The 52030-nt window shown below is 63.9% G+C and carries 55 protein-coding genes (1 of these 55 cut by a window edge); 18 read left to right on the top strand and 37 right to left on the bottom strand.

Annotated features, from left to right (window positions below; translation table 11 throughout):
* On the top strand, window positions 1–449 hold a 449-nt coding region (locus ACLV8F_RS05110; RefSeq protein ID WP_411883163.1), incomplete at its 5' end, for an OmpA family protein.
* Window positions 450–509: 60 nt separating this feature from the next.
* Here the strand turns inward: ACLV8F_RS05110 and ACLV8F_RS05105 are convergent.
* Entirely contained in the window at window positions 510–1673 is a 1164-nt protein-coding gene (locus tag ACLV8F_RS05105) for an acyl-CoA dehydrogenase family protein (protein WP_411883162.1), read from the bottom strand.
* A 154-nt stretch (window positions 1674–1827) separates the two neighbouring features.
* Here ACLV8F_RS05105 and ACLV8F_RS05100 point away from each other — a divergent pair, with 154 nt between their 5' ends.
* From ACLV8F_RS05100 to ACLV8F_RS05090, 3 genes are all read left to right on the top strand, one after another.
* Window positions 1828–3036, top strand: a complete 1209-nt coding sequence (locus ACLV8F_RS05100; RefSeq protein WP_411883161.1) for an acetyl-CoA C-acetyltransferase — start codon at window positions 1828–1830, stop codon at window positions 3034–3036.
* Window positions 3037–3041: 5 nt separating this feature from the next.
* Window positions 3042–5189 carry a 3-hydroxyacyl-CoA dehydrogenase NAD-binding domain-containing protein gene (locus ACLV8F_RS05095; protein WP_411883160.1) on the top strand — a complete coding sequence of 716 codons (2148 nt, stop codon included), beginning with the start codon at window positions 3042–3044 and terminating at the stop codon, window positions 5187–5189.
* A gap of 186 nt (window positions 5190–5375) precedes the next feature.
* Window positions 5376–6116, top strand: coding sequence for a dienelactone hydrolase family protein (locus tag ACLV8F_RS05090; RefSeq protein WP_411883159.1), 741 nt, complete (start codon window positions 5376–5378; stop codon window positions 6114–6116).
* A gap of 347 nt (window positions 6117–6463) precedes the next feature.
* Here the strand turns inward: ACLV8F_RS05090 and ACLV8F_RS05085 are convergent, their stop codons facing one another.
* Both ACLV8F_RS05085 and ACLV8F_RS05080 read right to left on the bottom strand, forming a co-directional pair.
* Window positions 6464–7033 (bottom strand): hypothetical protein, encoded by a 570-nt coding sequence (locus tag ACLV8F_RS05085; protein ID WP_411883158.1) that lies wholly within the window; start codon window positions 7031–7033, stop codon window positions 6464–6466.
* A 143-nt stretch (window positions 7034–7176) separates the two neighbouring features.
* Window positions 7177–7767: a hypothetical protein gene (locus tag ACLV8F_RS05080; protein ID WP_411883157.1), complete on the bottom strand. Its 591-nt coding sequence runs from the start codon at window positions 7765–7767 to the stop codon at window positions 7177–7179.
* Window positions 7768–8141: 374 nt separating this feature from the next.
* Between ACLV8F_RS05080 and ACLV8F_RS05075 the strand changes: the two genes are divergently transcribed.
* The 3 genes from ACLV8F_RS05075 to ACLV8F_RS05065 all read left to right on the top strand — a co-directional run bounded on the left by ACLV8F_RS05075 (window position 8142) and on the right by ACLV8F_RS05065 (window position 9910).
* Window positions 8142–9104, top strand: coding sequence for a hypothetical protein (locus tag ACLV8F_RS05075; protein WP_411883156.1), 963 nt, complete (start codon window positions 8142–8144; stop codon window positions 9102–9104).
* Between the two features lie 10 nt (window positions 9105–9114).
* The gene (locus tag ACLV8F_RS05070) at window positions 9115–9444 is read left to right on the top strand and encodes a hypothetical protein (RefSeq protein WP_411883155.1); all 330 of its coding nucleotides are present in this window, start codon (window positions 9115–9117) and stop codon (window positions 9442–9444) included.
* 226 nt (window positions 9445–9670) lie between these two features.
* Complete coding sequence (locus ACLV8F_RS05065; RefSeq protein WP_411883154.1) at window positions 9671–9910, top strand: hypothetical protein; 240 nt, start codon at window positions 9671–9673, stop codon at window positions 9908–9910.
* 97 nt (window positions 9911–10007) lie between these two features.
* Here ACLV8F_RS05065 and ACLV8F_RS05060 read toward each other — a convergent pair whose 3' ends face one another.
* Window positions 10008–10586 (bottom strand): hypothetical protein, encoded by a 579-nt coding sequence (locus ACLV8F_RS05060; RefSeq protein ID WP_411883153.1) that lies wholly within the window; start codon window positions 10584–10586, stop codon window positions 10008–10010.
* A 567-nt stretch (window positions 10587–11153) separates the two neighbouring features.
* Between ACLV8F_RS05060 and ACLV8F_RS05055 the strand changes: the two genes are divergently transcribed.
* Window positions 11154–11366: a hypothetical protein gene (locus tag ACLV8F_RS05055; RefSeq protein ID WP_411883152.1), complete on the top strand. Its 213-nt coding sequence runs from the start codon at window positions 11154–11156 to the stop codon at window positions 11364–11366.
* Between the two features lie 18 nt (window positions 11367–11384).
* Here the strand turns inward: ACLV8F_RS05055 and ACLV8F_RS05050 are convergent, their stop codons facing one another.
* From ACLV8F_RS05050 to ACLV8F_RS05035, 4 genes are all read right to left on the bottom strand, one after another.
* On the bottom strand, window positions 11385–11579 hold the full coding sequence (locus ACLV8F_RS05050) for a hypothetical protein (protein ID WP_411883151.1): 195 nt from the start codon (window positions 11577–11579) through the stop codon (window positions 11385–11387).
* 80 nt (window positions 11580–11659) lie between these two features.
* Window positions 11660–12301 carry an HAD family hydrolase gene (locus ACLV8F_RS05045; RefSeq protein WP_411883150.1) on the bottom strand — a complete coding sequence of 214 codons (642 nt, stop codon included), beginning with the start codon at window positions 12299–12301 and terminating at the stop codon, window positions 11660–11662.
* Window positions 12302–12372: 71 nt separating this feature from the next.
* The gene (locus ACLV8F_RS05040) at window positions 12373–12753 is read right to left on the bottom strand and encodes a RidA family protein (RefSeq protein ID WP_411883149.1); all 381 of its coding nucleotides are present in this window, start codon (window positions 12751–12753) and stop codon (window positions 12373–12375) included.
* A 120-nt stretch (window positions 12754–12873) separates the two neighbouring features.
* Complete coding sequence (locus ACLV8F_RS05035; protein ID WP_411883148.1) at window positions 12874–13725, bottom strand: AraC family ligand binding domain-containing protein; 852 nt, start codon at window positions 13723–13725, stop codon at window positions 12874–12876.
* 72 nt (window positions 13726–13797) lie between these two features.
* Here ACLV8F_RS05035 and ACLV8F_RS05030 point away from each other — a divergent pair, with 72 nt between their 5' ends.
* The 4 genes from ACLV8F_RS05030 to ACLV8F_RS05015 all read left to right on the top strand — a co-directional run bounded on the left by ACLV8F_RS05030 (window position 13798) and on the right by ACLV8F_RS05015 (window position 16515).
* Window positions 13798–14157 (top strand): cupin domain-containing protein, encoded by a 360-nt coding sequence (locus ACLV8F_RS05030; RefSeq protein ID WP_411883147.1) that lies wholly within the window; start codon window positions 13798–13800, stop codon window positions 14155–14157.
* Between the two features lie 75 nt (window positions 14158–14232).
* Window positions 14233–15204, top strand: coding sequence for a GNAT family N-acetyltransferase (locus ACLV8F_RS05025; protein WP_411883146.1), 972 nt, complete (start codon window positions 14233–14235; stop codon window positions 15202–15204).
* Between the two features lie 145 nt (window positions 15205–15349).
* Window positions 15350–15925 (top strand): chromate transporter, encoded by a 576-nt coding sequence (locus ACLV8F_RS05020; RefSeq protein ID WP_411883145.1) that lies wholly within the window; start codon window positions 15350–15352, stop codon window positions 15923–15925.
* Window positions 15922–16515, top strand: coding sequence for a chromate transporter (locus tag ACLV8F_RS05015; protein WP_411883144.1), 594 nt, complete (start codon window positions 15922–15924; stop codon window positions 16513–16515). Before ACLV8F_RS05020 ends, ACLV8F_RS05015 begins: the two co-directional genes overlap by 4 nt.
* On the opposite strand, the gene rlmB is transcribed toward ACLV8F_RS05015, so the two are convergent.
* Entirely contained in the window at window positions 16512–17270 is a 759-nt protein-coding gene (gene rlmB / locus ACLV8F_RS05010) for a 23S rRNA (guanosine(2251)-2'-O)-methyltransferase RlmB (RefSeq protein WP_411883143.1), read from the bottom strand. The genes ACLV8F_RS05015 and rlmB overlap by 4 nt on opposite strands.
* 168 nt (window positions 17271–17438) lie before the next feature.
* Here rlmB and ACLV8F_RS05005 point away from each other — a divergent pair, with 168 nt between their 5' ends.
* Together ACLV8F_RS05005 and ACLV8F_RS05000 are read left to right on the top strand one after the other, a co-directional pair.
* Window positions 17439–18317, top strand: a complete 879-nt coding sequence (locus tag ACLV8F_RS05005; protein ID WP_411883142.1) for a DUF3365 domain-containing protein — start codon at window positions 17439–17441, stop codon at window positions 18315–18317.
* Window positions 18318–18357: 40 nt separating this feature from the next.
* Entirely contained in the window at window positions 18358–20628 is a 2271-nt protein-coding gene (locus ACLV8F_RS05000; RefSeq protein WP_411883141.1) for a protein kinase domain-containing protein, read from the top strand.
* Window positions 20629–20653: 25 nt separating this feature from the next.
* On the opposite strand, the gene ACLV8F_RS04995 is transcribed toward ACLV8F_RS05000, so the two are convergent.
* Window positions 20654–21412: an ABC transporter ATP-binding protein gene (locus ACLV8F_RS04995; protein ID WP_411883140.1), complete on the bottom strand. Its 759-nt coding sequence runs from the start codon at window positions 21410–21412 to the stop codon at window positions 20654–20656.
* A gap of 91 nt (window positions 21413–21503) precedes the next feature.
* On the opposite strand from ACLV8F_RS04995, the gene ACLV8F_RS04990 reads away from it, so the two are divergent.
* Both ACLV8F_RS04990 and mnmH read left to right on the top strand, forming a co-directional pair.
* The gene (locus tag ACLV8F_RS04990) at window positions 21504–22124 is read left to right on the top strand and encodes an arylesterase (protein ID WP_411883166.1); all 621 of its coding nucleotides are present in this window, start codon (window positions 21504–21506) and stop codon (window positions 22122–22124) included.
* Entirely contained in the window at window positions 22121–23188 is a 1068-nt protein-coding gene (gene mnmH, locus ACLV8F_RS04985) for a tRNA 2-selenouridine(34) synthase MnmH (RefSeq protein WP_411883139.1), read from the top strand. Before ACLV8F_RS04990 ends, mnmH begins: the two co-directional genes overlap by 4 nt.
* 64 nt (window positions 23189–23252) lie before the next feature.
* Here mnmH and ACLV8F_RS04980 read toward each other — a convergent pair whose 3' ends face one another.
* The 22 genes from ACLV8F_RS04980 to ACLV8F_RS04875 all read right to left on the bottom strand — a co-directional run bounded on the left by ACLV8F_RS04980 (window position 23253) and on the right by ACLV8F_RS04875 (window position 45555).
* Window positions 23253–23438, bottom strand: coding sequence for a hypothetical protein (locus tag ACLV8F_RS04980; RefSeq protein ID WP_411883138.1), 186 nt, complete (start codon window positions 23436–23438; stop codon window positions 23253–23255).
* Between the two features lie 91 nt (window positions 23439–23529).
* Entirely contained in the window at window positions 23530–24708 is a 1179-nt protein-coding gene (locus ACLV8F_RS04975; protein WP_411883137.1) for a PLP-dependent transferase, read from the bottom strand.
* Between the two features lie 253 nt (window positions 24709–24961).
* The gene (locus tag ACLV8F_RS04970; RefSeq protein ID WP_411877599.1) at window positions 24962–25486 is read right to left on the bottom strand and encodes a phosphoribosyltransferase; all 525 of its coding nucleotides are present in this window, start codon (window positions 25484–25486) and stop codon (window positions 24962–24964) included.
* A 60-nt stretch (window positions 25487–25546) separates the two neighbouring features.
* On the bottom strand, window positions 25547–26890 hold the full coding sequence (locus ACLV8F_RS04965) for an adenylosuccinate synthase (protein WP_411883136.1): 1344 nt from the start codon (window positions 26888–26890) through the stop codon (window positions 25547–25549).
* 56 nt (window positions 26891–26946) lie between these two features.
* Window positions 26947–28137 carry an ATP phosphoribosyltransferase regulatory subunit gene (locus ACLV8F_RS04960; RefSeq protein ID WP_411883135.1) on the bottom strand — a complete coding sequence of 397 codons (1191 nt, stop codon included), beginning with the start codon at window positions 28135–28137 and terminating at the stop codon, window positions 26947–26949.
* 141 nt (window positions 28138–28278) lie between these two features.
* Window positions 28279–28467 (bottom strand): DUF2065 domain-containing protein, encoded by a 189-nt coding sequence (locus ACLV8F_RS04955; RefSeq protein ID WP_411883134.1) that lies wholly within the window; start codon window positions 28465–28467, stop codon window positions 28279–28281.
* A gap of 6 nt (window positions 28468–28473) precedes the next feature.
* Window positions 28474–29379 (bottom strand): protease modulator HflC, encoded by a 906-nt coding sequence (gene hflC / locus ACLV8F_RS04950; protein WP_411883133.1) that lies wholly within the window; start codon window positions 29377–29379, stop codon window positions 28474–28476.
* An 11-nt stretch (window positions 29380–29390) separates the two neighbouring features.
* Entirely contained in the window at window positions 29391–30818 is a 1428-nt protein-coding gene (gene hflK, locus ACLV8F_RS04945; RefSeq protein WP_411883132.1) for an FtsH protease activity modulator HflK, read from the bottom strand.
* 57 nt (window positions 30819–30875) lie between these two features.
* Window positions 30876–32057 carry a GTPase HflX gene (hflX, locus tag ACLV8F_RS04940; protein WP_411883165.1) on the bottom strand — a complete coding sequence of 394 codons (1182 nt, stop codon included), beginning with the start codon at window positions 32055–32057 and terminating at the stop codon, window positions 30876–30878.
* On the bottom strand, window positions 32054–32323 hold the full coding sequence (gene hfq, locus ACLV8F_RS04935) for an RNA chaperone Hfq (RefSeq protein WP_411883131.1): 270 nt from the start codon (window positions 32321–32323) through the stop codon (window positions 32054–32056). Before hfq ends, hflX begins: the two co-directional genes overlap by 4 nt.
* 51 nt (window positions 32324–32374) lie before the next feature.
* Window positions 32375–33718, bottom strand: coding sequence for a ribosome biogenesis GTPase Der (gene der / locus ACLV8F_RS04930; RefSeq protein WP_411883130.1), 1344 nt, complete (start codon window positions 33716–33718; stop codon window positions 32375–32377).
* Window positions 33719–33748: 30 nt separating this feature from the next.
* Window positions 33749–34903 (bottom strand): outer membrane protein assembly factor BamB, encoded by a 1155-nt coding sequence (gene bamB / locus ACLV8F_RS04925; protein ID WP_411883129.1) that lies wholly within the window; start codon window positions 34901–34903, stop codon window positions 33749–33751.
* A complete protein-coding gene (locus ACLV8F_RS04920; protein WP_411883128.1) occupies window positions 34900–35595 on the bottom strand; it encodes a YfgM family protein in 696 nt (231 codons plus the stop codon). Before ACLV8F_RS04920 ends, bamB begins: the two co-directional genes overlap by 4 nt.
* A gap of 97 nt (window positions 35596–35692) precedes the next feature.
* Window positions 35693–37042 (bottom strand): histidine--tRNA ligase, encoded by a 1350-nt coding sequence (hisS, locus tag ACLV8F_RS04915; protein WP_411883127.1) that lies wholly within the window; start codon window positions 37040–37042, stop codon window positions 35693–35695.
* Between the two features lie 5 nt (window positions 37043–37047).
* Complete coding sequence (gene ispG, locus ACLV8F_RS04910) at window positions 37048–38325, bottom strand: flavodoxin-dependent (E)-4-hydroxy-3-methylbut-2-enyl-diphosphate synthase (RefSeq protein ID WP_411883126.1); 1278 nt, start codon at window positions 38323–38325, stop codon at window positions 37048–37050.
* Entirely contained in the window at window positions 38325–39380 is a 1056-nt protein-coding gene (locus tag ACLV8F_RS04905) for a helix-turn-helix domain-containing protein (RefSeq protein ID WP_411883125.1), read from the bottom strand. Before ACLV8F_RS04905 ends, ispG begins: the two co-directional genes overlap by 1 nt.
* Complete coding sequence (gene pilW / locus ACLV8F_RS04900; RefSeq protein ID WP_411883124.1) at window positions 39373–40188, bottom strand: type IV pilus biogenesis/stability protein PilW; 816 nt, start codon at window positions 40186–40188, stop codon at window positions 39373–39375. Before pilW ends, ACLV8F_RS04905 begins: the two co-directional genes overlap by 8 nt.
* Entirely contained in the window at window positions 40185–41333 is a 1149-nt protein-coding gene (gene rlmN, locus ACLV8F_RS04895) for a 23S rRNA (adenine(2503)-C(2))-methyltransferase RlmN (protein WP_411883123.1), read from the bottom strand. Before rlmN ends, pilW begins: the two co-directional genes overlap by 4 nt.
* 80 nt (window positions 41334–41413) lie before the next feature.
* On the bottom strand, window positions 41414–41839 hold the full coding sequence (ndk, locus tag ACLV8F_RS04890; RefSeq protein WP_122956648.1) for a nucleoside-diphosphate kinase: 426 nt from the start codon (window positions 41837–41839) through the stop codon (window positions 41414–41416).
* A 124-nt stretch (window positions 41840–41963) separates the two neighbouring features.
* Window positions 41964–43589: a pseudouridine synthase gene (locus tag ACLV8F_RS04885; RefSeq protein ID WP_411883122.1), complete on the bottom strand. Its 1626-nt coding sequence runs from the start codon at window positions 43587–43589 to the stop codon at window positions 41964–41966.
* Window positions 43590–43592: 3 nt separating this feature from the next.
* Complete coding sequence (gene scpB / locus ACLV8F_RS04880; RefSeq protein ID WP_411883121.1) at window positions 43593–44399, bottom strand: SMC-Scp complex subunit ScpB; 807 nt, start codon at window positions 44397–44399, stop codon at window positions 43593–43595.
* A gap of 121 nt (window positions 44400–44520) precedes the next feature.
* The gene (locus tag ACLV8F_RS04875; protein ID WP_411883120.1) at window positions 44521–45555 is read right to left on the bottom strand and encodes an RluA family pseudouridine synthase; all 1035 of its coding nucleotides are present in this window, start codon (window positions 45553–45555) and stop codon (window positions 44521–44523) included.
* 17 nt (window positions 45556–45572) lie between these two features.
* On the opposite strand from ACLV8F_RS04875, the gene ACLV8F_RS04870 reads away from it, so the two are divergent.
* Window positions 45573–46397, top strand: coding sequence for an outer membrane protein assembly factor BamD (locus ACLV8F_RS04870; RefSeq protein ID WP_411883119.1), 825 nt, complete (start codon window positions 45573–45575; stop codon window positions 46395–46397).
* On the opposite strand, the gene ACLV8F_RS04865 is transcribed toward ACLV8F_RS04870, so the two are convergent.
* Both ACLV8F_RS04865 and ACLV8F_RS04860 read right to left on the bottom strand, forming a co-directional pair.
* A complete protein-coding gene (locus ACLV8F_RS04865; protein ID WP_411883118.1) occupies window positions 46360–48366 on the bottom strand; it encodes an ATP-dependent DNA helicase in 2007 nt (668 codons plus the stop codon). The genes ACLV8F_RS04870 and ACLV8F_RS04865 overlap by 38 nt on opposite strands.
* Window positions 48366–48569, bottom strand: coding sequence for a DUF465 domain-containing protein (locus ACLV8F_RS04860; RefSeq protein ID WP_092125858.1), 204 nt, complete (start codon window positions 48567–48569; stop codon window positions 48366–48368). Before ACLV8F_RS04860 ends, ACLV8F_RS04865 begins: the two co-directional genes overlap by 1 nt.
* 84 nt (window positions 48570–48653) lie before the next feature.
* Between ACLV8F_RS04860 and ACLV8F_RS04855 the strand changes: the two genes are divergently transcribed.
* Window positions 48654–49439 (top strand): PP2C family protein-serine/threonine phosphatase, encoded by a 786-nt coding sequence (locus tag ACLV8F_RS04855; RefSeq protein ID WP_411883117.1) that lies wholly within the window; start codon window positions 48654–48656, stop codon window positions 49437–49439.
* On the opposite strand, the gene ACLV8F_RS04850 is transcribed toward ACLV8F_RS04855, so the two are convergent.
* The 3 genes in view from ACLV8F_RS04850 to lpdA are tightly spaced (at most 25 nt apart) and all read right to left on the bottom strand, a layout consistent with a single transcriptional unit that may run on beyond the window.
* Window positions 49428–50081, bottom strand: a complete 654-nt coding sequence (locus ACLV8F_RS04850; protein ID WP_411883116.1) for a hypothetical protein — start codon at window positions 50079–50081, stop codon at window positions 49428–49430. The genes ACLV8F_RS04855 and ACLV8F_RS04850 overlap by 12 nt on opposite strands.
* Entirely contained in the window at window positions 50078–51181 is a 1104-nt protein-coding gene (gene zapE / locus ACLV8F_RS04845; RefSeq protein ID WP_411883115.1) for a cell division protein ZapE, read from the bottom strand. Before zapE ends, ACLV8F_RS04850 begins: the two co-directional genes overlap by 4 nt.
* 25 nt (window positions 51182–51206) lie before the next feature.
* On the bottom strand, window positions 51207–52030 hold the 3' portion of the coding sequence (gene lpdA / locus ACLV8F_RS04840) for a dihydrolipoyl dehydrogenase (RefSeq protein WP_411883114.1). Its footprint extends 604 nt past the window's final position; only the last 824 of its 1428 coding nucleotides appear in the window; its start codon lies beyond the right edge, outside the window; its stop codon occupies window positions 51207–51209.

Below are 52030 nucleotides of genomic sequence, written 5' to 3'. Positions count from 1 at the left end.
CCCCGCCGCCCGCACCGCAGCCGACGGTCACCGCACCGCCACCCCCTCCTCCTCCACCGCCCGCACGCTTCGAGCGCGTGACGCTGGCGGCCACCGAGCTGTTCGCCTTTGACAGCGCCGAACTGGCAAGCCCGCAACCCAAGCTGGACCAGATTGCGCAAACCCTGATGAGCGGCAACTTCAACGGCAACATCACCGTGTCCGGCTACACCGACCGCATCGGCTCGGACGCCTACAACCTCAAGCTGTCGCAGCGCCGCGCCGACGCGGTGAAGAACTACCTGAGCAGCAAGGGTGTCAACGCCGGCCGCCTGACCGCCGTCGGCAAGGGCGAAAGCAACCCGGTCGTGACCTGCAACGACCGCAGGCTCTCGGACCTGATCGCCTGCCTGGCGCCCAACCGCCGCGTGGAAGTCGAGGAAATCGTCATCGAGCGCCGCGTCAACTAAGGCTCGCGCCTTCCTTCGCAAAAGCCGGCGCCTGCCGGCTTTTGTTTTTTCTGCGAACGCTTATTTCGCGCCCAGGCCCATGGCCCGTGAAATCACCTCCTTCATGATTTCGTTCGTGCCGCCGTAAATGCGCTGCACGCGCGCGTCGGCATAGGCTCGGGTGATGGGGTATTCCCACATATAGCCGTAGCCGCCAAAGAGCTGCACGCATTCGTCCATCACCTTGCACTGCAGGTCGCTGCACCAGTACTTGGCCATGCTGGCGGTCGCGGTGTCCAGCTTGTCCTGCGCCACCAGTTCCACGCACTTGTCGACGAAGACGCGCGCCACCTGCACCTCGGTCTGCAGCTCGGCCAGGGTGTAGCGCGTGTTCTGGTAGTTCGCCACGGGCTGGCCGAAGACCTTGCGCTCCTTCACATAGGCCAGCGTCCAGTCGATGGCCGCCTGGGCGGACGACACCGCCGTGATGGCGATCTGCAGCCGCTCCCAGGGCAGTTGTTCCATCAGGCAGATAAAACCGCGGTTCTCATGCGCCTCGCCGCCCAGCAGGTTTTCCGCCGGCACTTTCACGTCGGTGAAAAACAGCTCAGAGGTGTCCTGCGCCTTCATGCCCAGCTTCTTGAGGCGCTTGCCGGTTTCAAAGCCCGGCATGCCGCGCTCGACCAGCATCAGGCTGGTGCCCTTGGCGCCCGCCGCCGGGTTGGTCTTGGCCACCACGACCACCAGGTCGGCATGCCAGCCGTTGGTGATGAAGGTCTTGCTACCGTTGAGCAGGTAGCTGCCGTCGGCCTGCTTGATCGCCGTGGTCTTCACGCCCTGAAGGTCCGAGCCGGCGGCCGGCTCGCTCATGGCGATGGCGCCCACCATCTCGCCGCTGGCCAATTTGGGCAGGTACTTCTGCTTTTGTGCCTCGGTGCCGTAGTGCAGGATATAGGGAGCGACGATCTCGCTGTGCAGCCCGTAGCCGATGCCGGTGAAACCGCCGCGCCCGAGTTCCTCCATCTGGATCACCGAGTACAGCTTGTCGGCGCCCGCGCCGCCGTATTCCTCGGGCATGGTCATGCACAGGAAGCCGTTCTCGCCGGCCTTGTTCCAGACCTTGCGGTCCACATAGCCCTGCTCCTCCCACTGCTCGTGGAAGGGCGCGATTTCTTTTTCCATGAAGCGGCGGAAGGCGTCGCGGAAGGCTTCGTGGTCGGAAGTGAAGAGGCTGCGTTCGATCATGGTGTCACCTGTGGAAAGGCTGGAGGAATGCCGGGGAAAGGCCGGAGGAAGCCGCGGGAAGTATTTATACAAAGCGGCTGCTTTGTGAAATGAATATACTTCAACAGCCTCCCTTCCCGTCTCCCGATCTTCCCTGCCCTCCCGAGGAAAAGCCATGAGCACTGAAGCCTTTATCTACGACGCCATCCGCACACCGCGCGGCAAGGGCAAAAAAGACGGCAGCCTGCACGAGGTCAAGCCCGTCAACCTGCTGGCCGGTGTGCTGGCCGACCTGCAAAAGCGCAACGGCTTCGACACCGCCGCCGTCGACGACGTGGTGATGGGCGTGGTCTCGCCGGTGGGCGACCAGGGCGCCGTCATCGCCAAGGTGGCCGCACTGAAAGCCGGCTGGGACTTCCGCGCCTCGGGCGTGCAAATCAACCGCTTTTGCGCCTCGGGCCTGGAGGCCGTCAACATGGCGGCGCAGAAAGTACGCTCCGGCTGGGAAGACCTGGTGGTGGCCGGCGGCGTCGAAAGCATGAGCCGCGTGCCGATTGGCGCCGACGGCGGCGCCTGGGCGCAGGACCCCGAAACCAACAGCGCCACGCTGTTCGTGCCCCAGGGCATAGGTGCCGACCTGATCGCCACGCTCGAAGGCTTCAGCCGCGCCGACGTCGATGCCTTCGCGCTCGAAAGCCAGCAGCGCGCCGCCAAAGCCCGCGCCGCCGGCTACTTCGCCGATTCCATCGTGCCGGTGAAAGACTTCCTGGGCCAGACCATCCTGGGTGAAGACGAATTCATCAAGCCGAACACCACACTCGAAGGCCTGGGCGCACTCAAGCCCGCCTTCGAGCAACTGGGCGCCATGGGCTTTGACGCCGTGGCACTGCAGCGCTACCCGCAGGTCGAACGCATCCTGCACGTGCACCATGCCGGCAATTCCTCCGGCATCGTCGACGGCGCGGCCGCCGTGCTGGTGGGCTCGGAAGCCGCCGGCAAAACCCACGGCCTCAAGCCGCGCGCCCGCATCGTCGCCGCGGCGCTCAGCGGCGCCGATCCCACCATCATGCTGACCGGCCCCATGCCCGCCACGCGCAAAGCCCTGGCCAAGGCCGGCATGACGGTGGACCAGATTGACCTGTTCGAAGTCAACGAAGCCTTTGCCGCCGTGGTGATGCGCTTCATGAAAGAGATGAAAGTGCCGCACGACAAGGTCAACGTGAACGGCGGCGCCATCGCCATGGGCCACCCGCTGGGCGCCACGGGCGCAATGATCCTCGGCACGCTGGTCGACGAGTTGCACAGGCGCAAGTTGCGCTACGGCCTGGCCACGCTGTGCGTGGGCGGCGGCATGGGCATTGCAACGATAGTCGAAAGAATCTGAACGCCATGAAGACCATCAAATACCACGTCGACAACGGCATCGCCACCATCACGTTTGACGAGCCGGACTCGCCCGTCAACACCATGTGCCTGCAGTGGCAGGACGACCTCAGCGAAGTCACCGCGCAAGTACTCAAGGACAAGGAGAGCCTCAAGGGCATAGTCCTGGCCTCCGCCAAATCCACCTTCTTTGCCGGCGCCGACCTGAAGGCCGTGATGCGCCTCACGCCCGCCGATGCACCCAAGGCCTATGCCGAGGTCGAACGCGTCAAGAAAAACTTCCGCACGCTCGAAACCCTGGGCATCCCGGTTGCCAGTTGCCTCAACGGCACGGCGCTGGGCGGCGGCTGGGAGGTCGCGCTGGTCGGCCACTACCGGGTGGCGGTGGACGACAGCAAGACCCAGTTCGGCCTGCCCGAGGTCACCCTGGGCCTGCTCCCCGGCGCCAGCGGCGTGACCAAGATGACGCGCCACCTGGGCCTGATGGGCGCGCAGCCCTACCTGGTCGAAGGCAAGACCTTCAACCCGCGCCAGGCGCTGGCGCTGGGCCTGGTGCATGAACTGGTCGCCGACGCGGGCGCGCTGCGCGCCAAGGCCCTGGCCTGGCTGGCCGCCAACCCCAAGGCCCAACACTCCCGGGAAGCCAAAGACTACAAAATCCCCGGCGGCACACCGGCCAACCCCAAGATCGCCGCGGCCCTCAGCGTCGCGCCCGCCATGCTCAAGAAGCAGACACGCGGCCTTTACCCCGCGCCAGAGGCCATCCTGGCCTGCATGGTCGAAGGCACGCAGGTGGACCTGGAAACCGCCTTGCGCATCGAGAGCCGCTACCTCGCGAAGCTCATGACCGGCACCAATGCCAAAGCCATGGTCAACACCTTCTTCTTCAACATGAACGCCATCAAGAGCGGCCAGTCGCGCCCGCCGCGTGTGCCGAAGTTCAGGCCCAACAAGGTTGGCATCCTGGGCGCCGGCATGATGGGCGCGGGCATCGCCTACGCGCAGGCCGCCAAAGGCATCAGCACCGTACTCAAGGATGTGAGCCAGGAGAAGGCGGAAGCCGGCAAGGCTTACAGCGCCAAGATCACCGGACCGCGCGTCGAGAAAGGCCGCATGACGGCCGCCGAACAAAGCGCCCTGCTCGCGCGCATCACCGCCACCGGCCAGGCGGCCGACCTCGCGGGCTGCGAGCTCATCATCGAAGCCGTGTTTGAACGCCGCGACCTCAAGGCCAAGGTCACGCAGGAGGCCGAGCCGCTGCTGGCGCCCGGCGGCTTCTTTGCCTCCAACACCTCCACCCTGCCCATCTCCAGCCTGGCCACGGCCAGCGACAGGCCGGCAAAATTCATAGGCATTCACTTCTTCAGCCCGGTCGACAAGATGAAGCTGGTCGAGATCATCCGCGGCAAGGAGACCGACGACGAAACCGTGGCCCGCGCCTTCGACTACGTGCAGGCCCTGGGCAAGATCCCCATCGTGGTCAACGATTCGCGCGGCTTTTACACCAGCCGCACCTTCGGCACCTTTGTGATGGAAGGCGCGGCCATGCTGGGCGAAGGCATCTCCGCCGCCGCCATCGAGAACGCCGGCATCCAGGCCGGCATGCCCGTGGGCCCGCTGGCCGTGCTCGATGAAACCGCGCTCTCGCTCAGCGTGCATGTGCTGGACCAGACCCGCACCGACTTCACGGCCGAAGGCAAGACCTACACCGCCACACCGGGCGAGCTGCTGGTCGAGCGCATGGTGAAAGAATTGAATCGCCCCGGCCGCGCGGCCGGCGGTGGTTTTTACGATTACCCCGCCGAGCCGGGCGCGAAGAAACAGTTGTGGCCCGAACTCAAGCCCTTGTTCGAGAAACCCGGCGCCGCCTGGGACATCGAGGAGCTCAAGGACCGCCTGCTCTACCGCCAGGCCGTGGAAACGGCGCGTTGCCTCAGTGAAGGCGTGCTGACCACGGTGCACGACGCCAACATAGGCTCCATCTTCGGCATAGGATTTCCGGCCTGGACCGGTGGCGCGATGCAGTTCATCTATGGCATGGGAGTGGACGCTTTTGCCGCGCGCTGCGAAGAACTGGCCGCCAGGTTCGGTGCCGGCTTTGCACTGACAGCCGAGGTCAAGGACACGATCCGCAAGCACCAGCCGGTTTATTGAAGCGCCACTTCACTTTGGCCCATCTACGGCCAAGAGGCGATTGTTTGCAGGCATGCCGCGCGTCCGTCCTGCCTGGCAAGGATGGACACGTCTTTCGACTATCCTGTCACAGCGCCCGCTGAAACAAGACGGGCGCTCACACAAGCACCAGACCGCTGTGGGATTCCAGCGGTGAACAGGAACTTTATGCCCACTGAACAAATAAGCATCCGGACCCTTGACGGCAATTGCCCCGCCTGCGTCATGACGCCGGGCGGCACCGGGCCATGGCCCGCGGTCATCTTCTACGGAGACGCCGGCGGAATCCGGCCGGCGATGCTGGAGATGGCAGCGAGACTTGCGGACGCCGGTTATGTCGTGTTGTTGCCCGACCTCTTCTACCGCTATGGGCCGTACGGACCGCTCGTACCCAGGGAAGTGTTCAAGGGTGACGTGGGCGCCATTCTGGGCCCCCTCATGGCGACCACGGGAACCGCCAAGGCATCCGAGGACACCGCCGCCTTCCTGGCCTATCTCGACACGCGCAAAGACATCGCGGGCAGCAAGACAGGCGCGACAGGTTTTTGCATGGGTGGGGGCCTGGCTATCGCCGCGGCGGCAAACTACCCCAGGCGTTTCGCGGCTGTCGCCAGCTTCCACGGCGGCAACCTCGCAACCGACGCGCCAGACAGCCCGCACCTGCTCGTGCCCGGCGTGGCCGCGGAGCTTTATATCGCGAGCGCCGACAAGGACGACAGCTACCCCGCGCCCATGGCCGCGCGCCTGGAAGATGCGTTGACAAAATCAGGCGTGCGCTACCGCGCCGAGCTTTACGCCGGCGCCCTCCATGGCTGGATGGTGCCGGACTTCCCCGTCTATGACCCCGATGCAGCCGATCGCGGCTGGGCAGCGATGCAGGCCTTGTTTGATCGGACTCTGCGCGCGTAAGCAGCCGCCTCGTCGAAGACCGAACAGTCTGCGCCAATTCCGAGGCAATAGACGGTGTTCCGCGCTCCGGGTTCGATGCCGGAATTCGAACTCTCAAGAACCTTGACTTCAAGAGCTTGCACCCTGGCAGAAATCGCTTCTCGCCCCGATGACGCAACGAGTTCACGCGCCCCCAAAAACCACGGCAACATAGCCGAAGCGGTATGGAGGAATGATGGCTTTTCCCATTCTGTCCACTTTAAGCTCGGGCGGGGGAACATGCAATGGCGGTTGGCGCAGCGAATATAAAGCCGACGGCAGCAATGATATGTACGGGTTTCATGATGCTCCTCAATAGTTTTCGCTCTTCATCGAGATGCCGAAGCGGAACGCTCGTAACTAGCATCCAAACTTTCTCCGCCAGCGCCCACCGTGCCAGCGGCCTTAGCGTCAGCACCTTTCTCCTCCCTAGTTCTTAACTCCAACGCCGAGATGCTTTCTTCTTTCAATGCGTAGGATCGGCTAACGAAGACGACTATGGCCGCGAGAAGAAATGCACTTACGAACAAGCCAACGTTGTTCCACTGAATAGTTTCAGGCGTCTCAACAATACGATCTGTTGCGGCGGATATAAGAGGCTCCGCCTTACTGAGCACATACCCTGATGCAAATGCGGCAATTGTTTTTCCAAGATACTCAAGGCGCGTCGAGTCTGCCTTGTCAAATGGGGAGAAGAACATGCCGATTGCCCACCCAAGCAAGCTACCGATCAGGCACATCAATACGTTCTGTGCAATTGCTATGGAATTTTCACCCCCGAAGACCCAACACAACCGCAACAGCGTGCCACCAAAGAGCACAGCAAATATGCTGCAGAACACTTGGGATCCCCAGTGCGTACCAAAGTTAGTTCTCAGAAAATTTATCTGGCTAGACATCGTTCTCTCCTTGTGCGGTCCAACGTTTGAGCTACGCCGCCACCGATGGTGTTGCGCGCTGGACAGCAAGCGAAAAATGGCCCGAAATCCCTGCGCTTGATGGCCGGTTCGACACGCCGTTGGACCTCGGCTTGAGCGAGTGGTTAGGCATCGCTCTTTTTCCCTGTTGAGGTAGAGAAGCGATTCAGGATGTCAGGTACAAAGCGCTCAGAGAACCCGGCTATGAAACCCCAAACAATTGCCTTTGCATAGTCAGATGGTTTGTCTGGCTTCCAGTGATCCAGGAAGTCCATGAAGTTAGCGCACCTCTCAATCTCGCAAACGAATAGAGGGGTTAGTTCGCTTTGAAACATCCGCGATGAGAAAACGAGGTACATAACTATGGCTGCGATAGCGCCTACTAGCGGCGGAATACTTGAGTACGCAATTACATAGATGTTTGCGCCCTTAAGGAAGCTCTGATACTCCTTGCTCGGGAAAATATTCTCAAATGAATATATGCGACGCAGTGCGCTTACAAACGCGCCAAGAGTACCAGCTATTACTACCACCGGTGCAATTTTCACTTCTCCCACACCCGGCCCGGAGCTCCCAGCTGTTATCAGAATGAATGCGGTAGCAGCAACGAGAATGAAGGTGGCAGCGAAGAGCCAGAATACGAGTTGTTTGTGCACGGAGAAATCGGCAGGGTCTGCAGCCGATTTAGGTTCGCCTTGTGTGAGTTCTTCAGGCATATGGTTCCTTCGTGCACGCGGAGGTTATCGCAAGGCCGGCGATATAACATCGCGTCTGCGGCGTAATCTAGAAACAATTCTAGGCAGACAGCCTGCCAGCCGCCTCCTCCATATGGAGGATCACAGACCAGGCAGCCGATTCCATCGTGTTTGACCTACGTGCGGGCGAGCATCCTCCAATTGGGGGAGAACGTACAGTGGACGGGCCACTCTCTATGAAGCCGGCGGCGAGACGCAACGCGCAAAGGGCTCCGACACTCACACTCCACGCCGTTGACGCAACAAAAAGTTTCGCATAGAGTGCAAAAAAAATGAATGCGGCAGGAATGCACTGCGGCAACTGCGCGAAGCCGGATAACAAAAGGGAGGACAAAATGCATTACGCATCAAGTTTGCGCTGCGAACCGGGCAAACGATTCAAAACAAACTGCTTCCAGAGACTGGCCTGGACTTGCCTGGTTGCATTTCATTTATCGCTTCTTGCGGGATGCTCCCCTGAAGATGCGCAAGCCGCAAAGGCAGCTGCCGCAGCGCTCAAAGCACGGGTTGACAACGCCATCAACATGTACGCCGAGCTGATGGCTCAAGCAAGAGTCGAGAAGCCCATGCCGGAGGAAGAAATCATCAGCGGCGTTGTCGCGCAAGCCATGAAGGATGCGAAGGATCCCGGCTGGAAGCCGGACCTGAAAAACCTCCGCAGCTCTCTGGCGGACACCGATCCTCGCGCGGACATCAAGAAAAACCTGAAGGCGCAAACAGCGGATGTCGCGCGTGAGCTGGGACGTCTTGAATCCACCGCCGCGGACTATGAAGCTGCCTGGCCGCTGGGGTCCGAACAATTCGTTTGCCTTAAAGAGAATATCTTCAACCTGACGAAGAATCTCCGGAGTGTTGCGACCTCTTTTAATGCCGATGGTGGCGCCCGATACACCGAATTTTCCATCGGCTCGCGAGAAGCAAGAGATCGCTACGTGACAGCCTTACGGGCCGCCGACGGAGCCGCCGCGGCCGCTTCATTGCAATCCATCCGGCAAGTTTTCCGGTCGGAAGCGAAAGCCAATGAAGACGTACAAGCCGCCTTCATACAAGCGGCCCAATCGTCCGCGGATCTCTACAACGCCATTGAGTCCATAGAAACCGTCAGCTTCTCGGATGTACTCAAGATCGTGCAACGCTACGCGCCCGGGCTTTCCCGCATTGATGATTCTCTGGATGGGGCGGAGATTGCGAAGAAAGCGGGCGTTGTTCTCGGAAAAATTAAAAACGATGAATGGCTCACCAGGTTTTCCGAGCAATCTCTTCCTCGCGCCGGAATCAAGTGCAAGACCCCCGCATAAGGAGCGACCCATGGCCACTGAAGTGCAGGACAACGATGACAAATTGCGAATATCCGTTCAGGCAACGCTGGAAGCCTTGCTGGATCTTTATTGGGACGCAAAAACTGCGCAACCAAGCCGGCGATTTGACGAAATTTTTGATTTGAGACGGGCCTATGAAAAAGCGGTGGTCGAGTACGCCGCGCTGGAAGGACGCCTGTTGAAGGACGCCATCCTCACAAGCGACATTGATCTGGGCAGGTTTCAGCAAGTGGAGGCCGATATGAAGGCCGCCATAAAAACCAAGGAAATCCTGGCCATCGCGGCTGATTTCGTCAAAGCCATGATCCGCCTGGTTTAAGGGAAGCCCGCCGGTCGTCGAACTCAGGCACTTTTCACCATCCGCGTAGAAATACCGCGCCCCTTGGCCCTATGCCCGGCAGTCCGGGGCCACGGCACAGACGTGACTTAGTGTGCATTCCGCCGAACTTCCTTGGCCCTCCAGGCAATCGCATTGCGAAGGTGTGAAAAATGCCACGGCGCGCCGGCGCCTGACCTGTCAGGATTGCCCAACTGCAAGGAGATCCATGCCCGCGATTCCGAATTCAACTTCGCCCCTGGCAGGCGACCCCACCCCGCCGCAAACCGGGCATGCCGACAGCGCGGCGCGTGAGCAGCGCTACAAAACCCTGGTGGACAAAATAGCCGCGCACCGGCAAGGCACCGGCCCTGCGCCAACGGCTGCGGAACTCGAGCAATGCGAGGAAGACGCGGCATTCACCCAGGCCATGGGCCGGCTGCTGGCGGGCACCTCATTGCCCGGCTGATGCCGCAATAAGGGAATAAGGCCAGGGGCCGGGGCCGCGCGGTCAGCCGCCCGGCGAGCCAACCGAGAAACAAAAACGGCCCCAAGGGGCCGTTTTTTTATGCCACTTCCGTCCAGACCACTTTTCCGTTTTTCTTCTCCAGGCGCATATGGGCGATGCCATTTCCCACGGTGCCGAAAACCCGGTCGGTCTTGAGGGACTCCTGCCCGGCGGAGGGTGCTGCCTGCAGCGTCCTGTCCTGTGGCGAGGCAATGGGCGTCCATTCAGCCAGCACGGTGAGAAGCGAGTGGCTTGAATACTCACCGTCCGCGCCCCCAGTCCAGTCGCGGGTGCCGCCCTTCTCGACGTCTCCGTAGTCCGTTTTGAGTTGTCCGAAGCCTTCGTAGATCGTGATCCATACGGGCACGTCCAGCAAATTTTCCGTCCGGACAAGGGGTTTGGACCAGTACACACCAGAAGTGCCGCCGAGCAAGACCCGTTCGGTGGGGTCCGACGAGCCCAGCCGCGTCGTGGTATCGGTATCAAATGTTGATTCCGTCGTGGGCCACTGCCCCCGGATTTGGTAGAAAGAACCATAGGCGTAAGTTCCGCTGTTCCAGTCGCGGAATGTTCCCGCATCGACATTGCCCCAGTCTTCCTTGAATACGCGGCCCACCGTGTAGATGGTGACCCACATGGGCTGGTTGGTGTGGTTGTACGTCCTGAATCCCGCCATTGAATTTCCTTGGAGGTTAAATGGTGAAAGCTTCATGGAGGCGCCATGAAGCGCATTGCAACAGCCCTCTTTCAACGCGCACCTGTTTGTTGTTGCGCGCGTTGGCATGAACTGTGCGGGGATGGTAGTGACGCGCGGCCGGCCTGTCTGTCGCACAAAAGGGGTACGTGGATGGCAGTAATGCGGGGGCGTTCTCCTCCAAATAGAGGACTCCTCCAGGCAAAAAACTCCTGACAATTTCAATGCTGGCCTGGGCGGTGCCCGGCATCGTCCTACGCGCGGAATGCATGAAAAGAGATAGCGAGACCGTAGCGGCTCTGCAAACATTCACAGCATCAAGGAGTCACATGCTCGCCGTCCTGAAAGTAACATTGACCCATACCGGCAATTTCATCCTGAAGGAAGCCGGGCAGGGCCTGCGGTTTCACGACACCATAGGCCCCCGTCGCCAGGGCCTATGAGTTTGCAAGCTTGTGGCGTTTCGTGTTGCCAAACTGAGCCATGACGGCTACCGGGTGAAATACATTGATGAATGCCAAGAATCCACTTTGCACCGGTGCGGCCCAGCACGCGGACAACGATGCGCGCGAGCAGCGCCGCCAGGCACTGATGGCCAGGATGGACGCCTGCCAGCGCGGCGCGGGGCCGGCGCCGACGACCGCCGAGTTTGAACAATGGAAAGAAGACGTCGCGTTCAGCCTTGCGATGGGGCGCTTGCTGTCGGGCGCTTCCGGCAACTAGCATTCCTTGCGCCGGAACTCAGCCGATTTCCAGTATCCACCTGGAAACAAAGTTCGCGACGAAGTAGCCGGCGACAGCGGCCGCAACACATAGCGCAACCAGCAAGCCGTTCTCCATCAGGCGCTTGTCAGCTTTGGATTTTTCTTCTGGCACCCTGGGCAAATGGCGCGTGTGTTTTTCTGAAGGAGGCATGCGCTTGACGATAGCCTTCACGGGGCGGAATCCGAGCCCACAATGTCACCTTTCGATGTAGGAACCGGCTGACAGGGTGCAGCCTCGCCCAGCCCCATGCTTTAGAGTTCGTAGCCGAGCGACCTCAGGGCGTTCCGAACATCGACCGGAGAGCGCACATGCACGGCCTGCAGGCCCGCCTCGGATGCGCCCTGGACATTTTCGGGAAGATCATCAAAAAAGACGATCGCTTCCGCGGCAAGGCCGAGTTCTTGCCCGATGTGGTCGAACGCCGCGCGTTCAGGTTTTCGCAGACCCATTTCATGGGACGCGAAGATACGGCCAAACGACTGCACGACAGCGGGAAACATGCGGGACCATGCCGTGGCGTGCGCGGCGTTTGTATTGGTGAACGCATAACACGGGATCGTGGATCGCACGGCGCGAACCATGGCGGTCGTTTCGGAAATTTCGCGCACGAATATCGAATTCCACCCGCGCTCGATGTGGGCGTGGTCATTCTTCATCCGGAGCATCAAGGCCAGATGCTCGTAGTACTCCGATGCGGCTATCTCACCTCGCTCATGACGTTGATACTGCAGATCGAACTTGAATGCTTCCGCGATTTCTTCGAGCGACAACGCGGAGCCTGACTGCCAGACACTGAAGGCGCGGCGAAAATCGATGTCAATCACGACCCCACCCAGGTCAAAGAGCAAGGCTCGAGGCTTCGGCGGCTTGCCATTCACAGGCTTATCGTGCATTTTTTGTGTTCCAGAAACCGTCAGCGGTGATCATGACTGGCAAGGTGCGTACGGGACACTGCATTCGCGCCTCATTGCTCGGCAATGACCGCGATGGACACTTTCAGGCCTGGCATCCGAACGGGCAACTTCGCGCCCTGCCGCGCGGGCGGGTCCACCGGAAACCATTTGAGCCACTCTTCATTCATGCCGGCGAAGTCGGCTTCTTCGAGGATGATGACGGTGGCACTTACGACTTTGTCCAGGGAAGAGCCCGCGGCCTTGAGGATGGCCGACACGTTGTGCAGGCACTGCCGGGTCTGCTCCTGGATGGTCTCGCCCACGATCTTTCCGGTCATCGGGTCATGCGGCCCGGTGCCCGACACGAACACCAGGCCGGCGGCGCGTACCGCCTGGCTGTAAGTGGGCGGCGAAGCCGGGGCGTCGGGAGTTCGGATGATGTCTCTTGCCATGGGTTTTCCGTTGCTGCGAGATGATGGGGAGATCAAAGCGGGCACAAGCCCGCAGGTAATTCTGGGCAGACGATCTGACGGTTGCCTCCTCAGTATGGATGAGCCAATGCCAACAGCCGCTCATTTACCGGCAACCCGCATCTGCCGCAGCCAGGCCCCAGGCGCCAAACCCACACTCCCCTTGAAGCGCCGGCTGAAATGGCTCTGGTCGGCAAAACCGCAGGCGGCCGCCACCTCGGCCAGGCCCTGCCCGGCCAGCATGGCCGCCTGGGCGCGTTCCAGGCGCACGGCGTTGAGGTAGATGTGGGGCGGCACGCCGAACTGTTGCGCGAAGGCGCGGGTCAGGTGCACGCGTGAAAGGCCGGCTTCATGTGCCAGGGCGGCTACGGTGATGTCCTGACCGTAGTGGCTGCGCAGATAGTCGCGGATGCGGGCCATGCGGGCGGCGCCGGCCGCCCGGGTTTCATCGCCCGTGCCGCGCCGCTCGCCATAGCGCTGCAGCAGCCGCACCAGCACGGCGCGTGTGAGTTCCTCGGCGCGCAGCGACTCCTGCGCCTGGCCGGTTGCCGCTATGGCTTGTGCCAGCGCACGGCCCATGGCGGCGTCGCGCACCACGGGCTGGCGAAAGTAGGCGGCCATGTCGAGGCCGGCCTCCTTGTCGCGGCATTCGTCGACCACCTGCGGCGCCACATACAGCATGCTGTAGCCAAAGCCTTCCTGCGTGCCGCGCTGCCCGTCGTGCGGTTCGTCGGGGTTGAAGAGGATGACGTCGCCGCGCAGGCTGGCGTGCAGCGTGCCGCCGCAGTGAAAGGTCTGCACGCCGGAGGCGGTGACACCAATGGAGTAAGTCTCGTGGCTGTGGCGCTCAAACGCGTGTTCGGTGAAGTGGGCGTTCATCGAGGTCACGCCGGGCAAAGCGCCTGGGCGAAAGCGCGCCCAGTCCTGGGAGGTAGGGGCTTGGGCGTCGTGCATGAAACAATCGTACAAGACGCGCCGGCCGCGGACAAGCAGACTCTCTTGCATCGCAACACAAGAGGAATTTGCATGAAGACACAAGCCATAGACCTGCAGGCCAAGCTCTCCGGTTTTGAGGGCCACTGGCAACCGCGCACCGTGAGCGAGTTCAACGGCCATGACGTGATGGTGGTCAAGGTGCAGGGCGAGTACAGCTGGCATTCGCACCCGGAGAGCGACGACTTCTTCCTGGTGCTCAAGGGGGAACTGCACATCGACATCGAGGGCCAGCCCACCGTGGCGCTCAAGCCCGGCCAGCTGTATGTGGTGCCGCGCGGCGTTCGCCACCGGCCGCGCGCGGCGGAGGAAGCGCACCTTCTGCTGATTGAGCCGACGGGCGCGCCCAACAGCGGCGATGCCGCGACGGCGGCGCCGCGAAGGGTGATCTGAGCCCGAAACCCGACGGGAGCGGCGGGCAATTTTAATTACTTGACTTTGTCAATCAATTACCTGACGATAGCCGCCATGGCCAAGTCAAGCACCTCCACCCTCCCCGCCCCGTCGCCTTCCACCCCAGCCGCCACGGCGCATATCAAGGCGATCCGCGGTTTCAACCGTTTCTACACCCAGCGCATCGGCATCCTGGACCCTTACCTGGGCAGCGAATTTTCGCTGACGGAGGTGCGGGTGCTGTACGAGCTGGCGCACCGCGACCAGCCGACGGCCACCGAGCTGGGGCGCGACCTGTCGCTGGACGCGGGCTACCTGAGCCGCATCCTGCGGCGCTTTGAAAGCAAGGGCTGGCTGGCGCGTGTGCCTTCGCCGGCGGATGCGCGGCAGAGTTTATTGAAGCTGACGCAGGCGGGGCACGCGGTGTTCGCGCCGCTGCAGCAGCAGTCGCGCGACGAGGCGGCCGCCCTGCTGGCGGCGCTGGCGCCGGACGACCAGCACAAGGTGGTCAGCGCCATGACGACGGTGCAGCGCCTGCTGGCCGGGCCGGACCAGGCCGCGGCGACGCGCACGGTGGTGCTGCGCGACCCGCAACCGGGCGATATGGGCTGGGTGGTGCAGCAGCACGGCGAAATCTATGCGCGTGAATACGGCTGGAACGGCGAGTTCGAGGCGCTGGTGGCCGACATCGCAGGCAAGTACTTGAAGAACTACCGGCCGGACTGCGAGAAATGCTGGATCGCCGAACTTGACGGCGAGCGTGTGGGCGCTGTGTTTGTGGTGCGCAAGTCCGCCACGGTGGCGCAGCTACGCATGCTGATCCTCACGCAAGGCGCGCGCGGCCTGGGGCTGGGCGGGCGGCTGTCGGACGAATGCATCGCGTTCGCGCGGGGCAAGGGCTATCAAAAAATGGTGCTGTGGACCAACAGCTGCCTGACGGCGGCGCGCGCGATTTACGCCAAACGCGGCTTCACGCTGGTCAAGAGCGAGCCGTATCAGGGTTTTGGGCGGGAATTGGTTGGCGAGACCTGGGAGCTCAAACTGTAGGCTTGCGCGCCGGAAAGTTCCTGGGTTTTCCGCCTCAAGCCCTCGTGAATGGCGAATAGCGGGCTATCGTTTCAGTAGCAGATGAAGTGCCTCGGCTTCCCGCTCGCGGGCCAGGGCGTCCGGCGCGGGCGGCGATAATGGGCGCATGAGCCCCCTGCCCGCGGAAGAGCGTCCGCAACCCAAATCCCTCACTGACCTGTTCATTTCATTCACCCTGCTGGCCCTGCAGGGCTTCGGCGGCGTCCTTGCCATCGTGCAGCGCGAGCTGGTGGAGAAAAAACAATGGATGACGCGCGAGGAGTTCATCGAGGACTGGGCGGTGGCACAAATCATGCCGGGCCCCAACGTGGTGAACCTCTCGCTGATGGTGGGTGGGCGCTACTTCGGCCTCAAGGGCGCGATGGCGGCGCTGGCCGGCATGCTGACGGTACCGCTGGTGCTGGTGCTGGTGCTGGCGGTGCTGTATGCGCAGTTCGCCGGCCACCCCGGCGTGGCGGGCGCGCTGCGCGGCATGGGCGCGGTGGCGGCCGGGCTGATCGCGGCGACCGGCCTCAAGCTCTTCGGGGCGCTCCAGAAGAACGTGCTGGGCATCCGGCTGTGCATAGGCCTGGGCGTGCTGTGTTTTGCGGCGATCGCGCTGCTGCGCATTCCGCTGGCGTATGTGCTGCTGACCCTGGGCCTCACGGCGTGTGTGCTGGCCTACCGGAGGCTCAAGCCATGAACGAACAGCTGCAAACGCTGCACCTGGTGTTCGGCGCGCGGGACTGGTTCGACCTGTTCCTGCACTACCTCTCGCTGTCGCTGCTGTCGGTGGGCGGGGCCATCAGCACCGCGCCCGACATGCACCGCTTCCTGGTCGACAAGCAGCACTGGCTGACCGACGCGCAGTTCAACGCCTCCATCGCCATTGCGCAGTCGGCGCCGGGGCCCAACGTGCTGTTCATCGCGCTGCTGGGCTGGAACGTGGGCCTGAATGCCGGCGGCATGATGACCGGCTTGCTGGGCGTGTTCCTGGCGCTGCTCGGCATTTTGATCCCGAGCACCACGCTGACCTACACGGCCGCGCAATGGGGCCACCGCAACCGCGAGCTGCGCGCCGTGCGCGCCTTCAAGCAGGGCATGGGCCCCATCGTGGTGGCCTTGCTGATCGCCACCAGCTGGATCCTGGCCAGCGCCAACGGCAGTTCGCTGAAAGACTGGCCGGTGTGGCTGGTGACGGCCGCCTCGGCCATCATCGTCTGGCGCAGCAAGATCCATTTACTGTGGCTGCTGGGCGCGGGCGCGCTGCTGGGCTGGTACGGGCTGATCTAAGCGCCCGGGCGCCGCTGGCGCAAGGCTTCGTACAAACACACGCCGCTGGCCACGGACACGTTGAGGCTTTCCACCGCGCCGTGCATGGGGATGCTGACGAGTTCGTCGCAGGTCTTGCGCGTGAGTTGGCGCATGCCCTCGCCTTCGGCGCCCAGCACGAGAGCGACGGGACCCGTCAGGTCCACGTCGTAAATGGTTTTTTCGGCGTCGTCGCTGGTGCCTATGCACCAGATGTTGCGCTCCTTGAGCTCGCCCAGGGTGCGGGCCAGGTTGGTGACCATGAAGTAAGGCATGGTTTCGGCCGCGCCGCTGGCGACCTTGGCGACGGTGGCATTGATGCCGGCCGCGTGGTCCTTGGGCGCGATGACGGCATGCGCGCCGGCGCCGTCGGCCACGCGCAGGCAGGCGCCCAGGTTGTGCGGGTCGGTGACGCCGTCGAGCACCAGCAGCAGGGGCTGGGCGGTGCCGGCTTCTTCGAGCTGCTCGAGCAATTCGTCGAGCGACTTGACCTGGGCCAAAGGATCAACCCGGGCGACCACGCCCTGGTGGCCGTGGCTGCCGCACATCTTGGCCAGGCGCAGGCCGTCGGATTCGATCAGCCGTATGCCGGCTTCGCGGGCCCGGTCGGTGAACTGGCGCATGCGCGCGTCGCGGCGCGAAACGTCGAAAAACACCTCCAGAACGGACTTGGGCGCGGTTTTGATGCGGACGCCGACGGCATGAAAGCCAAAAAGGACTTTGGGGGTAGAGGACATGGTGGGGATTATCACTGCCAGGAGTCTGGGCGGCGGAAGGCATCGGCATTACTACCGGTGCGCGGGGTCCGACCGGCGGTCACAATGCCTGCAGGGTAAGACTAAAATAGTAACAATCTGTGGCCGGCCTGGGGCCCGGCAAATTCACAACAACGCGGCGGGGGCATTATGGGATTGAGGCTTAAATTTAACCTGGTGTTGATCGTGGTGTTCCTGGCCGGGTTCGGCGCCGCCGGGTTCATGTCGCGCCAGCTGCTGCAGGAAAACGCGCGCGAGGAAGTGCTGCGCAATGCCCGCCTCATGATGGACACCGCCCTTTCGGTGCGGGCCTACACGGTGGAGCAGATCAAGCCGCACCTGGACAAGCAACTGGAGGAAGTCTTCCTGCCGCAAACCGTGCCGGCTTACGCCGCCACCGAAACCCTGGGCAACATCCAGAAAAAGTACCGCGATTACGGCTACAAGGAAGCGACGCTGAACCCGACCAACCCGCGCGACCGCGCCACCGACTGGGAAGCCGACATCGTCCAGCAGTTCCGCCAGAACGCCGATTCGAAAGAGCTCATTTCGGAGCGCGCCGCCGCCACCGGCCGGCTGCTGTACATCGCCAAGCCCATCCAGATCACCAACGCGGCCTGCCTGCAGTGCCACAGCGTGCCGGCCAACGCCCCGGCCAGCATGATCAAGATTTACGGCGAAGCCAACGGCTTCGGCTGGAAACACAATGAAATCATAGGCGCGCAGGTGGTGACGGTGCCCATGGAAATTCCCATCCGCAACGCCGAGCGCACTTTCAAGACCTTCATGGCCTCGCTGGCCGCGGTGTTCGCGGTGGTCTTCGTCGTGCTCAACCTGATGCTGAGCTGGCTCATCGTGCGGCCCATACGCCGCATGTCGCAGGCGGCGGACAAGGTCAGCACCGGCGACTTCGAGGTGCCGGAGTTCGCCGACGGCGGCAAGGACGAGGTGGCCGTGCTGGGCAGCTCGTTCAACCGCATGCGCCGCAGCCTGGAAAAAGCCATGCAGATGATCGACCGCGGCGACTGAGACGCACCGGATTTCACGCCCCCTCGAAGACCGCGCACGCATGACCGACCCCGAAGACAAGACCCGGACCCAGCCCGTGCGCCCCGACGGCGCCGCGCCGGCTGTCGTCGGCGACGGCGACGCGGCGGCGTTGATGCCCGGGCAGACGGTCTTTGAGTACCGCATCGACAAAATGCTGGGCGGCGGCGGCTTCGGCATCACCTACCTGGCCCAGGACATCAACCTGCAGCTGCCGGTGGCCATCAAGGAATACTTCCCGGGCGACCTGGCGGTGCGCGCGACGGACCTGTCGGTGCACGTGCGCTCGGGCGCCAACGCGGCGCAGTTCCGGTGGGGCCTGGAGCGTTTTCTCGAAGAAGCCCGGGCGCTGGCCTCGTTTCGCCACCCCAACATCGTGCGGGTGCTGCGCTACTTCAAGGAAAACGGCACGGCCTACATCGTGATGGAGTACGAGTCGGGCGACCCGCTCAAGCGCTGGCTGGCCAGGCAACCCGCGCTGGACCAGCAGGGCCTGCTGAAGATCATCTACCCGCTGATGGACGGCCTCGAGGCCGTGCACAAGGTCAACTTCCTGCACCGCGACATCAAGCCGGACAACATCTACATCCGCGCCGACGGCACGCCGGTGCTGCTGGACTTCGGCGCGGCGCGCCGCGTCACCGGCAACCAGGACATGACCAACATCGTGAGCCCGGGTTTCGCGCCGTTCGAGCAGTACCACAGCAAGGGCCACCAGGGGCCGTGGACGGACGTCTATTCGCTGGGCGCGGTGATGTACTGGATGACGACGGGGCACAAGCCCATGGAGTCGGCCTCGCGCGTGCGCGAGGACAGCATGCCCAAGGCCGCCGACACCGCCAGCGCGGTGGTCTTCGGCGCGCCGCTGCTGCGCGCCATCGACTGGGCGATGACACCCAATGAAACCCAACGGCCGCAGGACGTGGCAGCGCTGCGCCAGGCGCTGCTGAGTTCGGACTTCGTGAAGACGCAGACCATACGCGCGGCCAGCGTGCTGGCGCCCTCGGCACTCGCCACCACGCTTGCGCCGCCGCCACCGCCTGCCCCGGCGGCCGAGCCCAAAACCATCACCGCGCCGCCTGACGACGCCCTGCTCGCCTACGCCGCCAATTCGCAGTCAATCCCGCTGAACAATGCCGAGAACCTGCGCAAGAACGTGCTGGGTACCATCATGTTCCTGGACCTGGTGTCCTATTCCACCTACTCCGTGGACCAGCAGGTGGTGGTCAAGTCGCTGTTCAACGAGCTGATCACCAAGGCCATAGGCGGTGTGAAGGAATCGTCGCGCATCATGATTGACACCGGCGACGGCGCGGCGATCTGCTTCCTGGGCGACCCGGAAGAAGCGCTGCAATCGGCCCTGCTGCTGCGCGACCTGCTGGTGCAGAAATACGGCCGCCGGATGTCGCTGCGCGTGGGCCTGCACCTGGGCCCCATCCGCATGGTGTTCGACATCAACAACCGGGTCAACGTGGTGGGCGACGGCATCAACGTGGCGCAGCGCATCATGGACTTCGCCCGGCCCAACCAGGTGGTGGTCTCGCGCGCCTACTACGACGTGATCTCACGCATCACCGACAGCGCCGCCGGCCTGTTCGACTACCTCGGCCCGCACATGGACAAGCACCTGCGCTCGCACGAGATCTATGCGGTGCTGGACCCGAACGCCGCGCCGGCGCCCGCGGCATCACGCCACCCGGAGTTCGAGCACACGGCCTCGTTCGCCGCGCTGGCCTCGCTGACGCCCGAGACGGTGCAGGAGATTGAAGCCGAGCTGGCCAAGCTGATCGGGCCGCTGGCACGGGTGCTGGTGAAGAAAGCAGTGCCGCGCACGGTGAGCGCCCAGGGCCTGCGCGACCTGCTGGCCGTCTCCATCCCGGACGCCACGGCACGTGAAACCTTTGTGAAGCCGCGCAACACCGGCGCCAGCGCGCCCGTGCATTCCGGGCCGCACAGCGCATCCAGCCCGCGCACCGGTGTCAACACCACGCCCAGCCGGCTGATTTCCATGCCGGTATCGCGCCCGCGCCAGGACATGAGCCGTCCCTCCAGCCTCTCGGGGCCGTCATCGACCTCGGCCTCCATGAACGTGCAGCATTTCAGCGCCGAATTGCAGGCGCAGCTGGAACGCCTGCTGAGCCTTTACATCGGCCCGCTCGCCAAAACCCTGGTGCGCAGGGAGTCAGCGCGCCAGGCTACCCTGAGCGCCCTGGCCCAGGCGCTGGCGCAACTGATCGACAAGCCCGGTGACCGGGCGAAATTCCTGTCAGCCGCGCAAAAGCTGGGACGCTAGCCTTCAGCCCGGGTATTCAGGCAGGTCAGGCCGACACGACACGGCCGGCATCGATGGTGATGCGCCGCTCGCAGCGCGCCGCGATGGCCTGGTCGTGCGTCACCAGCACCAGCGTGGTCCCGAGTTCGCGGTTGAGTTCGAACATCAGGGACATGACGGTCTCGCCGGTGGCGAAGTCCAGGCTGCCGGTGGGCTCGTCGGCCAGCAGCACCGCCGGCTGCACCACAAAGGCCCGCGCCAGCGCCACACGCTGCTGCTCGCCGCCCGACAACACCTTGGGGTAATGGCCCAGCCGCTCACCCAGGCCGACGCGCTTGAGCATCTCGGTGGCCATCGAACGGGCGTTTTTGGCGCCCGACAGTTCCAGCGGCAGCATGACGTTTTCCAGCGCGCTCAGGTTGCCCATGAGCTGGAAGCTCTGGAACACAAACCCGACCTTCTGCGCGCGCAGGGCCGCGCGGTCGTCTTCGCTGAGGGCAAAGAGGTCCTGCCCGGCCAGCTTGACCGTGCCCTGGGTGGGTGTATCGAGCCCGGCGATGATGGACAGCAAGGTGCTTTTGCCCGAGCCGGAGGCGCCCACGATGGCGGCGGTTTCGCGCGCGGCGAGCGAGAAGTCAATATCGCGCAAAATGGCCAATGTGCCGGTGGAGTCGGTGACCGACTTGAAAACATGCTCCACGGAAATAATTGAAGCTGTCTGGGACTTTGCAGCCGCATCGGGAACGCCGGTTGCTGCGAAGGCCCTGGAAGCCTCATTCACGCCACTCACTGCGGGTTCAAACATGTCAGCCTTGTCGAAAAATATGAAATCAGACTTTACCAAGCTTGCCGTCCAAACGGCAAAGCAACTGGTAAAACCTTTGGCCGCGCTGCTCATGGCCGCTTTGCTGGGCACCGTCCCGGCCGCGTGGGCGCAAACACCCGCTTCCGCGGCCCAAGGCGAGACGGTGCTGGTCGTCGGTGACTCCCTGAGCGCCGAATACGGCCTCAAGCGCGGCACGGGCTGGGTGCCGCTGCTCGAAAAACAGCTCGCCGGCGAAAAGAAGGCCGCCAAAGTCGTCAACGCCAGCATCAGCGGCGACACCACCTCGGGCGGGCGTTCCCGCCTGCCGGCCCTGCTGGCGCAGCACAAGCCAGCCGTGGTGGTGATCGAGCTGGGTGGCAACGATGCCCTGCGCGGCCTGCCGCTGGACATGACGGAGCAAAACCTCAGCGCCATGACCCAGGCCGCCAAGAAAGCCGGCGCGCGGGTGCTGCTGGTCGGCATGCAGGTGCCACCCAACTACGGCGGCGCCTATGCCGCGACTTTTTCGGGCCTCTTCGCCAAGATCGCCAAGGCGGAAAAAGTCGCGCTGGTGCCCTTCTTCCTCAAAGGCATCGCCGACGTCGCCGACCCGGTGGCCAACTTCCAGGCCGATCGCATCCACCCCAATGAACAGTCGCAGGCCCGCATGCTGGCCAATGTGTGGCCGGAACTGAAGAAACTGATCAAGTGAGCCTGGACCGCATTTCCGCCGAAGAGGCGCTGGCCACCCTGGGCCGTTACTCCGACATCATCGACGCCCGCAGCGAGGGGGAATATGCCGAGGACCACCTGCCCGGCGCGTTGAACTGGCCCAGCCTGCACGACGAGGAACGAAAAATCGTCGGCACCCAGTACAAGCAGATCAGCCAGTTCGAGGCCAAAAAACTCGGCGCGGCGCTGGTGGCGAAAAACATTGCCGAACATATCCAGCGCGACGTGCTGGACAAGCCCCGGGAGTGGCAGCCGCTGCTTTACTGCTGGCGCGGCGGCAAACGCAGCGGCGCGCTGGCCCTGGTGCTGAACCAGATCGGCTTCAGGATCACGCTGGTGGACGGCGGCTACAAGGCCTTCCGGGCGGCGCTGGTGGCCGACCTGCCCCAGCTGGCCGCGCGCTTTCATTACCAGGTGGTGTGCGGCCCCACGGGCTCGGGCAAGACCCGGCTGCTGCAGGCGCTGGCGGCTGAAGGCGCGCAGGTGCTGGACCTGGAAGCGCTGGCCAGGCACCGCAGCTCAGTGCTGGGGGCGATTCCCGGCGTGGAGCAACCCAGCCAGAAGGCTTTTGACAGCGGCATCTGGTCGGCACTGCGCGGTTTCGACCCGGCCAGGCCCGTCTACATTGAAAGTGAAAGTAAAAAAGTCGGCAATGTGGCGGTGCCAGAAGGGCTGATCACCGCCATGCGCGCCACCCCCTGCCTGCAGATCGAACTGCCCCAGGACGAACGGGTGGCGCTGCTGCTGGAGGACTATGCCTTCTTCGCGAAGGACGCCGAATTTTTCTGCGAACGCCTGGGCGCCCTGACCGAGGCGCGCGGCAAGGCCGTGGTGCAGGACTGGCAGGCGCGCGCCCGCGCCGGCGACGTGGCCTCGGTGGTCCGCGAGCTGCTGGTCAAGCACTACGACCCGGGCTACCTGCAGTCGATGCAGCGCAATTTTGTGCAGTTCGCGGCAGCCCGTGTGCTCTCTCCGCGCGACCGCAGCGCCGGCGCCATGGCCGCGCTGGCCCGGGCCCTGCTGGCCGAAAACGCCCTGCCCTGAAACAACAAACCCGGCGCCACCTTGACGGTGGGCCGGGTTTGCCGGTGTTGGAGCTGGGGCTTGTTCAGGGAGCCGGGTCAGCGGGCGGCACGCCGCCGGGGGTATCGCCCGGCTCGTCCGGCGCATCGGTGCCGTCGTCGGCGGCATCATCCGGCTTGCCCTCGGCCTTGCGCTTGAGCTTTTCTTCTTTTTTGCGTTTTTTCGCAAGCTCTTTCTGGCGCTTTTCGTAAGAGTAATTGGGAGTTGCCACTGCGTGCTTTCGTGAATAGGTAACCCTTACTGTACTGCATTGCCGTCACGGCCTATCAGGCTTTTGCCCGGGGTTTTAATCAGGGTTTTAATCAGGCTTTTCCCAGGGCTTGCGTGATGTCCGCCTGCAGGTCGGCGACCGCCTCCAGGCCCACTGAAAAGCGCACCAGGCCCCCTTTGTAAGGCCAGGGTGTGGTGCGCAGCGACGGGATGTCATAGGGCGCGCACAAACTCATCGGGCCGGCCCAGCTGTACCCGATCTTGAAGAGCTGCAGGCTGTCGCAAAAGCGGTCCACACGCTCAGGGGTGAATTCGGGTTTGAAGATGGCGCTCAGCAGGCAGGCGGCACCCGCGCAGTCGCGCTTCCAGGCTTCATGGCCGGGCGAGCCGGGCAAGGCCGGGTGCAGCACGGTGACGATTTCGGGCCGGCCGGCCAGCCAGGCGGCCAGCTCGCGCGTGGCCGCATCCTGGGCGGCATATCGCAAAGCCATGCTGTTGAGGCCGCGCAGCACCAGTTCAGCATCGTTGCCGGCGATGCCGAAACCAATGCGCATGTGGCAGAAGTGGACCAGGTGGTGCAAAGCCTCGTCGCGCGTGACGACGGAGCCCATGAGCACGTCGGCGCCGCCGCTGGGGTATTTGGTCAGGGCCTGCACCGAGATGTCGAGGCCCAGGTCAAAGGCGTTGAAGGCCAGGCCCGCGCCCCAGGTGTTGTCGAGCGCGGTCACGATGCCGTTGGGGTGCGCATCCTTGTGCGCCTTGACGGCCGCGACCAGCGCCGGCATGTCGGGGAACTCCAGCGTGATGGAGCCAGGCGCTTCCACCCACACCAGCCGGGTTTTGGGGCTCAGCTTGGCGGCCAGGTCGGCCGGGTTCATCGCGTCGTAAAAGCGGTGGGTGATGCCCCAGGCGGCCAGCTCGCCCTGCGCGAAGCTCTTGTTGGGCCCGTAGGCGTTGTCGGGGATCAGCAGCTCATCGCCGGCCTTGAGCAGCGCCATGCCGACGAGCACCACCGCCGCCAGGCCGCTGGGCACCAGCGTGCAGTATGTGCCGCCTTCGAGGGTGGCGATGCGCTCTTCCAGCGTGAAGGTAGTCGGCGTGCCGTGCAGGCCGTAGGTGTAGCCGGTCTTGTGCTTCCAGTCGCGGCTGCGCAGTGCGGCGACGGTGGGAAAGGCAATGGTGGAAGCCTTGTAGACCCCGGGCGGAATCGAGTCAAACCCGGCGGGTGGCTTGTAGGGATGGTGGATCAGGGTGGTGGATGTTTCACTCATCCATAGATATTAACGGCAAGCCTCGCGCACCGTAGCACGCGGCGTAAAACAAAGGCCATTGCCCAGCCCCTCCCATTCCAGCAGGGGCCGCGGGACTGGCTTTGCCAGACCGCAGGCGCAGCGCCCCCGAGGGGCTGGAGCCCGCGGCTCCAAGCCTGCCTGCGCAGGCTTGGACGGGCGACAGAGGCGAAGCGTCTCGCGAGCCGCGGCCTGCAAGGCCTCGCGCATTACACGCAGTGAAAAGCGTGGGGGCCTATATCTTCCATTTGGCCATGAGCTGCGCTGGTGACAGCGAGTCATAGCCCTCAAACGGCTGGTGAATCCACGGGTTGGTGGGCAACAGTTCAACCGAGTAATCCGGCTGGAAGGTGGAAACGCCCTTGGTCCAGATCACCGCGCTGCGCAGCTCGGTGATGGGCTTGTAGTTGTTTTTGAGCTGGTGGATCACGGCGTTGAGCGTGTGGCCGGAATCGGCCAGGTCGTCGACCAGCAGCACTTTGCCGGCGATCTCGCCCTTGGGCGTGGTGATGAAGCGCGCAATGTCGAGGTTGCCCTGCGTCATGCCGGCATCGGCGCGGTAGGAACTGGTGGACATGATGGCCAGCGGCTTGTCGAAGATGCGCGACAGGATGTCGCCGGGGCGCATGCCGCCGCGGGCCAGGCACAGGATGGTGTCGAACTGCCAGCCGGACTGGTGGATCTTGATGGCCAGTTTTTCAATCAGGTTGTGGTACTCGTCATAGCTCACGTAGAGATGCTTGCCGTCTTCTGTCAACATGGGTGGCGCTCCTGATGTATTCGCTGGAATTCGCGGGCAAAAAAATGTGACCGGTACCGCTCAGGCGGCGGCGTAGGGATTGCGCAGCAGGATGGTGTGGTCGCGGTCCGGGCTGGTCGAAATCATGGCGATGGGCACACCTGTCACTTCCTCGATGCGGTGCAGGTATTTCTGCGCGGCCGCGGGCAGCTTGTCGTATTCGGTGACGCCGACCGTGCTCTGGCTCCAGCCCGGCATGGTTTCGTAAATCGGCTTGCAGCGTTCGATTTCCTCGGCGCCCATGGGCAGGATGTCAGTGATGTGGCCGTCGAGTTCGTAACCGGTGCACAGCTTGAGTTCATCGATGCCGTCGAGCACGTCGAGCTTGGTGATGCACAGGCCCGACAGCCCGTTGACCTGGGCCGAGCGCTTGAGCAGCGCGGCGTCAAACCAGCCGCAGCGGCGGCTGCGCCCGGTGGTCACGCCTTTTTCGGCGCCCACGGTGGAGAGGTGGTAGCCCACGGTGCCGGGCTTTTCCCAGTCGAGTTCGGTCGGGAAAGGCCCGCCGCCGACACGCGTGCAATAGGCCTTGGTGATGCCCAGGATGTAGTGCAGCATGCCCGGGCCCACGCCGGCGCCGGCGGCGGCATTGCCGGCCACGCAGTTGCTGGAGGTGACATAAGGGTAGGTGCCGTGGTCGACGTCGAGCAAGGTGCCCTGCGCGCCTTCAAACAGCAGGTTGGCGCCGCCCTGGTGCGCGTCGTTGAGTTCGCGCGAGACGTCGGCCATCATGGGCTTGAGCAGCTCGGCGTGGCGCATGGCTTCGGCATACACGGTGTCGAAGTCAACGGCCGGGGCGTGCAGGTAGCCGGTCAGCACGAAGTTGTGAAGTTCCAGCAGGTCGCGCAGCTTGGCGGCGAAGCGGTCGGGGTATTTGAGGTCCTGCACGCGCAGCGCGCGGCGGGCAATCTTGTCTTCATAGGCGGGGCCGATGCCGCGGCCTGTGGTGCCGATCTTGGTGGTACCGCCCTTTTCGCGGTAGGCTTCGCGCGCGATGTCGAGCGCGGCGTGGAAAGGCAAAATCAATGGGCAGGCTTCGCTGATGCGCAGGCGCGAACGCACCTCGACGCCGGCTTTCTCCAGGCCTTCGATTTCCTCGAACAGCTTGGCGGCCGACAGCACCACGCCGTTGCCGATGTAGCACTTCACGCCCGGGCGCATGATGCCGCTGGGGATCAGGTGCAGCGCCGTCTTCACGCCGTTGATGACCAGCGTATGGCCGGCGTTGTGGCCGCCCTGGAAGCGCACCACACCCTGCGACATTTCGGTGAGCCAGTCGACCAGCTTGCCCTTGCCTTCGTCGCCCCACTGGGTGCCCACGACCACGACATTGCGGCCCGCGTCTGCGGTTTGTTTGTTTGTCATCTTCAATTCTCTTTAAGGTTTGTTGGGATCAAGCCGGACGGGGGGGCGCGGGGCCCTCACGCGGCTTTCTTCAGGGGCTGGACCACCCATTGACCGGCAGCGTGGGCCAGTTCGCGGTCGCAATCGAATTCGTTGACTTCATGTTCATGGCCGGGCAGCACACAAGCCACGGTCTCACCGCCGGCGCGCAGGCGGGCGATGGCCGCGCGCAGGCCGGCGTCTTCGCCCCAGGGCGCGCGGATGGCGGCCTTCAGGGGCCGGGGCGGCAGCACGCTGACGAGCTCTTTCAGGTCCAGGCTGAAACCTGCCGCCGGGCGGTTGCGGCCGAACACGGCGCCGACTTCGTCATAACGGCCGCCGCGCGCCAGCTCGGCGCCCTGCCCGTAGATGGCAAAACGGGTGCCGCTGTAATAGGCGTAGCCGCGCAGGTCGGCCAGGTCGAAGCTGACCTTGACTTCGCCTTTTTCACCCCGGGTGTGGGCGGCCAGCCATTTGAGGTTTTGCAGTGCGGCTTTCAGGCCGGTCGAGGAAGGCAGGGCTTTTTCGGCTTCGGCCAGGACCTTCTCGTCGCCGTAGAGCTGCAGCAGCGCCTTGAGGCCTTCACGTGCCTCGGCGGAGATGCCGCTGTTGGGGCTGGCGGTGAGGCTGTCGAGTTCGCTGGCGTCCTTGGCCGCGAGCGCGGTGTGGATCAGCGCCAGGGTTTTGGCGTTGACGGTGGCGCCGGCCAGCAGGCTGTTGACGATGCGCACGTCGGCCATGTCGACGCTCAATGCCGTGACGCCGGCCGCCTTGAGGCCTTCCAGCGCCAGTTGCTGGGCTTCGAGGTCGGCTTCCAGCCCGGCATGGCCGTAGATCTCGGCGCCGAACTGCAGCGGCTCGCGGGTTGCGTGGGGGCGGTCGGTGCGGGTGTGCAGCACCGGGCCGCAGTAGCACAGGCGGGCCACGCCGCTGCGGTTGAGCAAATGGGCGTCAATGCGGGCGACCTGGGGGGTGGTGTCGGCGCGCAAGCCGAGGGTGCGGCCGGAAAGCTGGTCGACCAGCTTGAAAGTCTGTAAATCCAGCGCTTCGCCGGTGCCGGTCAGCAGCGACTCGAGATGCTCGAGCAGCGGCGGCATGACGAGTTCATAGCCATAGCTGCGGGCGGTGTCCAGAAACAGGCGGCGCAGCTCTTCGATGTGGCGCGCCTCGGAGGGCAGGACATCGGCAATTTGATCGGGCAATTGCCATGATGACGACCAGGCGGGCATTGTAATTTTCGTGGGCTGTTAAAAACAGCATTTTACCGGGCTTGAAGCCTGTTTTCGGCCTGCGTAAGGCCGGATTAGCCACTCAGGCGGAAATACTGCCGCCTGCTGCGGCTTGCCGGTGTGATGAATGAGAAGCGAAATTCAGCTCAGCCACAGCAGCAGGACCACGCCCGCCGCGATGCTGCACAAACCGAAGAAGCGGATCTGGCCGTTGCCCAGGGTGAGAATTTGCTCGAACATGCGGCGCCAGCCGCCGGGGGAGATGAAGGGCAACAAGCCCTCGATGACCAGCATCAGGGCCAGTGCCAGCCAGAAGGTGTTGCCGTCCACGACGGCTTATTTTTTGGCGGGTGCGGCGCCGCTGCCGGAGCCCGGGCTGCGCATGGCCTTGAAGAAATCGGACGATGGGTCGAGCACCATCACGTCGCTTTTCTTGCTGAAGGCGGCTTTGTAGGCGTCCAGGCTGCGGTAAAACTGGGCGAACTGCGGATCCCGGCCGAAGGATTCGGCATAGGCGCGCGCAGCCTCGGCATCGCCCTCGCCTTTGACCTTCTGCGCGTCGCGGTAGGCGTTGGCGATGGTCACTTCGCGCTGGCGGTCGGCGTCGGCGCGGATTTTTTCGCCTTCGGCTGCGCCGGTGGAGCGCAGTTCATTGGCCACACGCTGGCGCTCGGCCACCATGCGCTTGTAGACGGAATCGGTGATGGCTTCCACATAGTCCACGCGCGTGATGCGCACGTCGACCACGTCCACCCCCCAGGGCTGGGCGCCCTGCACGGCCTGCAGCACCTCGCGCTTGACGTCGGCCATCAGCGCTTCGCGCTTGAGCGACAGCAAATCCTTGACGGTGCGCTTGTTGATCTCTTCCTGGAAGGCATTGCGGACCACGCGGCTGAGCTGGTTGGCGCCGGCTTTTTCGTCCAGGCCGACATTGCGGATGTATTCGGTGGGCTGGGTGATGCGCCAGCGCACGTACCAGTCGATGACGACGCGCTGCTTTTCAGCCGTCAGCATGGGCTCGGCGTCGACGCTGTCGAGCACCAGCAGGCGCTTGTCGATGTACGAGACGTTCTGGAAAGGCGGCGGCATCTTGAAATGCAGGCCGGGCTCGGTGACCACGTCCTTGATCTGCCCCAGGGCATAGACCACGCCGAACTGGCGTTGGTCGACCACGAACAGCGTGGAACTGAGCAGCGCCAGCAGGACGAGCAGCGAGGAAACAATAAATCCAACTCTATTCACGATCGTCTTCCTTAGCGTGTTTCACGTTCGCGCGAACGGGCGGAGTCGCGCGAACGGGCATCGAGGGGTGGCAGGCTGGAAATGGGGGCGGCAGGCACGGAGGACGAAGAGGCCGAACCGGGGACCAACGGGGTTTCCCCGTTCACCGCGGCATCGCCCTGCGCGCTCATCTGCATGATCTTGTCGAGCGGCAGGTACAGCAGGTTGTTGCCCTGGCGGGAATCGACCAGCACCTTGGTGACGTTGGTGTAGACCTGCTGCATGGTGTCGGTGTACATGCGGTCGCGCGTGACCTGGGGCGCCTTCTGGTATTCGGCCAGCACCGAGCGGAAGCGCTGCGCATCACCCTGGGCCTGCGCCACGATCTTGGCCTTGTAGGCTTCGGACTCTTCCTTTAGCCGCGAGGCGGAACCGACGGCGCGCGGAATCACGTTGTTGGCGTAAGCCTGGGCTTCGTTCTTGGCGCGCTCGCGCTCCTGGCCGGCCTTGAGCACGTCGTCAAACGCCGCCTGGACCTGTTCGGGCGGGCGCACGCCGCTTTGCTGCAGGTTGATGCCGACGACTTCCACGCCGACCTTGTAGCGGTCCAGGATGGTCTGCATCAGGGCGCGCACACGGGGGCCGATCTGGTCGCGCTCGTCGGCGAGGGCCAAATCCATCTTCATCTTGCCGACGACTTCGCGCACGGCGGTTTCGGCGGCCTGGACGACCGCGGCGGACGGGTCCTTGCTTTCAAACAGGTAGGCGCGCGCATCGTTGAGGCGGTACTGCACGGCGAATTTGATTTCGACGATGTTCTCGTCCTCGGTCAGCATGGCGGAGTCGCGCAGGCCGGTGGCCTTGATGATGACGTCGCGGCCGACGTCCACCGAGCGGATTTGCGTGACCACGACGATCTCATGGCGCTGGACGGGATAAGGCAGGCGCCAGTTGAAGCCGGCACCCACGGTGGAGTGGTATTTGCCGAACTGGGTGATGACGGCCTGCTGGCCTTCCTGGACGATGAAAAAGCCGGTTCCGAGCCAGATCAGCACGGCGACGCTGGCAATCAGGCCGACGCCGATACCGGCGCTTTTCATGTCGGGCTGGAAACCGCCGCCGCTGCCGCCGTTGTTGCCGCCGCCATTGCCGCGGCCGAAGCCGCCGCGATTCGGGTTGTTTTTGTTGCCGCCGAAAAGGCCGCCCAGCTTGCGGTTGAAGTCGCGCCAGAGTTCGTCGAGGTCGGGCGGTCCCTGATTGGGGCCCTGCCCTTGCGGACGATTGACGGGCCGTTGCGGCTGCTTGTCCTCACGGGGGGCCTCGGGCTTGGAGTCGTCGGAGGACGGTTTGTCGTCGTCCCGGCCCCAGCGCGGATCATTGAGGTTGAACATGCCTTGGGCGCGTTGCTTGAGCCGGCCCGGCAAGGTCGTCAAGGTCTGCAGCACGGGGTTCAGATTCATGGGATCAAACTCACTTTTTTTCATTACACCGACATTGTGCCTAACGAAACCGCCATATCAGGCAAGGTCCTCGGCAGTTTGGGGGAATTCCTCGGTCGGCGTACTGGCCGCATAGCTGGCCAGCAAGGCCCGCAGAAGCGGCAGGCCCTCGCCTGTCTGGGCGCTCACGAACACCCGTTCAACGCTGCGGCTGGAGCCCTCAAACGCGTCCCTGAGTTCGAACATGTCCTGCAGGTGCAGGGGCAAGCTGTCCTTTTCAATAGCGTCCAGCTTGTTGAACACGAGTATTTGCGGCACGTCGGCCGCGCCTATCTCGGACAGCACGCGCTGGACCTGCTCGATCTGTTCAAGGTAGTCGGGGTTGGCGCCGTCCACCACGTGCAGCAGCAGGTCGGCATCGGCCGCCTCTTGCAGGGTCGCGGCGAAAGCGTCGATCAGGCCGTGCGGCAGGTCGCGGATGAAGCCCACGGTGTCCGACAGCGAGACCGAGCGCGCGGAGTCGCCCAGGTAGAGCTGGCGCGTGGTGGTGTCCAGCGTGGCGAACAGCTGGTCGGCCGCATAGGCGCGCGCCTTGACCAGAGAATTGAACAGCGTGGATTTCCCGGCGTTGGTGTAACCCACGAGTGAAATCGTGAAGGAGTTGCGGCGCTCGCGCTGTTTGCGCTGGGTTTGCCGCTGCTTCTTGACCTTGGCCAGTCGCTCCTTGGTGCGTTTGATGGCGTCGCCGATCATGCGCTTGTCGAGTTCGATCTGCTTTTCACCCGGGCCGCCGCGCACGCCGGCCCCGCCGGTCTGCCGCTCCAGGTGGGACCAGCGGCGCACGAGGCGCGTGGACGTGTATTGCAGCCTGGCCAGCTCGACCTGCAGCTTGCCCTCATGGCTGCGCGCGCGCTGGGCGAAGATTTCGAGGATCAGCAAGGTCCGGTCGTTGACCGGCATGTCGAGGTGGCGCTCGAGGTTGCGCTGCTGCGCCGGGCTCAGGGACTGGTCGAAGAGAATTTCGGTGGCACCTGTGTCCAGCGCCATCAGCTTGATTTCGTCAGCCTTGCCGCTGCCGATGAACAGCGCCGCGTCGGGCGCCTTGCGCCTGCAGGTGACGCGCGCAACCGGCTGCAGGCCCGCTGTTTGCGCGAGCAAACCCAGTTCCTGCAGATCGGCATCAAAGTTCGGGAGCCCGAGATCCACCCCGACAAGAAGTACGAGGGGTTTCGGGTTCACCGGAGCATCGAACGAACTCAGCTGGCGGGGCTTTCTTCAGACTCGTTGGTCGCGAAATTTACCGCGCGGCCAGGAACGATGGTGGAAATCGCATGCTTGTAGACCATCTGGGTCACAGTGTTGCGAAGCAGAACCACATATTGATCGAAAGATTCGATCTGGCCCTGCAATTTGATCCCGTTGACGAGATAGATGGAAACAGGAACATGCTCGCGACGCAAGGTGTTGAGAAATGGATCCTGCAAGAGCTGGCCTTTGTTATTGCTCACGATATTTTCCGTGTTCAAAAGTTAATAGAACTTGACCTTACCACAGCGCGTCGGCCGGGTCATGTAGTCCTAGGCCGATTCCTTGTCTTTAAAGGGGTTGTGCGAGCTTTTCATCTGGATGCGCAAAGGCGTGCCGACCAGGTCGAACTCCTTGCGGAAGCGCCCTTCGAGGTAGCGCTTGTAGGCATCGGTGACGTGCTCGAGCGAATTGCCGTGGATGATGATGATGGGCGGGTTCATGCCCCCTTGGTGCGCATAGCGCAGCTTGGGGCGGAACACGCCCGAGCGCTGGGGCTGCTGGAATTGCACCGCCTCGAGCAGCAGCCGGGTCAGGACCGGCGTGGACATCTTGCGGTTGGCAGAGGCATGGGCCTGCACGATGGACTTCCAGACCGGACCCAGGCCCTGGCGTTTGATGGCCGAAATCGAATGGATGGCGGCGAACTTCAGGAAGCCAAGGCGGGTCTCGATGGAGCGCTCCAGCAGCTCGCGCTGGTAGGAGTCGATCGCGTCCGACTTGTTGATGGCCACGACCACCGAGCGGCCGCTTTCGAGGATGTAGCCGGCGATGTGGGCATCCTGGTCGGTCACGCCCTGGGTCGCGTCGAGCAGCAGGAGCACCACGTTGGCGTTCTCGATGGCCTGCAGCGTCTTGACGACGGAAAACTTCTCGATGGCCTCAAAAACCTTGCCTTTGCGGCGCAGGCCGGCCGTGTCTATGAGTTCAAACTTCTGCCCCGCCCGCTCGAAAGGCACCGAAATGGTGTCCCGGGTCGTACCCGGCAGGTCGAAGGCCACCAGGCGCTCTTCGCCCAGCCAGGTGTTGATCAGCGTGGATTTCCCCACATTGGGGCGCCCGGCCACAGCCAGGCGTATGACGGAGGGATCCTGCGGCTCGGGCTCCTCTTCCGGATCCGGCAGGTTGAGCGGCGCCAGCGCCATGTCGACCAGCGTGCGCATGCCCTGGCCGTGCGAGGCGGACACCGCCAGCATCTCGCCCAGGCCCAGTTCGAAGAACTCGGACAGCTGTATACCCTCTGTCATGCCTTCGGCCTTGTTGGCCGTCAGCACCGTGGGCTTGCCCAGCTTGCGCAGGTATTTGGCGATGTCGTGGTCCTGGGCGTTGATGCCGGCGCGGGCGTCGACCACAAAAACCACCACGTCGGCTTCGGCGACCGCCTGCCGGGTCTGCTTGGCCATTTCCTTGTAGATGCCGGAGGCCGCATCGGGTTCAAAGCCGCCAGTGTCGATCACGATGTACTCGTGGGGACCCAGTTTCCCGTTACCGTAATGACGATCGCGCGTCAGGCCGGCAAAATCGGCCACGATCGCATCCCGCGTCTTGGTCAGCCGGTTGAAGAGCGTCGACTTGCCCACGTTGGGGCGGCCGACTAGCGCAATGACAGGTTTCATCAATCAGTTTCTGGCGGGGCTTGTAGCCCTTTATTGGGGCTGGAAGCCGTAGACGCCGCCGTTGTGGGTCACGGCGACCAGCGTATTGCCGACCAGCACCGGCGTGGCGGCAATGGCCGAGCCGTCGGTGGGCAGGCGGTTGAGCAGGGAGCCGTCTTCCCGCGACAGCAGGTGGATGTAGCCCGCAAAGTCGCCGACAGCAATGGAGCGCCCCACCACCACCGGTGCGGTCAGGCTGCGGTAGCGCAAGCGCTCGGTGGTCCAGGCGCGCTCGCCGTCGGCGCGGCGCCAGGCGATGACGTTGCCGTCGGCTTCAGTGCCGAACACAAAGCGGTCGTCGCCGTCCACGCCCTGCATGCCGTTGGCGGCCTTGGTCCAGAGCAGGTTGCCGCGCGCGGCGTTGACGCAGCCGACGCTGGCCTGGAAGGCCCGCGCGCACACCACATCACCCTGGCGGCTGACGCGGCCGACCAGGTCGACCAGGCGCTCCACATCGTTGATGCCGCGCGGCGTGGCAATCGGGGACTCCCAACGGATGCTGCCGTTCGCAGGGTTCAGGCCCGCCAGGCGGCCGGCCAGGCCCACCACCAGCGTATCGCCCACGGCCAGCATCACGCCGGACTGGCGAAGGATGAGGGGCTCGTTGGGGCGCTGCTGCGCCCACAGTTTGCGGCCCGTCTGGCCGTCAAAGGCATTGACCGAACGGTCCGCCGCGAGCACGAACACCCGCGAGCCGGCCACGAAAGGCGCGGTGAAGGCCTGGGCGCCCAGCTTCTGGCGCCACAGTTCGCGGCCGTCCTGCAAGGCGACGACTTCATTGGCCTTGGTCACCACGGCCACGACTTTTCCGTCATTGCCGGCGCCCGCCGCCAGGGGCGTATTGAGCGCAAGGCGCCAGACGTCGCGCCCGGTCTGGGCGTCCAGCAGGGCCACGGCGCCGTCGCCGCTGGCGACCGCAACAGTGCTGCCCGAGACTCCGGTTTCGAGCGGAAAGTTCACCTGGCCGACGCGCGTGGTCCATACCTGGCGGGCGGACACCAGGGCCGTCACGGGCTGGAGTTCAGCCGGCTGGGGCTTGGTGGGACCACCGCCGAAAAAGGAACATCCGCCCAAAACTGCGAACAAAGCAATGGCGGCCGGAATGCGCACTGCCTGGGCCAGCGGCCGGAAAGACGATGGGATCATTTCTTCACCTCGGGAGTCGATGCTGCGGTTGCGGATGGCTTGGCTTTCGCGGCCGGGTCGACGCCCAGTGCGTTGAGCTTGACCTCGACGAGGCGGCGGTACTCGGCGCGCTCGTCAAGTTCCTTGTAGGCTTTTTCATATTCCACTTTAGCCTCGGCCTTTTTGCCTTGCGCGACAAAAATGTCGCCGCGGCGGTCGGCGGCGAGTGCTGTGAACGCCTTGGGGAAAGTGCCTGAAGCCTGCTGGAGCGCTTCGTCATAGGCCTTCTTTTCGAGCAGCAGCCCGGCAAGGCGCAGGCGGGCGATGGCCTGGTAGCTTTCGTCGGAGGATTTTTCGGCGACCCAGGTCAAGGCGGCGCGAGACGCGTCGACGTTGCCCTTGTCGTAGTAGGCACGCGCGGCCAGCAAGCCGGCTTGCTGGGCATAGGTGGTGCCGCCAAAACGCTCTTTCATGTCCGCCAGCGAACGGTCGATTTTGGCAACGTCGCCCGACTGCACGGAGCGTTCGACTTCGTCGTACATGACCGAGGCCTGTGCCGCCTGGCTGCGCTGCCAGTAGTGGTAGCCGTTCCAGGCCGCGAAGGCGCCCAGGACGATGATCAACGTCCAGGTGATGAGGTCACCGTACTGTTTCCAGAAGTGCTTGAGTTCGTCAAGCTGTTCCTGCTGTTCCAAATCGAGGTGTTTTGCCATAAAAGTCTTCTTGTTCTGCCCGGTGACGGCGCGGATTGAGTTGGGGTGATTGTAGAGGCCAGCGACAGGTGCCCCGCCGGGTGCCCGGCCCGGCGGCTCAGCCGCGCAGGGTGTGCGCCCAGGCCGCGGCATCGGCCAGTGGCTGGAGCGCCTGGGCCTGCAAGGCCTGGTCTTTTTCGCCGCGCAGGTGTTTGACCGCGACACAGCCCTGGGCGAGTTCATCCGCGCCAAAAATCAGCGCATAGCGCGCGCCGCTGCCGTCGGCCTTCTTGAACTGGGACTTCATGCTGCCCATGCCCTCCCCCGTGCCGGCGTGCATCTGCACCTTGATGCCGGCGGCGCGCAAGGCCTCGCAGGCGGCCATCGCGGCGGGTACCGCGTCCGCCGACGGCAGGATGGCGTAGGCGTCGGGGGCGTTCTCGGGCGGCAGCGCGCCGACCGCCTCAAGCAGCAGCAGCATGCGTTCCACGCCCATGCCCCAGCCGACCGCCGGTGTGGGCTTGCCGCCCAGTTGCTCGAACAGGCCGTCGTAGCGTCCGCCGCCGCAGACCGTGCCCTGGGAGCCGAGCTTGTCGGTGATCCACTCGAAGACGGTGAGGTTGTAGTAGTCCATGCCGCGCACCAGGCGCGGGTTGATGCGGTAGGCCACGCCTGCCGCGTCGAGCACCGCGCGCACCGCGTTCAGATGGGAAAGCGAGGCTTCGCCGAGGAAATCCATCAGCTGCGGCGCCGCTTCGACCATGGCCTGCATGGCGGGGTTTTTCGTGTCGAGGATGCGCAGCGGGTTGCTGTGCAGCCGGCGCCTGGCGTCTTCGTCCAGCATGTCGGCATGCGCCTCGAAGTGCGCGACCAGCGCGGCGCGGTGCGCCAGGCGCTCAGCCGGCTGGCCCAGGCTGTTCAGTTCGAGCCGCACGTGCTCCATCGGAATGCCCAGATCGCGCAGCAGCGCCCGGCACATCAGGATCTGCTCGGCATCCACGTCGGGCCCGGCAAAGCCCAGCGCCTCGACGTCGATCTGGTGGAACTGGCGGTAACGGCCCTTTTGCGGCCGCTCATGGCGAAACAGCGTCACCGCTGACCAGACCCGCATCGGCCCGTTGTACAGCGCGTTGTGCTCGACCATCGCGCGCACGATGCCGGCGGTGGCCTCGGGGCGCAGTGTGAGCTTGTCGCCGTTCATCGAATCGACAAAGGAGTACATCTCCTTCTCGACGATGTCGGTGACCTCGCCGAGGCCGCGCACGAAGAGCGCCGTCGGCTCGACGATGGGCGTGCGCACGTTGGCGTAGGCGTAACGCGCCATCAGCGCGCGCACCTTGGCCTCGAACCACTCCCAGCGCGCCGATTCGGGCGGCAGGATGTCGTTCATGCCTTTGACGGCGACGAGTTTTTCCGTCTTCGCCAAAGCAGGCTTCTCCGCCGCGGCGGCAGTCGTTTTTTCAACCATGGGTATTACGCGGCTTCAGCGACGGCGTGCGTGCCAAAGCGTTTTTCTATGTAGTTTTCAACGATGGCCTGGAACTCGTGCGCGATGTTGTCGCCGCGCAGGGTCAGCCGTTTTTCGCCGTCAATGAACACCGGCGCGGCCGGCGCTTCGCCGGAACCGGGCAGGCTGATGCCGATGTCGGCATGCTTGCTCTCGCCCGGGCCGTTGACGATGCAACCCATCACGGCGACCTTGAGGCCTTCGACGCCGGGATACTGCTCGCGCCAGACAGGCATCTGGGCACGCAAAAAATCGTCGATCTGCTTGGCCAGTTCCTGGAAGGTGGTGCTGGTGGTGCGGCCGCATCCCGGGCAGGCCGTGACGCTGGGCACAAAAGTCCGCAGGCCCAGGGCCTGGAGGATTTCGGAGGCGATCACCACTTCCTGGGTGCGGGCCTCGCCCGGCTGGGGAGTCAGGGAGACGCGAATGGTGTCGCCCACGCCTTCCTGCAACAAAATCGACAGCGCGGTGGCGGAAGCCACCGTGCCCTTGGTGGCCATGCCGGCTTCGGTCAGGCCCAGGTGCAGCGCGTGGTCAGTGCGCTTGGCCAGTTCGCGGTACACGGAGATCAAATCCTGGACGCCGCTGACCTTGCAGGACAGGATGATCTGGTTGCGGGCCATGCCCATTTCTTCGGCGCGCTGGGCAGAGTCCACCGCGGAGGTGATCAGCGCCTCGTACATCACCTGCCGGGCGTCCCAAGGGGTTTCGCGGCGGCTGTTTTCGTCCATCAGGCTGGCCAGCAATTCCTGGTCGAGGCTGCCCCAGTTCACGCCTATGCGCACGGGCTTGTTCCAGCGCATGGCCACTTCGATCATCTGGCCGAACTGGCGGTCGCGCTTGTCGCCCTTGCCGACATTGCCGGGATTGATGCGGTATTTGGACAAGGCCTCGGCACAAGCCGGATAGTCGGTGAGCAGGCGGTGGCCGTTGTAGTGGAAGTCGCCGATCAGGGGCACGTCGATGCCCATGCGGTCGAGCTGCTCGCGCACATAGGGGACGGCCTGGGCCGCTTCAGGCGTGTTGACGGTGATCCGGACCATCTCCGAGCCCGCCAGTGCAAGTTCTTTCACCTGGATGGCGGTGCCTATGGCGTCCACCGTGTCCGTGTTGGTCATGGACTGGACGCGCACCGGCGCATCGCCCCCCACGGTCACGATGCGCGAACCCCAAGCCACCTGCGACTGCAGGGAACGCCGCGCCTTGGGAAAGGCGGATTCAATGGGAAGGCAGGCCTGAAGCACTATTTCACCTCGAACCGGGCAACGTTGTCCCTGGCGACCGCGTTCAGGTCAAAAGCCTGCCCGCGCACCTGCACCTGCGTGACGTCCGCCTTGCCCACGACGGCAGCCATCGGCAATACACCCGACGCGCCGGCGACTTCGCCGGCGGTCAGCAGGCGGCGCAGCACGACCGTGCCTTTCGCGTCTATCACTTCGACCCAGGAGTCACCCTTGGCGCGGAAGGTCACGATGCCTGCGGGCGCCGCTTGCGCCGGTTGCGAGGCTGCAAGGACTGGAACGGGCGCGGCAGCGGCGGGCGTTGTAGCAACGTTGGCTGGCGCTGGCGCCGGAGTGGCTGTTGCGGGGGCAAGCGCAGACATGGACAAAGGAACAGCCGCCATCGCGGCGGCGGACGTGGAAGGCAGGCCGCCGGGTGCCGAGGCGCTGGCGGCGGCGAAAGGCTCATGCGCCTGCGCCGCAGGCATGGTCGCCTTGGCGTCGTCGGCAAGCCCGGGGCCGGACATTGCCACGGCGGCGGGCAATGGCTTGACGGCCTCACCCATGGACGGCGGCATGGTGTCAGCGTCGGTTTTGCTGCTGCCATCCTGCTTGGGCATGAAAATCAGCACAAGGGCGCCCAGAAGCAGAAGCAGGCCGGCCAGAACGGCCTGTTTGGAAACCTGGGTCCAGACCGAGGGACTGGGGCCCTCGCCCGGCGTACGGAATGGGGCGTTGATGCCCGATCCCTGGTAAGTCAGTTTGGGCGCGGTGGTCTGGGGCAAAAGGCCCAGCACGGGAGCAGCATCCAGCTTGAGCGTGCGGCACACGCTGGAAGCCAGCGCCCGCACGAACACGGCGTCAGGCAGCAGGTCAAACCGGTCCTGTTCAAGCGCTTCGAGCTTTTTCACGGGAACCTTGAGCGACACCGCAAGGGCGGCGATGTGCATTCCCGCCGCCTCCCTGGCCTGGCGAAGCAATGTCCCGGCCGTCGGCTCGGGGGCCGGCATGCCGCTGTTGCCGAAGCCTGCCGCTTCGCCGTCCAACTGCCCACCCGGCACCGCGTCAAGGTCACTCATTGAAGGAGCCCTTCTCATAGGCAGCCGCTTCACGGGACTGCGCAAAACGTTTTTTCAGCTGATCGCCGAGTTGCACCACCGCTTCCCGGTTGTTCAATTTTTGTTCGGTCTTGACGCCCAGCCACAGGCTTTCGGCGTTGGCCAGGTCACTGTTGTTGATGCGGCGGATGTAGAACTGGGCGCGCGTCAGTTCGCCGCGCTGGTACAAAAGATTGGCCAGGTTGTAGCCGGTAACCGGGTTGCCCGCGTCCAGCTCATAGGCCTGCATAAGGCTTTGCTCAGCCTCCGCCAGCTGCCCGGCGCGAACCTGGCAAACGCCTTGCGTCATCAGGGTTTTGGCCCTGCCTGCATAGGTGGGATTGGCCATCGCCTGGCCGAAAAAACGCATCGCGTCGTTGTAACGGCCCTGCTGGCACATCAGCCAGCCGTAGTTGTGCGCGACATCCGCATCGCGCGGATTCAACGCGAGCGCGCGGCGAAAACTGTCTTCCGCCATCGGAATGTCATTCAGGCGCATGTACGCCAGGCCGCGCAGGTTGTAGGCATCCGCAAACGTGGGGTCGGCCAGCAGCGACTGCTTGATCTCATCGAGCGCCACATTGGTCTGGCCCTGCTCGAAGTAGCCCGAGGCCAGTTCGAGCCGCAACCGCGCGCGCCGGCGCCCGTCGGGCTCATCCGATTCGGTGACGATGTCATTGCGGGCGCCGGAAGCCGCGGGAGATCCGGGAGCCCCTTGTTGGGCACACCCCGCCAACAGCACGACCAGCCAGCAAGCCGGCATCCAGATCACATTGGAGAAAAACCTCATACACCCATCCCCTTGGCCACAACGACCTTGATTCCCCCGAGCATACCTTGCCGTTGCGCCGCCATGCGCTGGTCAACGCCCGTGCGGTCCTGCACATCGCCGGCGAGTTGCCCGCACGCCGCATCGATGTCGTCGCCGCGGGTTTTTCGCACGGTGGTCACAATCCCCGCGTCCATCAGGATTTTCGCGAATGCGGTGACTTGCGGCATGTCGGAACGTTTCAGGCCCGAGGCCGGAAAGGGATTGAAAGGAATCAGGTTGAACTTGCAGGACAGGCCGCGCGCGCCGTGCGCCTGGACCAGCGACACCAACTGGCGCGCATGCTCGGGCTGGTCGTTCACGCCGTCCAGCATGCAATATTCGAAGGTGATGAAGTCCCGGGGGGCCGACGACTGGTAGCGGGTGCAGGCTTCCAGCAATTCCGCGATGGGGTATTTTTTGTTCAGCGGCACAAGGTTGTCGCGCAGCGTGTCTTCGGGCGCATGCAGCGAGACGGCCAGCGCCACAGGACAATCCTTGGCAAGCCGGTCGATCATGGGCACCACACCCGAGGTGGACACGGTAACCCGCCGGCGTGACAGGCCGTAGCCGTGGTCGTCCAGCATGACCTTGAGCGCCGGGAGCAACTGCCCGTAATTCTGCAGGGGCTCGCCCATGCCCATCATGACGACGTTGGAGATCACCCGCTCCTCACGGCCCAGGTGCTTGCGCAGGAAGTGTTCGGCGAACCACAGCTGGGAAATGATTTCCCCCGTGGTCAGGTTGCGGCTGAAGCCCTGGTGGCCCGTCGAACAGAACCGGCAGCCCACGGCACAGCCGGCCTGCGAGGAAATGCAAAGCGTTCCCCGGTCGGTTTCGGGAATAAAAACGGTTTCGATGACATCTCCGCCGCCGACGTCGAACAGCCATTTGATGGTGCCGTCGGTGGAATCATGGCGGGAGACGACTTTGGGGCCCTCGATGTGGGCCGATTCGGGGAGCTTTTCGCGCAGGGACTTCGCCAGGTCCGTCATCTGCGTGAAATCCGTCGCCCCTTTCTGGTGAATCCAGCGAAAGAGCTGCGTGGCGCGAAAGCGCTTTTCGCCAAGCCGCTCGCAGAAGGCGGCCAAACCATCCAGATCGTAATCAAGCAGGTTGGCCGTCATCGCAGCGGGCAGCCGGCTGAACCGCCCCAAGCAAGCGACGGCCCTGGAAAGGGGTAGCAAGGCATGGGGCTGGACATGTTTTAACGCGAGTAAACGTTCATGCCGGGGAAAAAGAAGGCAATTTCCACCTTGGCGGTTTCAGCGGCGTCAGAGCCGTGCACGGCGTTGGCGTCGATGCTGTCGGCGAAGTCGGCGCGAATGGTGCCGGCCGCGGCCTTCTTGGGATCGGTGGCGCCCATCAGGTCGCGGTTCTTCAGGATGGCGCCTTCGCCTTCCAGCGCCTGGATCATCACCGGGCCGGAAATCATGAAGGAAACCAGGTCCTTGAAGAAAGGACGCTCTTTGTGCACGGCGTAGAAAGCCTCGGCTTCGCCTTGCGACAGGTGAGCCATGCGGGCGGCCACGACCTTCAGGCCGGCAGCTTCAAAACGCGCATAGATCTGGCCGATCACGTTTTTTGCCACTGCGTCGGGTTTGATGATGGAGAGAGTGCGTTCGATTGCCATGAGAGTTCCTTAAGGAGATTTTTTGGATTTTTAAATTATTCAAAAATTGAATAAAGCCTACGATTTTAACCTGCGGCCTTTGCGCCGCAGATCAACCCTGTGATTCAAAGTGCTTCTGTGGCGCTCAGCGATTTCCGCCACGGTTTCCACCGCCGCGATTGCCGCCCCCGCGGTTTCCACCGCCACCACCACCGCCGGTGCGGCGCTGGCCGCCTGCATTGCCGCCGCCCATGCCCGCGCCGCCGCGGCGCTGTTGCCCCTGGCCTTGGCCCTGGCGCTGCCTCGTGAAGGTATCCGCGCCGATGTAGCCGAAGGAGGTCTTCATGGGGTCGGGTTGGGCGCCGCCGGGAAGCTTGTCGCCGCGATCGCCACGGTCCCCGCGGTCGTCACGCCGTTTTTGCCCCTGCATGCCCCCGCCATTGCCATTGCCCGGAGGCGGTCCCGTCCGGGGGCCCGGCCCGGCATTGCCACCCTGCCCGCGGCCCTTGCCACCGCGGCGGCGGTTGCCCCTGGGCGCAGAATCGTTTCTCGGAAGTGGCGGCTGCGAATCATCAGGATCCTGCTCATCGCCATCTTGCGGCGCGGCATTGGCCGGAGCCATGTCCGGGGTGACGGGAAACCGGTCTCGTCCGCCGCGTGGGCGCTCGTTCCTGCGCGGGCCGCGCCCTTGCAGTGGTTGGCCGCCCTCGCCGCCCGGCGTGCCCGCCTGGGGACCTGCGGCGGCCGCGCGTGGATCGGCGCGGGATTCGGAACGGGTGACAGCACTGGTCAGGGCCCAGATATCGCGCTCGTCCAGTTCGACAAACGCGCCGCGTTTGAGGCCGCGCGGCAGCACCATGGCCCCGTAACGGATGCGGATCAGGCGGCTGACGGCGTGGCCGACCGCTTCGAACATGCGCCGGACTTCGCGGTTGCGGCCCTCGGAAATCGTGACCCGGTACCAGCAGTTGGCGCCTTCGCCGCCGCCGGCTTCGATGGAGCCGAACTGGGCGACGCCGTCGTCCAGGGTCACGCCTTCGAGCAGGCGTTTTTTCTCTTCGTTGTTCAGGGCGCCGAGCACGCGAACCGCGTATTCGCGCTCAAGGCCGAAACGTGGGTGCATCAGCTTGTTAGCCAGTTCGCCGGAGCTGGTAAGCAACAGCAGGCCTTCGGTGTTCAGGTCAAGGCGCCCCACCGATTGCCATTTGCCCTGGAACAGCTTGGGCAGGCGGCGGAACACCGTCGGGCGGTTCTGCGGGTCGTCGTGGGTAACGACCTCACCGGTAGGCTTGTGGTACGCAATCACGCGCGGCGGCGGCGGGTCGATCCGCACGCGGATCGGCTTGCCGTTGACCTTGACCGTATCGCCGAACTGGATGCGCTGGCCGATGTGGGCCGGCTCCGCATTGACCGAAATCCGGCCTTCCAGGATCAGTTGCTCCATCTCCAGGCGGGAGCCCAGGCCGGCCTGGGCCAGCACCTTGTGAAGCTTGGGGGTTTCGGGCTGCGGCGACAGCACGCGCTTGGGCGGCGCTAGGGCGACGTCTTCTTCGTCGGCGTCAAACTGGCCGGTCACGACATCTTCAAAACGGATTGCACCCACGGCCGGCGCGGCATTGCGGCCCTTGGCCTGGCGCGGCGGCGGTGTCATTCCGGCCTCTGTATCTGCCGCCTCGGGCGCGTCCTGCTCGGGCAGCCCAGGGGACGCCGCCTTGGTCTGGTCTTCGGGCACGTCCATGGGTTCTGGGGCAGGAGGGTCTTGTTGCGTCATTTTTTACATTCGTGCGGGTAAATCGCCGTCGTTCTGCCCCGAAGGCTCGGGATCGTTGCTGTCATCCGCGGGCCGTGGCTCAGAGCTTTCGGCGCCGGCTTCCAGCGCTTCAGGCATTTCCGCAGGATCGGACGTGCCGGGCATCTCAACCGGTTCGTTCATTTCGCCGGTCTCAGCCGGGCTTTCCGCCGGTGCCGCAGCTTCCGTCAGAAGTTCCAGGCCGCTCAGCCCGGCTGTGCCGTCGGCGAGCCCCGCCATGCCGAATTCGATCTGTTCCAGCATCGCGACCGGGGTCGAGGTGTTGCTGTCCATCACGGGAAGCTGGTCCAGCGACTCGACGCCCAGGTCGTCCAGGAACTGCCGCGTGGTCGCGAACAAAGCGGGCCGGCCCACGGTTTCCCGGTGGCCTATGACTTCCACCCAGCCGCGGTCTTCCAGCTGCTTGAGGATCATGCTGTTGATCGTGACGCCGCGGATGTCTTCCATGTCGCCGCGCGTCACGGGCTGGCGGTAAGCGATGATGGCCAGTGTTTCCAGCGTGGCGCGGCTGTAGCGCGGCGGCTTTTCGGGGTGCAGCCTGTCCAGGTATTCGCGCATCTGGGGCCGGCTTTGAAAGCGCCAGCCCGTTGCAACGTGCACGAGTTCCACGCCGCGGCCCGACCAGTCGTTCTGCAATTCTTCAAGCACCAGCCTGAGGCTGTCGGCAGTCAGCACCCCGTTGAACAGGACACCCATTTCGCGCAATGGCAGCGGTTGCTGCGCGCAGATAAGTGCTGTTTCGAGGACGCGCTTGGCATCCGTCGTATTCATGATTGTGGTCGTTCCGAAAAAGGGCGGAAAAAAAGGCCGGGAAAACGTGGGTTCGGCGCTTGTTCGCGCATGCATCCATGCGCAATCTCCTGTCGGGAGCCATGGTGCAGGTAGCTGGAAGCTACTGGATTTGATTGTATATCAGGCCCAAACCCGCCATGGCGGCCTGCAGGTCGGCGGGAGGGTCGGACCTGAACTCCATGGCCTTGCCGGTCACCGGGTGTTGAAAGGCCAGGCGGCACGCGTGAAGACCCTGGCGGGCAAGGCCTGCCGCGGGCGCCCCGCCATAAACTTCGTCGGACACCAGCGGATGGCCGAGAAACGCCATGTGAACCCGTATCTGATGGGTGCGACCGGTGTGCAGCTTGCACTTCACGAGACAGTGTTTGGCGCTGCTTTGCAGCAGCGACACCACGGTGGAGGCCGTCTTGCCGGCGTTCTTCTCCAGGTCGACCACCGCCATGCGCAGCCGGTTGCGCGGGTCGCGGCCTATGGGGGCATCGACCTGGCGCGTCTTGCCGCCCTGCCAGGCGCCGTGAGCCAGGGCCACATACTCCCGACTCACCTCGCGGGCGGCGATCAGGCCGACCAGTTGATCCATGACCGTGCGCTGGCGGGCGACCACCATCAGCCCGCTGGTGTCCTTGTCGAGGCGGTGGACAATGCCTGCGCGCGGCAAAAACACGGCTTGCGGGTCGTGCGCCAGCAAGCCATTGAGCAGGGTGCCGCTCCAGTTGCCGGGGGCCGGGTGCACCACCAGCCCCGCCGGTTTATTGATCACCATGAGGTGGGCGTCTTCAAACACGATGTCCAGCGCCATGGCCTCGGGCTTGAAGGCCTGGCTTTGCGGCGTGGGCCGCAATTCAATGTGGAGTTCGTCACCCGCCTTGACCTTCGCGGAGGTTTTGGTCACCACGGCACCGCCCAGCGTCACCACGCCGGCCTCAATCAATTGCTGGAGATAAGTGCGCGAGAACTCGGGCACAATGGCGGCCAAAGCGCGGTCAAGGCGGCTGCCGTGACTGCTCGCGGGCACCGTCACGTGGCGCAATTCCATCTCGGCGGTGGTGTCCCCCTCCTCCTGGGCTTCGTCCGGGACGCTTTCGGGCGCAGTAGCGGCCGATATAATCAATTTGCTTTGTTCTGAATCAGTCATCAAGAAGGTCGATTGCAATGTTTTCCACCAAATTATCGGTTGTTCCCAATGCAATGCCGCTTTTTGCAGCCGTTTGCGCCCTGTCTTTCGTGATCGCCGGTTGCTCCAGCACACCGGCCCCCGACAAAACGGCTACATGGAGCCCCAACAAGATCTACGCCGAAGCCAAGGATGAAGCGAGCGGCGGTGCCTACGACAAGGCCATTCCCCTGTATGAAAAGCTCGAGGGGCGCGCAGCGGGCACCCCGCTGGCCCAGCAGGCCCAGATTGAAAAAGCCTATACCCAGTACAAGAGCGGCGAGCAGGCCCAGGCCATCGCGACACTGGACCGCTTCATGAAACTGCACCCGGCCAGCCCGGCCATCGACTATGCGCTCTACCTCAAGGGCCTGGTCAACTTCAACGACAACCTGGGCATCTTCAGCTTTATTTCGCGCCAGGACCTGGCCGAACGCGACCAGAAAGCCGCCAAGGAATCGTTTGAGTCCTTCCGCGAACTGGTGACCCGCTTCCCCGAATCGAAGTACACGCCGGATGCGCGCCTGCGCATGGGCTACATCGTGAACTCGCTGGCGCAGTCCGAAGTGCACGTGGCGCGCTACTACTACTCACGCGGGGCCTATGTCGCCGCCATCAACCGCGCGCAAAGCGCGATCGCCGACTACCGCGACGTGCCGGCGCTGGAAGAGGCGGTCTACATCCTCTACAAATCCTACGACGCCCTGGGCATGGCGGAGTTGCGCGACGATACACGCCGCATCATGGAAAAGAACTACCCGCAAAGCCACTTCCTGAGCAACGGCTTCAAGTCTGCAGACAGTCCCTGGTACAAGTTCTGGTAAGGGCGTCCAGCCTGTCCGTCAGTTCCTGCTCTGACGCCAGGCGCCGCATGGGCGGCAGCGCCCTCAGCAGCCGCTTGCCGTAGCCCATGGCCGCCAGGCGGCTGTCGCACACCACCAGCACACCCTCGTCGGTTTCACGGCGGATCAAGCGCCCCGCCCCCTGCTTGAGCGCCACGGCGGCCTCGGGCAGAAAATAATCGTTGAACGCGCTGCGCCCCTGTGACTCCAGCAGCTTGGAACGCGCTTCGGCCAGCGGATCGTTAGGCGGCGGAAAAGGCAGCTTGTCGATGATGACCAGTTGAAGCGCGTCGCCGGGCACGTCAATGCCTTCCCAGAACGAGGCCGACGCCACCAGCACACAACCCTTGCCGCCATTGGAATTGCCTTCGCGGAAGCGCTCGATCAGCACGCGCTTGGGCATGGCGCCCTGCACCAGCACTTCCATGTCGGATGAATCCTGGAAGGCCTCCCTGAGCGTGTCGCCTATCGTGCGCAAGGCCCGCAACGTGGTCGTCAGCACCATGGTGCGGCCGCCCAGGTGGCGGGACCACCTGGCGGCGGATTCGGCCACCTTCACGGTATGGGCAGGATCTCCCGGTTTCGGGAAAGCAGGCGGCACGTACAGCGCCGCCTGGCGTTCATAGTCGAACGGGCTTCCCACCCGCAAGATCTCCGCATCCTCCAGTCCGCAAGGCTGTGTAAACCAGCTGAGCTTGTCGTCATCGCCCAGTGTGGCCGAGGTGAATATCCAGGTTTTTTCAGCACCGCCGCTCGCGCCCAGCACTTTGCTTTTTACGGCCTTCGAAATATCGAGGGGCGACTCGACCAGCCGCAACTGGGTTCCCACGTCGGCCCAACGCACGCAGCCGGGTTCGCAGGCATGGACGAAACGCCGGGCGCGTTCGGCCAGCTCCGAGGCTCGCTCGTGCAGGCGAACAAAGTCCGGCGCGATTTCGCTAACGGTGTCGAGAGCGGCGCAGGCCTGCTCGCAGGACGCGTGAACCGCTTGCAGCGCGCCGTTCCACTCGGCCGCATCCAGTCCCTCGGGGGATTCGCCCACCCATCGCAGCTTGGTTCCGGGGTATTGCTTGCCGGCGCACAGGCGCAATTCTCGCCCGGCATGCTCCACCGCGGACACCACCTCTTGCCAGTCCACCAGTCCGCGGGCCAATTGCAGGCCCGCTGCCAGCATGTCCCTCGCAAAGTCCAGCAACTGGCCGGTGGTCAGGTTGGTTCCCAGGAACTGCACGCCGGTCTCGTTGAGCTGGTGCGCTTCGTCGAAGATGGCGATACGCACCGAAGGCAGCAGTTCGGCCACGCCGGACTCGCGTACCGCCAGGTCGGCAAAAAACAGGTGGTGGTTGATCACCACCACGTCCGCCGCCATCGCTTCCCTGCGCGCAAGGTTCACATGGCAGGCGCGAAAGCGCGGGCAGGCGGCGCCCAGGCAGTTCTCACGCGTGGAGGTCACCAGTGGGATCATGGAGGAGCGCTCATCCAGCCCCGGCAGTTCAGCCAGATCGCCGGAGCGCGTCACCTTGGACCACTCTTCAATCCTGGCCAGCGCGCGCACGGAAACGCCGTCGGGCAAATAGGCCTCCTGGCGCGCCATCTCCATGCGGTGCAGGCACAGGTAACTGGCACGTCCTTTGAGCAGCGCCGTGCTGACCGGAAGGCCGAGCGCCTCGACCAGGCGCGGCAGGTCGCGGCCGAACAGCTGGTCCTGCAAGGCCTTGGTCGCGGTGGACAGCAATACGCGCTCGCCGCTCAACAAGGCGGGAACAAGGTAAGAAAAAGTTTTACCGACGCCGGTGCTGGCCTCGACCACCAGGGGATAAGCGCCCTCGACGGCGCGGGCCACGGCCAAGGCCATCTCGGTCTGGCCGCTGCGCGGCATGAAATGCTCGGCCGCCCGCGACAGCACGCCGCCAGGGGCGAAGGCCTCTTCCACTTCAAGCGCAAGCGTCATCAAGCGGGCTCGGGGGGATCGAGTGATAGCTCGAGTTGCGCGATCTGGTCGCGCAGTTGCAGGCGGCGCTTCTTCAAGCGTCTGAGCAGCAGTTCGTCGATAGGCAAGGAGTGCGCCGCAATGTCAACCAAGGCATTAAGGTCCGCGTGCTCCATTTTCAGTTCGATCAGCTGCCGTTCCGGGGAATGTAAATTTAAGTCCAAGGTTTTTTGTCCGTACGCGCTGCTTCGCTTGATAATACGTCGATTGCGACCATAAATCGAGCCTCGTGCCCGAACGACCACACAATGTCCAAAGGTTATCGAATCACAGCGTCCACCGGTATCCACAAAGGCGATCGGGACTATCAACAGGACCAGGTCAACCTGTTCAGCCACTCACGGATTCCCGGCTGCATGCTGGGCATCGTGGCCGATGGTATGGGCGGACGCAGCGGCGGGCGCAAGGCCTCAGACCAGGTCATGCTGACCGCCAAGCAGCTTTTCGACCGCTATGCGCCCGAGACCGATGACGCGCCGGCCATGCTCAAGCAGATCGTCGAAGAAGCGCACATCGTGATCAAGCTCACGGCAATCTCGGCCGAGCAGGAACCCCACAGCACACTGGCGGCATTTATCATCAATCCGGGCGGCGACTGCCACTGGGTGCATACCGGCGACTCGCGCATCTACCACTACCAGGGCAGCAAGCTGGTTCACAGGACGGTGGATCACTCTTACGTGCAAACGCTGGTCGACAAGGGCGAGATCACCGAGGACGAAGCCAACGTCCATCCCCAGTCCAACATCCTGATGGGTTGCCTGGGCACTGAGGAAGCGCCGCCCATCACGCATCATTTCATTCCGCAGTTGCGCCCCGAAGACGTGCTGCTTGCCTGCAGCGACGGGGTGTGGCACTACTTCAGCGCGAGTGAAATGGGCTCCGCGCTGGCCATGTTGTCGCCGCGCGAAGCCACCGAGTTCCTGATCCAGAAAGCCCGCTCGCGCGCGAGGGGCGGCGGCGACAACCTTTCGCTGGTGATCGTCAAGCTTGAGCCCCTGGCTCCCGAGCCCCCGGCTCGCTTATTGGGGTAAAGGCAGGGACTTGGCCGATGGCTTGGTCTGCTTCAGGCGATCGGCTTCGTGCTGGGCCTTGCGTTCCTGGGCCTCTTTCTGGCGCTCGCTGAGTTTTTTCGCCTCTTCCGCCGCGGTGGCCTGCTTATCGGTCCTGACCTGGGATTTTTCCTGGCTTCCCCTGAGCTTGGCCGCGCTGGCTTCGCTGTTGCTCTGCGCGCTGGATTGGGTGGCGGCGCGGTCCTCTGTCTTTTGCTTCTCCCGCTCGAGGCGCGACTGGTAGTCACTCACGGCTTTGGCCCGGCGCTCAGCGGCTTCCTGCTGGTTTTCGGGTGATGCTTTTTCTTCCGTCTTGCGGATTTGATCCGCGCCCCGGATGCGGCGCTCTTCATCGTTGAGCAGGATTTCCTGCCTGCGCAGGTCCGCCATGGCCTCGCGCCGCCGCACGTTGACCTTGTCGAGGCAGCTGTTGACGGCGAATCTTTTGTAGCACTCGGCATCTTCGGCAAGGAAGCCGGTCTCCAGCGTGGCGCGTTCCATGCCGATTCTTGCGCGCTCGGCATCTATCGTCGGGGGCACCGGCGCAGCCAACGACTCTGCAGGCTGCGCGTTCGCAAGCACGCCCAGGGCGGCGAAAAAGCATGCGACGGCGAAGTTTTTCATGTGAGTGTCGTGTCCACGTTGCGGCGCTCAAGCGCCAGGAATTCTTTTGACTGCATCTCATTGAGCCGGGAAACGGTGCGGGGGAATTCGTGCACCAGCGGCCCCTCGGTATACAACGCCTCAGGAGGCACCTCTGCCGACATGATCAGCTTGACCCGGCGGTCATACAGCACATCCACCAGCCAGGTAAAGCGCCGGGCTTCCGAGGCCATGCGCACCGGCATATAGGGCACGTCGCTCAGCAACACGGTGTGGAACTGGGTCGCGATTTCCAGGTAATCGTTCTGCGAACGGGGTCCGCCGCACAGCGTCTTGAAATCAAACCACACCACGCCCCCCGCCTTGCGCCTGGCCTGGATCTGCCGGGACTCGATCTGCAGCACCGGATTCTCATCCTGAGACTCCGCCAGGGCGTTAAAAGTTTCCGTCATCTCGGCGTCCGCCTGGGGCCCTAGCGGCGTGTGATAAAGCCTCGCCTGTTCCAGGGTGCGCCTGCGGTAGTCGGTGCCGTTGTCGACGCTGATCACCTCGAGGTTGGCCTTGAGCAATTCAATGGCCGGCAACACGCGGTCGCGGTGCATGCCGTTGGGATACAAATCGTCGGGATGGAAATTGGAGGTTGTGACGAAACCGACGCCGTTCTCGAACAGGGCCGCCAGCAGGCGGTGAAGAATCATGGCGTCCGTGATGTCGGCCACATGAAACTCATCGAAACAGATCAGGCGATAGCGCTTGGCCATGCGCCTGCCGAGTTCATCGAGCGGGTTCGCCGTGCCTTGCAGGTCCTGCAATTCCCGGTGCACCTCGCGCATGAACTCGTGGAAATGCAGGCGAACCTTGCGCTTCAGCGGAACGGCCCCGAAGAAGCAATCCATCAAAAAGCTCTTGCCGCGACCCACGCCCCCGTGCATATACACGCCGCGGGGAATGTCGGGCCGGTTGATCAGCTTCTTGAAGGCGTTGGAGCGCTGCTCCTTGAAATCGGCCCACTCGGAGGCGCAGCGTTCCAGCGCCTCGACGGCGCGCAACTGCGCGGGGTCGCTTTGATAACCCCGCGCCGCCAGTTCAGCGTCGTACGCCACGCGTACCGGTTGAGTCACCGATTCAGTACCCGCTCAACACAGCTCAGAAATTCAGCGTGCGCTTGTCCACCGCCAGCGCGGCTTCCTTGGTCGCCTCGCTGAGGGACGGGTGCGCGTGGCAGATGCGGGCGATGTCCTCGCTGCTGGCGCGGAACTCCATGGCGACCACGCATTCGGCGATCAGTTCGCTGGCGAAAGGCCCGACGATGTGCACGCCCAGGATTTCATCCGTGGCCGCGTCGGCCAGCATCTTGACCATGCCCGTGGTGTCGCCCAGCGCTCGCGCACGGCCGTTGGCCATGAAGGGGAAGGTGCCGGCCTTGTAGGCGCGGCCCGCAGCCTTGAGCTGCTCTTCCGTCTGGCCGACCCATGCAATTTCGGGGTTGGTGTAAATCACCCAGGGAATGGTGTTGAAGTTGACGTGGCCGTGCTGGCCGGCAATGCGCTCGGCAACCGCAACGCCCTCTTCCTCGGCCTTGTGCGCCAGCATGGGGCCGCGCACCACGTCGCCAATTGCCCAGACGTTGGGCAGGTTGGTCTTGCATTCCTCATCGACCACCACCGCGCCGCGCTCGTCGAGCTTCAGGCCCACGGCCTCGGGCGCCAGGCCTATCGTGTTGGCAACGCGGCCGATGGAAACGATCAGCTTGTCGACTTCCAGTGCCTGCGCCTGTCCCTTGGCATCAACGTAGGCGACCGACACACCCTTCTTGCCGGACTTGATCTCGCCGACCTTGACGCCGAGTTCGATCTTGAGGCCCTGCTTGGTGAAAGCCTTATGGGCTTCCTTGGCGATCTGCTGGTCGATGGCGCCCAGGAAGGTCGGCAGGCCTTCGAGCACCGTCACGTCGGCGCCCAGGCGGCGCC

The sequence above is a fragment of the Polaromonas sp. YR568 genome, assembly GCF_943369675.1.
Lineage (GTDB): Bacteria > Pseudomonadota > Gammaproteobacteria > Burkholderiales > Burkholderiaceae_C > Polaromonas.
This window is presented reverse-complemented; position numbering and strand designations above follow the sequence as displayed.

Excerpts from the sequence above, each read along its gene's own strand:
- ACLV8F_RS05105 (WP_411883162.1), bottom strand. The coding sequence starts at position 1,673 with ATGATCGAACGCAGCCTCTTCACTTCCGACCACGAAGCCTTCCGCGAC.
- ACLV8F_RS05100 (WP_411883161.1), top strand. The coding sequence starts at position 1,828 with ATGAGCACTGAAGCCTTTATCTACGACGCCATCCGCACACCGCGCGGC.
- ACLV8F_RS05095 (WP_411883160.1), top strand. The coding sequence starts at position 3,042 with ATGAAGACCATCAAATACCACGTCGACAACGGCATCGCCACCATCACG.
- ACLV8F_RS05090 (WP_411883159.1), top strand. The coding sequence starts at position 5,376 with ATGCCCACTGAACAAATAAGCATCCGGACCCTTGACGGCAATTGCCCC.
- ACLV8F_RS05085 (WP_411883158.1), bottom strand. The coding sequence starts at position 7,033 with ATGTCTAGCCAGATAAATTTTCTGAGAACTAACTTTGGTACGCACTGG.
- ACLV8F_RS05080 (WP_411883157.1), bottom strand. The coding sequence starts at position 7,767 with ATGCCTGAAGAACTCACACAAGGCGAACCTAAATCGGCTGCAGACCCT.
- ACLV8F_RS05075 (WP_411883156.1), top strand. The coding sequence starts at position 8,142 with ATGCATTACGCATCAAGTTTGCGCTGCGAACCGGGCAAACGATTCAAA.
- ACLV8F_RS05070 (WP_411883155.1), top strand. The coding sequence starts at position 9,115 with ATGGCCACTGAAGTGCAGGACAACGATGACAAATTGCGAATATCCGTT.
- ACLV8F_RS05065 (WP_411883154.1), top strand. The coding sequence starts at position 9,671 with ATGCCCGCGATTCCGAATTCAACTTCGCCCCTGGCAGGCGACCCCACC.
- ACLV8F_RS05060 (WP_411883153.1), bottom strand. The coding sequence starts at position 10,586 with ATGTGGGTCACCATCTACACGGTGGGCCGCGTATTCAAGGAAGACTGG.
- ACLV8F_RS05055 (WP_411883152.1), top strand. The coding sequence starts at position 11,154 with ATGAATGCCAAGAATCCACTTTGCACCGGTGCGGCCCAGCACGCGGAC.
- ACLV8F_RS05045 (WP_411883150.1), bottom strand. The coding sequence starts at position 12,301 with ATGCACGATAAGCCTGTGAATGGCAAGCCGCCGAAGCCTCGAGCCTTG.
- ACLV8F_RS05040 (WP_411883149.1), bottom strand. The coding sequence starts at position 12,753 with ATGGCAAGAGACATCATCCGAACTCCCGACGCCCCGGCTTCGCCGCCC.
- ACLV8F_RS05035 (WP_411883148.1), bottom strand. The coding sequence starts at position 13,725 with ATGCACGACGCCCAAGCCCCTACCTCCCAGGACTGGGCGCGCTTTCGC.
- ACLV8F_RS05030 (WP_411883147.1), top strand. The coding sequence starts at position 13,798 with ATGAAGACACAAGCCATAGACCTGCAGGCCAAGCTCTCCGGTTTTGAG.
- ACLV8F_RS05025 (WP_411883146.1), top strand. The coding sequence starts at position 14,233 with ATGGCCAAGTCAAGCACCTCCACCCTCCCCGCCCCGTCGCCTTCCACC.
- ACLV8F_RS05020 (WP_411883145.1), top strand. The coding sequence starts at position 15,350 with ATGAGCCCCCTGCCCGCGGAAGAGCGTCCGCAACCCAAATCCCTCACT.
- ACLV8F_RS05015 (WP_411883144.1), top strand. The coding sequence starts at position 15,922 with ATGAACGAACAGCTGCAAACGCTGCACCTGGTGTTCGGCGCGCGGGAC.
- rlmB (WP_411883143.1), bottom strand. The coding sequence starts at position 17,270 with ATGTCCTCTACCCCCAAAGTCCTTTTTGGCTTTCATGCCGTCGGCGTC.
- ACLV8F_RS05005 (WP_411883142.1), top strand. The coding sequence starts at position 17,439 with ATGGGATTGAGGCTTAAATTTAACCTGGTGTTGATCGTGGTGTTCCTG.
- ACLV8F_RS05000 (WP_411883141.1), top strand. The coding sequence starts at position 18,358 with ATGACCGACCCCGAAGACAAGACCCGGACCCAGCCCGTGCGCCCCGAC.
- ACLV8F_RS04995 (WP_411883140.1), bottom strand. The coding sequence starts at position 21,412 with ATGTTTGAACCCGCAGTGAGTGGCGTGAATGAGGCTTCCAGGGCCTTC.
- ACLV8F_RS04990 (WP_411883166.1), top strand. The coding sequence starts at position 21,504 with ATGGCCGCTTTGCTGGGCACCGTCCCGGCCGCGTGGGCGCAAACACCC.
- ACLV8F_RS04975 (WP_411883137.1), bottom strand. The coding sequence starts at position 24,708 with ATGAGTGAAACATCCACCACCCTGATCCACCATCCCTACAAGCCACCC.
- ACLV8F_RS04970 (WP_411877599.1), bottom strand. The coding sequence starts at position 25,486 with ATGTTGACAGAAGACGGCAAGCATCTCTACGTGAGCTATGACGAGTAC.
- ACLV8F_RS04965 (WP_411883136.1), bottom strand. The coding sequence starts at position 26,890 with ATGACAAACAAACAAACCGCAGACGCGGGCCGCAATGTCGTGGTCGTG.
- ACLV8F_RS04960 (WP_411883135.1), bottom strand. The coding sequence starts at position 28,137 with ATGCCCGCCTGGTCGTCATCATGGCAATTGCCCGATCAAATTGCCGAT.
- hflK (WP_411883132.1), bottom strand. The coding sequence starts at position 30,818 with ATGAATCTGAACCCCGTGCTGCAGACCTTGACGACCTTGCCGGGCCGG.
- der (WP_411883130.1), bottom strand. The coding sequence starts at position 33,718 with ATGAAACCTGTCATTGCGCTAGTCGGCCGCCCCAACGTGGGCAAGTCG.
- bamB (WP_411883129.1), bottom strand. The coding sequence starts at position 34,903 with ATGATCCCATCGTCTTTCCGGCCGCTGGCCCAGGCAGTGCGCATTCCG.
- ACLV8F_RS04920 (WP_411883128.1), bottom strand. The coding sequence starts at position 35,595 with ATGGCAAAACACCTCGATTTGGAACAGCAGGAACAGCTTGACGAACTC.
- hisS (WP_411883127.1), bottom strand. The coding sequence starts at position 37,042 with ATGGTTGAAAAAACGACTGCCGCCGCGGCGGAGAAGCCTGCTTTGGCG.
- ACLV8F_RS04905 (WP_411883125.1), bottom strand. The coding sequence starts at position 39,380 with ATGAGTGACCTTGACGCGGTGCCGGGTGGGCAGTTGGACGGCGAAGCG.
- pilW (WP_411883124.1), bottom strand. The coding sequence starts at position 40,188 with ATGAGGTTTTTCTCCAATGTGATCTGGATGCCGGCTTGCTGGCTGGTC.
- rlmN (WP_411883123.1), bottom strand. The coding sequence starts at position 41,333 with ATGACGGCCAACCTGCTTGATTACGATCTGGATGGTTTGGCCGCCTTC.
- ndk (WP_122956648.1), bottom strand. The coding sequence starts at position 41,839 with ATGGCAATCGAACGCACTCTCTCCATCATCAAACCCGACGCAGTGGCA.
- ACLV8F_RS04885 (WP_411883122.1), bottom strand. The coding sequence starts at position 43,589 with ATGACGCAACAAGACCCTCCTGCCCCAGAACCCATGGACGTGCCCGAA.
- scpB (WP_411883121.1), bottom strand. The coding sequence starts at position 44,399 with ATGAATACGACGGATGCCAAGCGCGTCCTCGAAACAGCACTTATCTGC.
- ACLV8F_RS04875 (WP_411883120.1), bottom strand. The coding sequence starts at position 45,555 with ATGACTGATTCAGAACAAAGCAAATTGATTATATCGGCCGCTACTGCG.
- ACLV8F_RS04870 (WP_411883119.1), top strand. The coding sequence starts at position 45,573 with ATGTTTTCCACCAAATTATCGGTTGTTCCCAATGCAATGCCGCTTTTT.
- ACLV8F_RS04865 (WP_411883118.1), bottom strand. The coding sequence starts at position 48,366 with ATGACGCTTGCGCTTGAAGTGGAAGAGGCCTTCGCCCCTGGCGGCGTG.
- ACLV8F_RS04855 (WP_411883117.1), top strand. The coding sequence starts at position 48,654 with ATGTCCAAAGGTTATCGAATCACAGCGTCCACCGGTATCCACAAAGGC.
- ACLV8F_RS04850 (WP_411883116.1), bottom strand. The coding sequence starts at position 50,081 with ATGAAAAACTTCGCCGTCGCATGCTTTTTCGCCGCCCTGGGCGTGCTT.